The 57,671-nt window shown below is 55.3% G+C and carries 49 protein-coding genes (2 of these 49 only partly in view); 20 read left to right on the forward strand and 29 right to left on the reverse strand.

The genetic code is table 11. The features are described 5' to 3' along the window. The 3 genes from K7H09_RS02400 to K7H09_RS02410 form a co-directional block, all read left to right on the forward strand. Window positions 1-513, forward strand: the final stretch of a protein-coding gene (locus K7H09_RS02400) for an efflux RND transporter periplasmic adaptor subunit (protein ID WP_230803442.1). The gene continues 582 nt to the left of window position 1, outside the view; the window shows 513 of its 1,095 coding nt (coding positions 583-1,095); its start codon lies off the left edge, out of view; it ends in the stop codon at window positions 511-513. Window position 514: 1 nt separating this feature from the next. After that, window positions 515-3,562 (forward strand): efflux RND transporter permease subunit, encoded by a 3,048-nt coding sequence (locus K7H09_RS02405; RefSeq protein WP_230803444.1) that lies wholly within the window; start codon window positions 515-517, stop codon window positions 3,560-3,562. A gap of 296 nt (window positions 3,563-3,858) precedes the next feature. Continuing rightward, on the forward strand, window positions 3,859-5,562 hold the full coding sequence (locus tag K7H09_RS02410) for a methyl-accepting chemotaxis protein (protein WP_141440600.1): 1,704 nt from the start codon (window positions 3,859-3,861) through the stop codon (window positions 5,560-5,562). Window positions 5,563-5,633: 71 nt separating this feature from the next. Here K7H09_RS02410 and K7H09_RS02415 read toward each other — a convergent pair whose 3' ends face one another. From K7H09_RS02415 to K7H09_RS02435, 5 genes are all read right to left on the reverse strand, one after another. After that, window positions 5,634-6,497 (reverse strand): ABC transporter substrate-binding protein, encoded by an 864-nt coding sequence (locus K7H09_RS02415; protein ID WP_138799332.1) that lies wholly within the window; start codon window positions 6,495-6,497, stop codon window positions 5,634-5,636. A gap of 177 nt (window positions 6,498-6,674) precedes the next feature. Then, a complete protein-coding gene (gene preA, locus K7H09_RS02420; RefSeq protein WP_230803445.1) occupies window positions 6,675-8,009 on the reverse strand; it encodes an NAD-dependent dihydropyrimidine dehydrogenase subunit PreA in 1,335 nt (444 codons plus the stop codon). Then, a complete protein-coding gene (locus K7H09_RS02425; protein WP_230803446.1) occupies window positions 8,006-9,385 on the reverse strand; it encodes an NAD(P)-dependent oxidoreductase in 1,380 nt (459 codons plus the stop codon). The genes preA and K7H09_RS02425 overlap by 4 nt, the downstream gene beginning before the upstream one ends. A 34-nt stretch (window positions 9,386-9,419) precedes the next feature. Next, window positions 9,420-10,859 (reverse strand): dihydropyrimidinase, encoded by a 1,440-nt coding sequence (gene hydA / locus K7H09_RS02430; RefSeq protein WP_009285886.1) that lies wholly within the window; start codon window positions 10,857-10,859, stop codon window positions 9,420-9,422. A gap of 62 nt (window positions 10,860-10,921) precedes the next feature. Then, window positions 10,922-11,788 carry a nitrilase-related carbon-nitrogen hydrolase gene (locus K7H09_RS02435; RefSeq protein ID WP_138799335.1) on the reverse strand — a complete coding sequence of 289 codons (867 nt, stop codon included), beginning with the start codon at window positions 11,786-11,788 and terminating at the stop codon, window positions 10,922-10,924. Between the two features lie 617 nt (window positions 11,789-12,405). On the opposite strand from K7H09_RS02435, the gene K7H09_RS02440 reads away from it, so the two are divergent. Continuing rightward, a complete protein-coding gene (locus K7H09_RS02440; protein WP_009285884.1) occupies window positions 12,406-13,923 on the forward strand; it encodes an NCS1 family nucleobase:cation symporter-1 in 1,518 nt (505 codons plus the stop codon). A 14-nt stretch (window positions 13,924-13,937) separates the two neighbouring features. Here K7H09_RS02440 and K7H09_RS02445 read toward each other — a convergent pair whose 3' ends face one another. After that, the gene (locus K7H09_RS02445) at window positions 13,938-14,840 is read right to left on the reverse strand and encodes a LysR family transcriptional regulator (RefSeq protein WP_138799336.1); all 903 of its coding nucleotides are present in this window, start codon (window positions 14,838-14,840) and stop codon (window positions 13,938-13,940) included. Between the two features lie 204 nt (window positions 14,841-15,044). Here K7H09_RS02445 and K7H09_RS02450 point away from each other — a divergent pair, with 204 nt between their 5' ends. Further along, window positions 15,045-17,753 carry a bifunctional diguanylate cyclase/phosphodiesterase gene (locus K7H09_RS02450; RefSeq protein ID WP_027957025.1) on the forward strand — a complete coding sequence of 903 codons (2,709 nt, stop codon included), beginning with the start codon at window positions 15,045-15,047 and terminating at the stop codon, window positions 17,751-17,753. Here the strand turns inward: K7H09_RS02450 and K7H09_RS02455 are convergent. The 5 genes from K7H09_RS02455 to K7H09_RS02475 are packed head-to-tail and all read right to left on the reverse strand — an operon-like array spanning window position 17,750 to window position 22,585. Further along, window positions 17,750-18,766 carry a CobW family GTP-binding protein gene (locus tag K7H09_RS02455; protein ID WP_141440604.1) on the reverse strand — a complete coding sequence of 339 codons (1,017 nt, stop codon included), beginning with the start codon at window positions 18,764-18,766 and terminating at the stop codon, window positions 17,750-17,752. The two genes, K7H09_RS02450 and K7H09_RS02455, sit on opposite strands and share 4 nt — an antisense overlap. 3 nt (window positions 18,767-18,769) lie before the next feature. Then, window positions 18,770-19,822 carry a GTP 3',8-cyclase MoaA gene (gene moaA / locus K7H09_RS02460; protein ID WP_022521823.1) on the reverse strand — a complete coding sequence of 351 codons (1,053 nt, stop codon included), beginning with the start codon at window positions 19,820-19,822 and terminating at the stop codon, window positions 18,770-18,772. Continuing rightward, window positions 19,819-21,090 (reverse strand): molybdopterin molybdotransferase MoeA, encoded by a 1,272-nt coding sequence (gene moeA, locus K7H09_RS02465; protein WP_230803447.1) that lies wholly within the window; start codon window positions 21,088-21,090, stop codon window positions 19,819-19,821. Before moeA ends, moaA begins: the two co-directional genes overlap by 4 nt. After that, window positions 21,087-21,713: a molybdenum cofactor guanylyltransferase MobA gene (gene mobA, locus K7H09_RS02470; RefSeq protein WP_230803448.1), complete on the reverse strand. Its 627-nt coding sequence runs from the start codon at window positions 21,711-21,713 to the stop codon at window positions 21,087-21,089. The genes moeA and mobA overlap by 4 nt, the downstream gene beginning before the upstream one ends. Continuing rightward, window positions 21,710-22,585, reverse strand: a complete 876-nt coding sequence (locus K7H09_RS02475; RefSeq protein WP_022521826.1) for a formate dehydrogenase accessory sulfurtransferase FdhD — start codon at window positions 22,583-22,585, stop codon at window positions 21,710-21,712. Before K7H09_RS02475 ends, mobA begins: the two co-directional genes overlap by 4 nt. A 198-nt stretch (window positions 22,586-22,783) precedes the next feature. Between K7H09_RS02475 and K7H09_RS02480 the strand changes: the two genes are divergently transcribed. The 10 genes from K7H09_RS02480 (at window position 22,784) to moaB (ending at window position 32,297) form a co-directional block, all read left to right on the forward strand. Further along, window positions 22,784-23,224: a DUF3305 domain-containing protein gene (locus K7H09_RS02480; RefSeq protein WP_022521827.1), complete on the forward strand. Its 441-nt coding sequence runs from the start codon at window positions 22,784-22,786 to the stop codon at window positions 23,222-23,224. Then, window positions 23,221-23,853, forward strand: coding sequence for a DUF3306 domain-containing protein (locus K7H09_RS02485; protein ID WP_230803453.1), 633 nt, complete (start codon window positions 23,221-23,223; stop codon window positions 23,851-23,853). Before K7H09_RS02480 ends, K7H09_RS02485 begins: the two co-directional genes overlap by 4 nt. A gap of 199 nt (window positions 23,854-24,052) precedes the next feature. Further along, window positions 24,053-25,780: a 4Fe-4S dicluster domain-containing protein gene (locus K7H09_RS02490; RefSeq protein ID WP_230803454.1), complete on the forward strand. Its 1,728-nt coding sequence runs from the start codon at window positions 24,053-24,055 to the stop codon at window positions 25,778-25,780. Between the two features lie 4 nt (window positions 25,781-25,784). Then, window positions 25,785-26,399, forward strand: coding sequence for a TorD/DmsD family molecular chaperone (locus tag K7H09_RS02495; protein ID WP_138799342.1), 615 nt, complete (start codon window positions 25,785-25,787; stop codon window positions 26,397-26,399). A 66-nt stretch (window positions 26,400-26,465) separates the two neighbouring features. Next, window positions 26,466-26,666, forward strand: coding sequence for a twin-arginine translocation signal domain-containing protein (locus tag K7H09_RS02500; RefSeq protein ID WP_022521831.1), 201 nt, complete (start codon window positions 26,466-26,468; stop codon window positions 26,664-26,666). Window positions 26,667-26,690: 24 nt separating this feature from the next. Next, window positions 26,691-29,543 (forward strand): molybdopterin-dependent oxidoreductase, encoded by a 2,853-nt coding sequence (locus tag K7H09_RS02505; protein WP_230803457.1) that lies wholly within the window; start codon window positions 26,691-26,693, stop codon window positions 29,541-29,543. A gap of 64 nt (window positions 29,544-29,607) precedes the next feature. Beyond that, window positions 29,608-30,222, forward strand: a complete 615-nt coding sequence (fdh3B, locus tag K7H09_RS02510; protein ID WP_022521832.1) for a formate dehydrogenase FDH3 subunit beta — start codon at window positions 29,608-29,610, stop codon at window positions 30,220-30,222. 11 nt (window positions 30,223-30,233) lie between these two features. Then, window positions 30,234-31,334, forward strand: a complete 1,101-nt coding sequence (locus K7H09_RS02515; RefSeq protein WP_230803459.1) for a formate dehydrogenase subunit gamma — start codon at window positions 30,234-30,236, stop codon at window positions 31,332-31,334. A 103-nt stretch (window positions 31,335-31,437) separates the two neighbouring features. Next, on the forward strand, window positions 31,438-31,770 hold the full coding sequence (locus K7H09_RS02520) for a DUF1244 domain-containing protein (protein WP_022521834.1): 333 nt from the start codon (window positions 31,438-31,440) through the stop codon (window positions 31,768-31,770). A 5-nt stretch (window positions 31,771-31,775) separates the two neighbouring features. Further along, window positions 31,776-32,297 (forward strand): molybdenum cofactor biosynthesis protein B, encoded by a 522-nt coding sequence (moaB, locus tag K7H09_RS02525; RefSeq protein WP_022521835.1) that lies wholly within the window; start codon window positions 31,776-31,778, stop codon window positions 32,295-32,297. 131 nt (window positions 32,298-32,428) lie between these two features. Here moaB and K7H09_RS02530 read toward each other — a convergent pair whose 3' ends face one another. Next, window positions 32,429-33,811, reverse strand: a complete 1,383-nt coding sequence (locus K7H09_RS02530; protein WP_022521836.1) for an aminotransferase-like domain-containing protein — start codon at window positions 33,809-33,811, stop codon at window positions 32,429-32,431. A gap of 187 nt (window positions 33,812-33,998) precedes the next feature. On the opposite strand from K7H09_RS02530, the gene dctP reads away from it, so the two are divergent. The 5 genes from dctP to K7H09_RS02555 all read left to right on the forward strand — a co-directional run bounded on the left by dctP (window position 33,999) and on the right by K7H09_RS02555 (window position 39,668). Then, window positions 33,999-35,054, forward strand: a complete 1,056-nt coding sequence (gene dctP / locus K7H09_RS02535) for a TRAP transporter substrate-binding protein DctP (RefSeq protein ID WP_230803461.1) — start codon at window positions 33,999-34,001, stop codon at window positions 35,052-35,054. A 72-nt stretch (window positions 35,055-35,126) separates the two neighbouring features. Next, window positions 35,127-35,639 carry a TRAP transporter small permease subunit gene (locus K7H09_RS02540; protein ID WP_022521838.1) on the forward strand — a complete coding sequence of 171 codons (513 nt, stop codon included), beginning with the start codon at window positions 35,127-35,129 and terminating at the stop codon, window positions 35,637-35,639. Further along, window positions 35,636-36,958 (forward strand): TRAP transporter large permease, encoded by a 1,323-nt coding sequence (locus tag K7H09_RS02545; RefSeq protein ID WP_009285872.1) that lies wholly within the window; start codon window positions 35,636-35,638, stop codon window positions 36,956-36,958. The genes K7H09_RS02540 and K7H09_RS02545 overlap by 4 nt, the downstream gene beginning before the upstream one ends. Window positions 36,959-36,966: 8 nt before the next feature. Continuing rightward, on the forward strand, window positions 36,967-38,244 hold the full coding sequence (locus K7H09_RS02550) for a hydroxymethylglutaryl-CoA reductase, degradative (RefSeq protein ID WP_258955994.1): 1,278 nt from the start codon (window positions 36,967-36,969) through the stop codon (window positions 38,242-38,244). Window positions 38,245-38,462: 218 nt separating this feature from the next. Beyond that, on the forward strand, window positions 38,463-39,668 hold the full coding sequence (locus K7H09_RS02555) for a molybdopterin molybdotransferase MoeA (RefSeq protein WP_138799347.1): 1,206 nt from the start codon (window positions 38,463-38,465) through the stop codon (window positions 39,666-39,668). Window positions 39,669-39,686: 18 nt separating this feature from the next. Here K7H09_RS02555 and K7H09_RS02560 read toward each other — a convergent pair whose 3' ends face one another. The 17 genes from K7H09_RS02560 to K7H09_RS02640 all read right to left on the reverse strand — a co-directional run. Beyond that, window positions 39,687-40,094 (reverse strand): hypothetical protein, encoded by a 408-nt coding sequence (locus K7H09_RS02560; RefSeq protein ID WP_027957015.1) that lies wholly within the window; start codon window positions 40,092-40,094, stop codon window positions 39,687-39,689. 1 nt (window position 40,095) lies between these two features. Continuing rightward, window positions 40,096-40,656, reverse strand: coding sequence for a chemotaxis protein CheW (locus K7H09_RS02565; RefSeq protein WP_230803463.1), 561 nt, complete (start codon window positions 40,654-40,656; stop codon window positions 40,096-40,098). After that, window positions 40,646-42,325 carry a diguanylate cyclase gene (locus K7H09_RS02570; RefSeq protein WP_230803464.1) on the reverse strand — a complete coding sequence of 560 codons (1,680 nt, stop codon included), beginning with the start codon at window positions 42,323-42,325 and terminating at the stop codon, window positions 40,646-40,648. The genes K7H09_RS02565 and K7H09_RS02570 overlap by 11 nt, the downstream gene beginning before the upstream one ends. A 69-nt stretch (window positions 42,326-42,394) precedes the next feature. Further along, window positions 42,395-42,751: a response regulator gene (locus K7H09_RS02575; RefSeq protein WP_022521845.1), complete on the reverse strand. Its 357-nt coding sequence runs from the start codon at window positions 42,749-42,751 to the stop codon at window positions 42,395-42,397. Between the two features lie 69 nt (window positions 42,752-42,820). Next, window positions 42,821-44,950 (reverse strand): hybrid sensor histidine kinase/response regulator, encoded by a 2,130-nt coding sequence (locus tag K7H09_RS02580; protein ID WP_230803465.1) that lies wholly within the window; start codon window positions 44,948-44,950, stop codon window positions 42,821-42,823. Between the two features lie 2 nt (window positions 44,951-44,952). Beyond that, window positions 44,953-46,395 (reverse strand): CheR family methyltransferase, encoded by a 1,443-nt coding sequence (locus K7H09_RS02585; protein WP_230803466.1) that lies wholly within the window; start codon window positions 46,393-46,395, stop codon window positions 44,953-44,955. After that, window positions 46,392-47,459, reverse strand: coding sequence for a chemotaxis-specific protein-glutamate methyltransferase CheB (cheB, locus tag K7H09_RS02590; protein WP_041159339.1), 1,068 nt, complete (start codon window positions 47,457-47,459; stop codon window positions 46,392-46,394). The genes K7H09_RS02585 and cheB overlap by 4 nt, the downstream gene beginning before the upstream one ends. Window positions 47,460-47,471: 12 nt before the next feature. Next, window positions 47,472-49,514: a methyl-accepting chemotaxis protein gene (locus K7H09_RS02595; protein ID WP_039857278.1), complete on the reverse strand. Its 2,043-nt coding sequence runs from the start codon at window positions 49,512-49,514 to the stop codon at window positions 47,472-47,474. Window positions 49,515-49,681: 167 nt separating this feature from the next. Next, the gene (locus K7H09_RS02600) at window positions 49,682-50,848 is read right to left on the reverse strand and encodes a glutathionylspermidine synthase family protein (RefSeq protein WP_027957009.1); all 1,167 of its coding nucleotides are present in this window, start codon (window positions 50,846-50,848) and stop codon (window positions 49,682-49,684) included. A 19-nt stretch (window positions 50,849-50,867) separates the two neighbouring features. After that, a complete protein-coding gene (locus K7H09_RS02605) occupies window positions 50,868-51,491 on the reverse strand; it encodes a DUF1190 domain-containing protein (RefSeq protein ID WP_230803467.1) in 624 nt (207 codons plus the stop codon). Between the two features lie 23 nt (window positions 51,492-51,514). Then, a complete protein-coding gene (locus tag K7H09_RS02610; protein WP_022521852.1) occupies window positions 51,515-51,928 on the reverse strand; it encodes a DUF350 domain-containing protein in 414 nt (137 codons plus the stop codon). Between the two features lie 43 nt (window positions 51,929-51,971). After that, window positions 51,972-52,694, reverse strand: a complete 723-nt coding sequence (locus K7H09_RS02615) for a DUF2491 family protein (protein WP_022521853.1) — start codon at window positions 52,692-52,694, stop codon at window positions 51,972-51,974. 45 nt (window positions 52,695-52,739) lie between these two features. Continuing rightward, window positions 52,740-53,435, reverse strand: coding sequence for a PspA/IM30 family protein (locus K7H09_RS02620; RefSeq protein WP_009285863.1), 696 nt, complete (start codon window positions 53,433-53,435; stop codon window positions 52,740-52,742). 107 nt (window positions 53,436-53,542) lie between these two features. After that, window positions 53,543-54,001: a DUF2170 family protein gene (locus K7H09_RS02625; RefSeq protein WP_230803468.1), complete on the reverse strand. Its 459-nt coding sequence runs from the start codon at window positions 53,999-54,001 to the stop codon at window positions 53,543-53,545. 158 nt (window positions 54,002-54,159) lie between these two features. Further along, window positions 54,160-55,698: a malonate--CoA ligase gene (locus tag K7H09_RS02630; RefSeq protein WP_022521855.1), complete on the reverse strand. Its 1,539-nt coding sequence runs from the start codon at window positions 55,696-55,698 to the stop codon at window positions 54,160-54,162. Then, window positions 55,695-57,062: a malonyl-CoA decarboxylase gene (locus K7H09_RS02635; RefSeq protein ID WP_141440609.1), complete on the reverse strand. Its 1,368-nt coding sequence runs from the start codon at window positions 57,060-57,062 to the stop codon at window positions 55,695-55,697. Before K7H09_RS02635 ends, K7H09_RS02630 begins: the two co-directional genes overlap by 4 nt. Before the next feature lie 11 nt (window positions 57,063-57,073). After that, window positions 57,074-57,671 carry the 3' end of a TRAP transporter large permease gene (locus K7H09_RS02640; RefSeq protein ID WP_009285860.1) on the reverse strand. It continues 737 nt past the right edge of the window, so the window shows 598 of its 1,335 coding nt (coding positions 738-1,335); its start codon lies off the right edge, out of view — the gene reads right to left on this strand; it ends in the stop codon at window positions 57,074-57,076.

Raw genomic sequence — 57,671 nt, forward strand, 5'->3', positions numbered from 1 at the left:
TTTCATCTGCCCGAGCAGATCGTGCAGCGCATACCGCGAAATAATGGAACGCCCTTCGGTGATGCGTTGGCGTTTGAAGTGCGCTTTGGTAATAGCGATAAACCCTATCTTGCCCAGCTAGCCTCTTACACCACCCAAGCCAGCGCACAGAGTTTGGCTTATGAAGTCACCCTAACGCTGCCCCAGCCGGACGATATCACCCTGTTAGACGGTATGAGTGCCAATGTGCGGCTCGATTTGAGTTCGCTGCAAACCGAAAATAGCGCCCCGCTGTGGCTACTGCCCACTGATGCGGTGAGCTATGCCGGTGATGATCCCGACCAGGCTCAGGTATGGCGCTTCGTCGAGCCAGAAAACGTTGAAGCGGTGCCGGTGGAGGTCGGTCGGTTAACCTCAAACGGCCTGGAAGTTAGCGGAAAGTTGGCAGCGGGCGATCGCGTTGTGGCGGCCGGAGCCCACCGTTTAACCGAGGACACCAGGGTGACCCCGTGGGAAAAAGAGCAGGGGCTTTAACATGGTCGACTACTTTCTACGCCACCGGGCGACCAGCTATTTAATGACTGTGGTGCTGCTGGCGGGTGGCGCGCTGTCGTTTTTGGGCATGGGCCAGTTGGAGTTCCCCGAATTTACCATTCGCAATGCGCTGATCACCACGCAGTACCCTGGTGCGACGCCTGAAGAGGTAGAGCAGGAAGTCACTTCGACACTCGAAGAGTCAATTCAGGAGATGTCATCGATCAAACGGGTTAGCTCGGTGAGTTCTGATGGCCTATCGCAGATCACCGTTGAACTCGAAAGTACGGTGCAGAACGAGGAGTTGGAGCAATTATGGGATTCGCTGCGCCGTAAAGTACAGGATGCCCAGGCCGCGCTTCCGCCGGGTGTGAGTCAATCTCGCGTAAATGACGACTTTGGCGATGTATTTGGTTTCATGGTCAACCTGACGGGCGATGGCTATAGCATGCCGGATCTGGCTGACCATGCTGATTTTCTCAAGCGCGAGCTCGCTTTGGTGAAGGGCGTCGCGAAGGTGTCGCTAAGCGGTGAGCACGAAGAGCGCATCTATATCGAAGTTGATCGCGAACGCCTGCGCGCACTGAATATTCCGTTAACACGATTACAGCAACTGCTTGAGACCCAAAATGCAGTGGCAGACTCAGGGCATCTTAAACAGGATGGCCGCCGTTTTCGTATCACCCCCACGGGCAGTGCGGCAGATATTGAAGCTCTGCGCGCCCTGATCGTCAGTGAGGGCGACGGTGAACTGGTGCGGCTGAGCGATATTGCCGATGTGAGCCGCGAGCTGGCGGAGCAGCCCCAGCAGCTTTACCGCGATATGGGCAGGCCGGCGATCTCGTTGGGCGTCTCCTTTGAAAGCGGAGTGAATGTTGTCGAGGTGGGAGAACGGCTACAGCAGCGTCTGGATGAACTGCAAACCCGCACACCACTGGGTATGGAGCTGAATGTCGTTTATAACCAGCCCCAGGTGGTCGATGACGCAGTATCCGGTTTCCTGGTCAGCTTGATCCAGGCGGTGGCTATCGTGATCGTGGTGCTGATGCTGTTTATGGGTTGGCGCAGTGGTCTGTTAATGGGCTTTATCCTGCTAATCACCATTATTGGCACCTTTATGTTGATGCGCTTTCACGGTTTGCAGCTGGAAAAAATCTCGCTGGGTGCGTTAATTATCGCCCTGGGAATGCTGGTAGATAACGCCATTGTGGTCACCGAAGGCATGCTGGTGGGGTTAAAGCGCGGCAGCACGATTCGTGATTCGGCGCATCAAGTGGTTCGCCAAAACGCCTGGCCCTTGCTGGCCGCAACGCTGATCGCGATTGCAGCCTTTGCGCCCATCGGTTTATCGCCAGACACCACCGGTGAGTTTATCGGCTCGTTATTTTTCGTGCTGCTCTACTCGCTACTGCTGAGCTGGATCACGGCGCTGACGTTAACGCCGTTCTACTTCAAGCTGTTTTTCCGCAATGTTGCCCCCGGCGATGGACAGGAAGACCCCTATAAAGGCGTGGTTTATCGTTTTGTAGGCCGCGTCATTATCACCGGTATTCGTTGGCGCTGGTTAACCTTGACGCTGATGGTGGCGATATTGGCCGGCGCGGTGGTCGGCTTTGGTTCGGTTAAAAATGCCTTCTTTCCGGCCTCTAATACGCCGATCTTTTTTGTCGATTATCGCACGCCGGAAGGTACCGATATTCTCGAAACCCAACGCCGCGTTAGCGAGCTTGAAAAGAGCGTGATGGAGATGGACGGCGTTCGCCACCTGACCACCACCGTGGGCGGTGGAGCGCAGCGCTTTACCCTCACTTATTCACCGGAAGACCGCTATGCAAGCTATGCGCAGTTGATTGTCGAAACCGACGATAAAGCGACTCAACACGACCGCATGGCTGACGTAGAGCAAGTGTTGGAGCGGGATCATAGCGATATTGACTACAAAATCGCCCCGTTGGAGGTCGGTCCTGCGCCCAAAGCCAAGCTAGAGGCGCGTTTCTACGGCAGCGACCCAGCGGTACTTCGCCAGTTGGGCGATCAGGTTGAGGCCATGTTCATCGATACACCGAATATGACCAGCGTGCGCACCAGTTGGCGTAACCGCGTGCAGGCGATTGAGCCCGTTTTTCTTGAAGATACTGCACGTAGGCTGGGTGTGACCCGTGAAGACCTGGCCAGCACCCTGGCGCTAAGTACCAGTGGCAGCCAAGTGGGCATTTACCGCGACGGCAGCGACCTGATTCCGATAGTGGCGCGGGCAATCCCCGCACAGCGTCACGATGTGGATAACCTAGGCTCACTTAACGTCTGGAGCGCAGAGCAAAACCGCTATATCTCCGCCGATCAAGTAATCGGCGATACCACCACACAGGTGGCGGATCCACTGATTATGCGCCGCAATCGCGAACGCATGCTGGCGGTGTATGGTGAGCCGGATCCGCTAAGCGGGGTGACCGCAGCCAGCGTATTGGCCGACATTCGCCCAAGGGTGGAGGCCTTGGATCTACCGGCAGGTTACCGGTTGGAGTGGGGTGGTGAGTTTGAGACCGCTGGCGAAGCGCAGAGTGGGTTATTTTCCTCACTGCCGCTGGGCATAGTGATGATGTTTATTCTCACTGTGGTGCTGTTCAATAACTTCCGCCAGCCGTTGGCTATCTGGTCGCTGGTACCGCTGACGATTATTGGCGTAGTGGGCGCGTTGTTGGTTACCGGGTTACCCTTCTCGTTTATGGCGCTGCTGGGTACGCTGAGCTTGATCGGCATGGTAATCAAAAATGCCATCGTGTTGGTAGAGGAGGTCAACGTGCAACTGCCGTTGCATCAAGACCGCTACCACGCTGTGGTGCGAGCTGCGGTCAGCCGCGTGCGTCCGGTCGCCATGGCCGCGCTGACCACCATGTTGGGCATGATCCCGCTAATTAGCGATGCCTTTTTCGCCAGCATGGCGGTCGCGCTGATCGGTGGCTTGGGTGTCGCCACGCTATTAACCTTAATCGTACTGCCGGTAGTTTACTGCGTGCTCTACCGGATTCGCATACATCCTGATCAATAACTCGAGCAGACTCCTTTCATCTTAGCCGTGGCCTTGACCAATCCACGGCTAAGATAGCCTCTGCAACGATATTCAATGCGCCTACCACTTCGCTCACTGCTGTTTGCAAATCGTTTCTATTTTCATTTGTGAAAATAATTTTCAAACTAGACTAAAGTCTATGCTGCCCAGGCCGATAGCAGTACCTCGTAAAAGATATTGGTCGATTTAAGTTAATCTAAAGCCGCTGGAAGTGCTCTAGCTAGATTATATAAATTGCCAAAAGCTAATGGATCTGGCCTGGAGGCATTCCGCATATGAATCGTGTACTTAGTAATCTATCCGTCAAACTGGGTTTAACCCTTGTTTTGGCCATCTTTTCATTATTAATAATAACCATTGCTTTTCTAGGCTATCAGGCAGGCGAAGAGGGCAGTACTTCGTTAAAAGAGCTTGATCTATCAGGTGATCGCACTTTAGCGCTTAGCCGCAGTCAACGATCCATAGCCTACGCTCAGCTTTTCTACGTTAGTAGCTTCGATGCGTTTGAGAAAGGTGATGCCAGTTCATTCCGTGACTACCTGGCTCGGGCCCAAGATGCTCAGCGAGTTGCGCAAGATTACTTTACAGAGTTTGAAGCCACCAAGCCTGAGTCGGCACTTTCTGATACCGTGACTGCCACCTATGAGAGCTTGATCCAACGGGGGATTATCCCCTTAGAGGAGGCATTGAATACGGGTAACAGCAGTCAGTTTAATACCGCAAGGGAAATGGTGAGTGACTTAAATCAGCAGTTAATTGAGGCTGTTAGTGCTTACAATGATCATCGGGCTGAACGAAACAAGTCGATGATTGCCGATTATGAGAGCGGCATGCAGTTTCTTACTTATATTGATATCGCTGTACTTTTGATTGCCGCGTTAATCGTTCTGTTTGTTCGCATCGCGATGGTGGGCTCTATTGTAAAACCACTAAACGAAGCAGTGGAGCATTTTGAGCGTATTGCCCAAAATGATCTCTCTGGTAAAGTAGATGACCGTGGTAGCAATGAGATCGGCAAGCTGTTTAGTGCTATGCAGCATATGCAAAGTAATTTGGTTAAAACCGTTTCTGAGGTACGCGATAGCAGCGGCTCGATTCATATCGGGGCGCGTGAGATTGCCAGTGGTAACTCGGATCTATCCTCGCGTACCGAGCAGCAGGCGTCTTCCCTGCAGGAAACCGCCGCCAGCATGGAGCAGTTAACCGCTACCGTTAAACAGAATGCTGATAACGCCCGCCAGGCCAGCCAGTTGGCGAACGATGCCTCAAGCACTGCAAGCAATGGTGGTGAAGTGGTTGAGCAAGTAATTACCACCATGCACGGTATTTCTAGCAGCTCGCAAAAAGTGGCGGATATTATTACCGTTATCGACTCTATCGCCTTTCAAACCAATATCTTGGCACTCAATGCTTCTGTGGAAGCAGCGCGGGCAGGCGAACAGGGTCGTGGTTTTGCCGTGGTGGCTAGTGAAGTGCGTAACCTGGCCAGCCGCAGTGCCGATGCCGCCAAAGAGATCAAAGCACTGATTGAGGCGTCATCCACCCAGGTGAAAGAGGGCTCAGCATTAGTCGAAAGCGCCGGTGCGACGATGCGGGATGTGGTCTCCTCTGTGCGCCGGGTGACCGATATTATGGATGAAATCTCCGCGGCTTCTCAGGAGCAGAGTTCGGGCATTGAGCAGGTCAACCAAGCGGTTGCCCAAATGGATGAAGTAACCCAGCAGAACGCGGCCCTGGTTCAACAGGCGTCGTCAGCGGCCAGCTCGTTGGAAGAACAGGCGGCGCGGCTTGAAAGCGTTGTCTCGGCTTTTCGTTTAACTGAGGGGGAGAGCCGTACGCAACACGCCCCGCTTACCTCGCCCCAGCACACGCCACAACACTCATCTCAACAGACACCAGCGCTGATGCGGCCAGCGACGCGTAGCCAAACCAGTAGCAAAACCGCGGCTAGCGCTGAAGATGATTGGGAAGCTTTTTAAGCCAGCGTTTCTCGCCGCTTAGGCTGCGTTCCCCCCTCCGCCATTGCTGTAAGAGGGGGGGGAGTGAGCGCTTAGTTACCTGACGAGTTTAGTGCTACTGCAACTTCTTCAACCTGTAGCGCCAGACTCTGCAGGCCGCCGCCGGAGAGGTACCACAGCGCGGGCGTTAGCATAATGACCCGCGCTTTCTCAGCTCCCGCATCTAAGAGCGTTTGCGCTAAGGCATCCGCGTCGGCGGGTTCATCGCCAATCGCGGCGCTGCGATCAATCACCAGTACGACCTGCGGATCAATTTCGCTAATCGCCTCAGGAGAAAGCGGGGTAAAGGTACGGGTACCGCGGGTTTCAGAAGTGACACTTTCGGGCATCGCTAATGCTGCAATGCCCAGTACGTCGTGAACGACCGGGTGCTGATTCAGCATCAGATTGCCGCCGTTGTGGGTTACCACCAGCGTGCGAGGAGCGTTGCTTAGCGCTTCGCGCTGGGTCTCAATCTCGGCATGCAGTGTACCAAGCGCCTCTTCGGCTTTGCTTTCCACTGCTAAACGACTCGCTAGTTCGCGTACATTGGCGTCAAAAGTAGCCAGGTAGTCGTCACCCTGTAGGCTGGTGTTGAGCAGCGGGGCGATTTCGCCAAGCCCCTCTTCCCACTCACCCTGGCGGCCAGTGTAAAGAATCAGGCTAGGCTCGCTTTCGCCAAGGGCATCCATATTCGGTGAGCGCAGGCCGCCAATATCGGTGACGTCATCGGCTGCATACTGCTCAAGATAGCCAGGCAGGCTGGCTTTCGGTACACCCACTACCTGCTCGTTTAAACCTAGTGCATCCAGCGTATCCAGGCTGCCTAAGTCGAAGGTGGCGATTCGCTGGTCGGCGCTCGCGGTGGCGCTGGCAGTTGCTAAGAGTATAGCGGTGGTAGTGGTAGCGAACTTCATTGGGTTTCCTTTTGTGAGAAAGAATTTTATATGCGATGTTTTCTCATGTTCTCAAGGATGCTGACTTTTGTCGCTACTGGGTGATGGAACAGTATGTTGCAGAAAACGCGACCGCCCTCACAAACTGAGGGCGGTGGGTAGCGCTAACGGCTGTTTAAAAAAAAGAGGGTAAAGAGGTTAAGAGGCGACCCGGAAAGGATTGCGTGGGTCGTTATCCCAGGCCAGGAAGGGTTGGCCGGTCTCCTGGGGCACCATGGTGATGCAGTTATCTACTGGGCAAGTGATCTGGCAAAGGTTACAGCCCACACACTCCTCTTCGATCACTTCATAGCGTCGCGCGCCGTCCTGCTCGGTGAGCTTGGCAATCGACTGGTGGGAGGTATCCTCGCAGGCGATATAGCAGCGGCCACATTCGATGCATAGATCCTGGTCGATCTTGGCGATGGTTTTGAAGTTGATGTCGAGGTGTTTCCAGTCGGTGGTTTGCGGTATTGCTTTACGGGAGAACGCCTCAATGGAGTCGTAGCCTTTTTCCGCCATCCAGCGAGAGAGGCCGTCTTTCATCTCCTCCACAATCCTAAAGCCGTTGAGCATCGCTGCCGTACACACCTGCACGCTGCCGGCACCTAGGGAGATAAACTCCGCCGCATCCCGCCAGGTGGAAATGCCGCCAATGCCGGAGATGGGCAGAGTTGGTGTGGCCGGGTCGCGGGCGATTTCCGCCACCATGTTCATCGCGATGGGTTTGACAGCGCTACCGCAGTAGCCGCCGTGAGTGCTCTGGTGGCCGACGGTGGGCTTGGCGACCATATTGTCCAGGTCGATACTGGTAATCGAGTTGATGGTATTGATCAGCGATACCGCGTCGGCCCCGCCGCGCAGCGCCGCCTGGGCACCGACGCGAATATCGGTGATATTAGGTGTGAGTTTGACGATGACCGGTTTGGAGTAGTGCTTCTTGCACCAGTAGGTGACTTTCTCGATCAGGTCGGGGTTTTGGCCCACCGCCGCGCCCATGCCGCGCTCCGGCATTCCGTGGGGGCAACCCAGGTTGAGCTCGATGCCGTCCGCGCCAGTGGCTTCCACTAGCGGCAGAATGTAGGCCCAGGCTTCTTCATTACAGGGCACCATAATGGAAACGATCAGCGCACGGTCGGGCCAGTCCTTTTTCACCTGAGTGATTTCTTTAAGGTTGATCTCCAGCGAGCGGTCGGTAATCAGCTCGATATTGTTAAAGCCGATCACCTCGCGGTTTTTTCCGTAGTGGGCTGAGTAGCGGGAGGAGACATTCACCGCAGGTGGCTCTTCGCCAAGGGTTTTCCATACCACGCCGCCCCAGCCAGCTTCATAGGCGCGTACCACGTTGTAGGCTTTATCGGTGGGCGGTGCAGAGGCCAGCCAGAATGGATTGGGGGCTTTAATACCGGCAAAGTTAACCGATAGGTCAACGCCATTGACCACGCTGTCACCGCTGTCTTTCTTACCCGGTGGTGTAAAAGTGAGTGTGTTCATGCGGCCTCCTGCTTGGCGACAAGCGCCTGATGAATGGCGTGAGCCGCCAGTTTGCCGTGTTGCACGGCCTGAACGGTAAGGTCTTGACCGGGCTTCACACAGTCGCCACCGGCATACACATTGGGCAGTGAGGTTTGGAACATCTCATTAACGTGAATGCGCTCGCCGTCCCGGGCAAGCTCAGCGGCGGTGGTATCGCTTAGGCTCGCGCCTTCGAAGCCTTGGCCGATGGCGGTGAAGACAGCATCGGCGGCGATCTCAAAGGTTTCTCCAGTAGGGGTTAAGCGGCCCGCTTGATCATGGGTCTTGGCAAAGCGCATGCCCGTCACGCGGCCTTGATCATCCAGCAGAATCTCGACGGGCTGGGCCCAGGTCACCATCCGCACGCCGTTGGCTTTGGCAATCTCTTGTTCATGGTCGGTGGCGGACATGGCTTCAATGCCGCGACGGTAAACCAGCGTTACCTCCGTAGCGCCTAAGCGGGCCATTTGGGTGGCCATATCGATAGCGGTATTGCCCGCGCCAATCACGATACAGCGTTTGGCCACCGCAAGGCTGCCCAGATCGTCGGTCTGGCGGAGAACCTTGATGTAGTCCACCGCAGGCATCAGACCGGGTGCTTGTTCCCCGGTTAAACCCAGGGCACGGCTAGCGCCCAGGCCCAAGCTGAGAAACACGCTATCGTACTGATTATGGAGCGTAGCAAGCTCCAGGTTTGCGCCCAGCCGTTGGTCGTACTGGATCTCGATGCCACCGATCTCAAGCAAGAATTCCACTTCCTTGCGGGCGAAGTCGTCGGTCATTTTGTAGCGGGCGATGCCGTGCTCGTTCAGCCCGCCAGGCTTTTGTTCGGCTTCAAAGATGGTCACCTGATGACCGAGCATCGCCAGTCGGTGCGCGCAGGAGAGCCCGGCAGGTCCGGCGCCGACCACGGCCACATGACTGCCGGTAGAAGTGGCGCGTTTGAAGGGGTGGCCGTCGAACTGCATGTGGTCGGTGGCATGACGCTGCAGCAAGCCGATCAGCACCGGCTGGCATTCGGCGTCGTGGTTGCGCACGCAGCTGCGCTCGCAAAGAATTTCCGTGGGGCACACCCGGGCGCAGCTGCCGCCTAAAATGTTGGCTTCCAGAATGGTTTCCGCCGCGCCGTTGATATTGTTCTCGCTGATCTGGCGAATAAAGCTGGGAATATCAATATCCGACGGGCAAGCTTCGACGCAGGGCGCATCAAAGCAATAGAGACAACGCTGACTTTCGATCATCGCCTGGCGATGGGTCAGCGGCGGATGTAGATCGCTAAAGTTGCTTGCCAGCGTATCCGGGTCGTAGGTGCCGACCTCTTTTGCGCTGGGTAGGTGGTTCAGTGGGCTAGTCACAGTAAAGCCTCCGCTGTTGTTATGGGCACAGCTGTTATCTTTTTACGGCCATCGGCGCATTCAGCTCGGCGCGCTTGGCCAGCAATTCGAAGACACCGGGGTAGGCGGGGCGCTCCAAATAGCGGCCCGCACCGCGCTCGGCACGCAGCTCACCATCCCGCCACACCCATTTGCCCTTGCTAATGGTGTGACGGGCAATGCCGCGCACCGTTTTGCCCTCGAAAATGTTGAAATCGACGTTCTGGTGGTGGGTTTTGGCAGAAATCGTCCGGGTGCCGTTGGGATCCCACACCACGATATCTGCATCGGAACCTACTTGAATCGCCCCTTTGCGCGGGTAGAGGTTGAAAATCTTGGCGGTGTTGGTCGATGTCAGCGCGACAAACTCCTGGGGCGACAGCTTGCCGGTGTTGACGCCTTCATCCCACAACACGGCGAGGCGGTCTTCCACGCCAGCGGTGCCGTTGGGGATTTTAGTAAAGTCATCCTTGCCCGCGGCTTTCTGATCGGCACAGAAACAGCAGTGGTCGGTGGCGGTGGTTTGCAGATTGCCCGACTGCAAGCCGTGCCAGAGCGCTTCCTGGTGGCCCTTGGGCCGGAAGGGCGGGCTCATCACGTGGGCAGCGGCGCGGCCCCAGTCGGTATCCTGGTAGACGCTATCGTCGATGAGCAGGTGCCCGGCTAAGCATTCGCCATAAACCGGATGACCCTGCTGGCGGGCGTAGGCAATTTCATCCACGGCATCTTTGGTGGACACGTGAACCAGATAGATCGGTGCGCCCAGGGTGCTGGCAATGCGAATCGCCCGGCTGGCCGCTTCGCCTTCCACCTGGGGTGGGCGCGAAAGCGGATGGGCTTCCGGCCCGGTCATGCCCTGGGCGAGCAGTTTTTGCTGCATGTGGTAGACCAGCTCACCGTTTTCGGCGTGAACCGTAGGCACCGCGCCTAGCTCCAGACAGCGCGAGAAGCTTTCCACCAGAATGTCATCAGTGGCCATGATCGCGCCCTTGTAGGCCATAAAGTGTTTGAAGCTGTTCACCCCGTGTTCATGAACCAGGGTGCCCATTTCCTCTCGCACGCTATCGTCCCACCAGGTAATCGCCACGTGGAAGGCAAAATCGGTGGCGGCTTTTTCCGCCCAGCCTTGCCAGGTTTCGAAGGCCTCAAGGAGCGACTGACCTGGCTGTGGGATCACGAAGTCGATGATCGAAGTGGTGCCCCCGGCCAAGGCCGCGGCGGTGCCGGTATAGAAATCTTCGCTGGCCACGGTGCCCATGAACGGCAGTTGCATGTGCGTATGGGGATCGATACCGCCGGGCATCACCAGTTGATCGCTGGCATCGACAATTTCACACCCTTCAGGGACATCTAGATCGGTGCCAATCGCATGGATTTTACCGTCGACACACAGTACGTCTGCGCGGTAGGTATCGGCGTGGGTGACCACGGTGCCGCCCTTGATTAATAAGCTCATCGTTCGCTCCTGTTGTTTTTAAATAGAAAACTTAACCAGCAACCTGTTTTTTACCAGCAGAATCATTCACCGTCGGTCAGGCGGGTATAGGTTTCCGGGCGACGGTCGCGGAAGAACTGCCAGTTGTTGCGTACCTCCCGCACCATGTCCAAATCGATCTCGTGCACCAGCAGCTCGTCTTCTGTTTCGCTGGCCTGAGCTTCGATTTTGCCGCGGGGGTTAACGATATAGCTGGAGCCGTAAAAGTCGCCGATGTTCCACGGCGCCTCGGTTCCAACTCGATTGATCGCAGCGATAAAGCAGCCATTGGCGGCGGCAGAGGCAGGTTGCTCTAACTCCCACAGGTATTGGGAAAGACCGGCCACGGTGGCGGAAGGGTTGAAAATCACCTCAGCGCCATTGAGAGCAAGCGCCCGCCAGCCTTCGGGGAAGTGACGGTCGTAGCAGATATACACGCCGATTTTGCCGTAGGCAGTATCGAACACTGGCCAGTTGGATTTTCCCGGCTTGAAGAAGAATTTTTCCCAAAAACCGGCTACTTGGGGAATATGGGTTTTGTGGTACTTGCCTAAGTAACTGCCGTCAGCGTCGAATACCGCTGCGGTGTTGTAGTAAACACCGGTTTCAGTCTCTTCATACACCGGCACGATGATCACCATGCGGTGCTCGGCGGCGAGCTTCTGCATCATCTGGCAGGTAGGGCCTTCCGGTACCCGCTCGGCGGCGGCGTACCACTTGCCGTCCTGGCTGGGGCAAAAGTAGGGCTGGTTAAACACTTCCTGGAAGCAAAGCACCTGCACGCCCTGGTCAGCCGCTTGCTGAATCATTGGCAGATGTGCCTCGTTCATGGCGTCGCGAATAGCTTCTGGTTCAAGGTCGGTGCTGGTTTTCAGGCCCATCTGAATCAACCCGATTTTCATCTTCTGCATGAGACGCTCCCTCTGATTGTTGATGTGTAGCGTATGTTTGTAGTGTTCTTGAAACTAGTTTTGTAAAGCTGACGAAATAGACAGCTTTTGTTGAAAGTAGCGCTGGGTAGGTGGTTTTAGCAAGTCTTTAAAGGAGATTTGTTAAATCGTCTTTAACTCATTGAGTTTGCTTATTTTTATTGTTCCATTTGGTGATATTCACTTTTTTGGTGAGGTCTTGCACTGTTTTGGATGGTTTTTTTATTCTTTTAAAATCATTGGTTTGGTATATTTCTAGCGAGTGTTTTTGGTTTTTTTCTGTTTTAAATTGGTGCAAATATTTTTTTTGATCTAGCTTTGTTTAGTTGGTTTTTGTTTTAGGTGGGGAAAATATAAAGATAACAAGCTAACAATAATAATGTTGTCCAGGAAGGCAGCTTTTTAATCAATGAGTTAATTGACCTGCTTTTTCAAGTAGGCATGCTTATTGCTTGTTTTCTAAAAGCTATGGTTTCTAAGAACGATGGTTTTGAAAAACAATGGTTTCTAAAAGCCATGATTTCTAAGCGCCTTTTTGAAAAGCTCCACTGGCCGTGGGAGCTAGGCAGCGCAATAACGCAATGCTGAGGAGATAAAAAATGACCGAAACAACCTCTCAGATGGTGGATCGAGGTGGGCTGATAGAGCTAGATGTAGGGGACGATGTACGCAGTAGTTCGCGCTTTAATGAGGATATTGCGCCTACCCAGGCCAGCGAGCGCACCTGGAGTAAGTGGAATATTGCGGCACTCTGGGTAGGCATGTCGATCTGCGTGCCCACCTACACCCTAGGCGGGGTATTAACCGCCTACTTCGGGCTGAGCGTGGGGGAGGCGTTGTTTGCCATTTTGTTGGCCAACGTGATCGTGCTGATTCCTCTTACCTTAAACGCCTTTCCCGGTACGAAGTTTGGTATTCCTTTTCCGGTGGTTTTACGCTCTTCGTTCGGTATTTTAGGTTCCAACGTACCCTGTCTGGTGCGCGCCCTGGTCGGCTGCGGCTGGTTTGGTATTCAAACCATGTTTGGCGGTTTGGCCATTCATCTGTTGCTCTCCGAGTTGATTCCCGCTTGGGCTGCGATGGGCGGTGTTGGTGAAGTCATCGGCTTTTTTGTCTTTGGTGCGATGAATCTCTATGTGGTGATTCGTGGTGCAGAGTCGATTAAATGGTTGGAAACCTTCGCCGCACCGCTGCTGTTAGCCGTTGGTGTTGGGCTGATGATATGGGCGTGGCCAAATATGTCGATGTCCGAACTACTGGCACAGCCGCCGTCGCGGCCTGAAGGGGCATCGGTATACGGCTACTTCTTCGCGGGCTTAACCGCCATGGTGGGTTTTTGGGCCACGCTGTCGCTGAATATTCCCGATTTCAGTCGCTTTGCCAAAAGCCAAAAAGATCAGATCGTTGGTCAGGTGATTGGGCTGCCGCTAACGATGTTTTTCTTTGCCGCACTCGGTGTCGTGTTAACCGCTGCTTCCGAAACGCTGGTAGGGGAAACCGTTGCCGACCCGGTACGTTTGATTGGCTATATCGACAGCCCCTTCTGGGTGGTACTGGCGATGCTGTTGATCATTATCGCCACGATCTCTACCAATACGGCTTCTAACATCGTGTCGCCTACCAACGATTTTCAGAACATTGCGCCCAAATTGATTAACCAGACGCGCGGCGTGCTGATGACTGGCGCGGTGGGCGTGTTGTTGATGGGCTACGATCTGCTGCAAAAAGCGGGCGTTATTCCGCCAGGGGTTTCTCTGGAGCAGATGTACTCCAACTGGCTGCTGGGTTACTCCAGCCTGCTGGGGCCCATCGCGGGCATCATGGCGGTGGACTACTTCCTGATCAAAAAGCAGCGTTTGGATGTGCCCAGCCTGTATATGGATAACCATGCTTATCCTGCGGTGAACATCGCGGGTTTTATCGCCTTTGGCGTGCCGGTGGCGCTTACGTTGCTATCGCTGTTAACTGGCACCATGAATTGGTTCTACGACTACGGCTGGTTTACCGGCTCGGCGCTGGGGGCAATTGTTTACTATGTGGCAAGCCAAGTGTTGGCGTCATCGCCCCAGGCGGGGCCAGCGCCGATAATGGCCAATGAGGCAACCGAGCAGCGTTAAACATACTGCCGGGTTTAGCTGCTTTTGATTAAGCGTAGAAACGCATCGACCACTCGGTTGGGGCGGCGGTCGTGGCGGGTGATCAGCACAAAGGGGATGCGGTAGTGCTGCGTGTTGGCATGCAACGCTCGCATCTTGCCCGCTGCCACCCACTGTGCAGCTACGTGTTCAGGCAGAAAGCCGATAAATCGCCCGGTAAGAATCAAAAAAGCGGCGCCTTCTCGGTCGGATGCTGAGGCACGAAGGCTTAGCGCATCATGCGCCTGTCGGGCCTCAACCGGTAGCGGATAGCGGGGTGAAATAGCCGAGTGTTGGGCGATATCTGCACAGCTAAGCGTATCATCATCCTCAGTAAACAGCGGATGGCCAGCCGCGCAGTAAAGATACGATGGCTCGTCGTAAAGGTGCCGCGCTTCTAAGCTGGTGGGCAGGTTCACTGCAGGCACTACGCCGACGTGCAAGTGGCCATCCATGACGCCTCTAATGACCGCGTCAGAAGGCTCCATATGAATGTGCAGCGTTACCTCATGCTCCGGCGCGCTAAGCTCTGCCAGGGCGTTGGTCACGTGCATGGCGGGTAGCGTTACCAGGTTGTCGGTGATGCCGATATTCAGCTCGCCTTTGATCGTTTGATGCAGCGCGTTAACGTCGCTTTTAAACGTTTCAAGCGCGGTCAGTAGCGTTAACCCTGCCTGATAAATCTCTTTACCCTCTTCGGTTAAACTAAACCCGCCACGCCCCCGCTGGCAGAGCGAAAACCCCAGCCTCCCCTCCAAGTCGTTCATGTGTTGGCTAATCGCCGAACGACTAATGCCCAGCGTGGTTTCCGCCGCGGTAAAGCCACCGCACTCAACGACCGTCTTAAAAATACGGATTAGGCGTATCTCGTAGTCGCTCATTTGGCCCAGCGATGCCATAACAATTTCCTGGTAGATTGGCTATCCATGCATAACGTCACGCTTTTCAGGGCATTAACGGTGATAAAAACTGATATACATCCTAAAAGCACCGCGGCACTATCGGATAAAGCCACGTGTCAGCGCGTGTTATGTATCATTTTTAGTTACTTTTTACACTGTATCAGGTGTCCCCCTGGGTTACCTGAATAAGGCTTCTGCGCGATGTCCGCTACCTCCAATGATGTAAATGATGATGTATTGAAAGCCACCAAGACTTATCGCCAACAGCGCCGCCATGTGATTGCGCTATATCTGCTAGCACTGCTTGTCATGATGGTGCTTTTCGGCTGGCTGCTGAGTGAACAGTATCGGCAAGAAATTGAGGCCGCCGAGTCGCGGATTACCGCCCGCGCTAATGTGGTTGCTGAGTGGGCAAAAGGCGTATTTGCACAAAGCGGGCAAGCGCTTTTTGGGCTTGCTGAGATGCTAACCCTGCAAGGCATGCCAGATAGCGATAATGCCCAGGCCCTTCAGCGCTCGCTAGAAAACCTGACCCTGTATGTGCCCATGGTGGACGAAATCGCTGTGTTGAGCGCTGAAGGTCGAGTAATGGCGAGTGGCCGCAGCAGCCGAAGAGCAGGTGCTGATATCAGCGATACGACATTGTTTAATGCCTTTAAGCAAGCAGGACAAGAAGAACTGATTACCCCGCTTTACTGGTCTATCAGTGACCAACGCTACTATTTGTACCATGGTCGACGATTAGAAACCTCGTCCGGCGAGTTTGCTGGGGTGGTCATCTCTAGCATTGTACCTGAAGTGTTTGCCGACGCCCTGGAGCAGATGAGTGTCTATGACGGCGAGAGCATTGCCCTGGTCGACCCCGGATTAAAATTTATTGCTCGCTACCCGACCCCCGAAAAGCCATTTTCGATTGGCAGTCAAATTGAGAGTCCAGAAACGGCCGAGTGGCTTACCCGTGGTGAGTCCACATGGTCAATCAACATTGACTCACCTATTGATGGCCGAAAACGGCTGTTTCGCATGCTGAGAGTAGGCGAGTATCCGATGCTGGCTGTGGTTGGCGTTGATCTTCACGAATTGCTCTCGGCCTGGCGGCAGCGTGCTTTGATTTTAATGTTGGTGACGGCAGTGATTGCCCTGCTGGGTGCTTGGGGGGCGCGCCACTACCTGAATCGTTTAGCGTTGTCGCATCAACTGCGTCAGCGTATTGAGGAGCGTGAACAGGCTCGTGCCGAGGCCCAAATCGCTGCTGCCGCCTTCCAGACGCACTTAGGCATCCTTATTACCGATCCACAGGGCATCATTCTTAAGGTGAATGAGACCTTTAGCCGCATTACCGGCTATAGCGAAGCGGAGATAGTGGGTAACAATCCGCGCATGTTTAGCTCTGGGCTACAAAACGCCGCCTTTTACCGCCGTTTATGGAAGCGTGTTATCAAAACCGGCAACTGGGAAGGCGAGATATGGAACCAGCGTAAGAATGGTGAACTGTTTCCCGAGTGGCTAACCATTAGCGCTGTCTACAGCGTTGAGGGCACCTTAACTCACTACGTGGCCACCATGAGCGATATCAGCGAGCGTAAAGCCGCTGAGCAAGAGATTCATCAGTTAGCATTTTATGACACCTTAACCGGGTTGGCCAACCGGCGGCTGTTTATGGATCGCATAGGTAATGCCCTTAAAGAGCTTCAGCGCCATCAGCGTTGCGGCGCACTGCTATTTATCGATATCGATAACTTTAAGCAAATCAATGACACTCTGGGGCACTATGCGGGGGATCAAGTATTGCAGAGCGTTGCTCGGCGAATGGGGCAGATGTTGCGCGATACCGATACCTTGGCGCGGCTGGGAAGCGATGAATTTGCGGTATTAATCGAAGGCGTGGATAGCAATTACGCTCAAACCACCCGGCTGGCAGAGCGTATTGCGCACAAGCTGCTGGCAACTCTTAACGAATCAATCACTCTGGCCGAAGAGAGCATCACGGTGACGGGGAGCATTGGTATTGCGATCATGGCCAGCAATGAGTACGGCGTGGATGACTACCTGCAGCAGGTAGATATGGCGCTCTTTCAGGCTAAGAACAACGGCCGCCATGGCGTGTGCTTTTTTGACCCCTCGATGCAGGCTGCGCTTCTGGCCCATGTGAAATTAGAAGCGGATCTGCGCCAAGCGCAGGCCAGCCAGCAGTGGCAGCTCTATTATCAGCCCCAAGTGGATCACCATGGCGTGATCACTGGCGTTGAGGCGCTGCTGCGCTGGCATCATCCTGAACGCGGCATTGTTTCACCAGGCGATTTCATTCCGCTGCTGGAAAGCAATGAGCTGATAAATGATGTAGGCGAATGGGTATTGGAAGATGCCTGCTATCAATTAGCGCGTTGGGCGCAGCATCCACGGCTCAGCAAACTGACCATATCGGTGAATATTAGTCCGCTTCAGTTTCGCGATGAGCAGTTTCTGGCTCGTGTAGAGGGGGTGTTTGCGCGCACTCAGGCGCCGCTTCAGCGGCTAAAACTGGAGGTGACCGAGTCACTGTTTGTGGAAGCGCGAGACGACGCCAGAGATAAAATGCTTGCCCTTAAAGCGCGCGGTGTACGCTTCTCTCTGGATGATTTTGGCACCGGCTACTCGTCCCTGGCCTATTTAGCGCAACTGCCGCTGGATCAACTGAAAATTGACCAATCCTTTGTGCAGCAGGTGCTCGAAAGCCAAGCCAACGCAGCGATTGTCGAGAGTACCATTGCCCTGGCAGAGAGCCTCAATCTAGAGGTCATTGCAGAAGGCGTAGAGACCAAAGCGCAGCAGGCGTGGCTACTGGCGCACGACTGTCACGCTTATCAAGGCTATCTGTTTGGGCGGCCGGTTACTGCAGAGGCCATCGAGAGATTGATTACGGGCGCTTAACCCAGCGTCAGTAAGCGGAGTTGGCCTTCGATATCGAGAGCGGGGCTCGTATCGGGAAGAATAACTTCCAGCCGGGAGTCTTGCCGCCACGCGCTGCTTTCAACGCTCAGCGTACCTCCGGCGCGGTTAAAGCGTTTCCAGCCGCTATCGGTATGAAACACGCCTTTAATGCGTGCCTCTCTGGGGAGTTCTCCCAAACAGGTGGCCAAGCTATCCAGGTCGAAGCGCTCGCTTGGGTGCCAACGTAACCCCGTACTGGTGTAGCCCAGCGAAGTGCCGGTTTCACGCTGGGGCTTGCCGGGCGGGGGCGGAAAATCAAAAAAAGACCCGGCTAAGCTGGGTGTTGCCGCCAACTGTTGATGGTTGGCGGGTACGCTGATATCGCTCCCTTCGGCGCGTCCGCTCTGGGTCAACAGTCCTATGGGGAGTTCGCCTTGGGGAGCTTCCTGCACCCATTTACGCGGCGGCCAGCGCTGTGCCACAAACGCATGAGCGGCGCCGAGCTGCTCGGGCGTGCTCTGGTCGAGCATGGTGAGTGCCACGGCATCGGCCATATCGAGCTGGTCGCGGAAGGTGTCGTGCGTTCGGGAACGGGCGTCATCTAATCGGCGTGGGTCGAGAGTAGCAATAATATCGCGTACCTCGACCACTTCCTGGAAGGCTTCCCCTCGCAGTAGATCCAACAGACCTGCCGGGTGGCCAAGGCCTGAAGGCTCGATGATGACGCGATCAGGCTTGCTGCGTGCGAGTAAATTCACCAGCGCCGCTTGCAGTACAAAGGCGAGCTGGCAGCAAAGGCAGCCGCCGGGAAGGCCTTTCACCACCACATCGTCACGGGCATCAAACATCGCCTGGTCGATGCCGATTTGGCCAAACTCGTTGACCAAAATGGCCCAGGTTTCATCCACAGGCTTCTGTTCGATGAGGCTGTGTATAAGCGTTGTTTTACCGCTGCCTAGAAAGCCGGTAATGATATGCACCGGCACTTTTGCCAACCGCTCTGACGCTGCCAACGCCTAGCCCCCTGTCATATTCATAAAGCGTACTACCTGCACATCGCCATCGGTGGTGAAGTGATGGCGTTCCGGTTTAAGCGGCAGGGCGTTGATGATCGCCTCTTTTAGCGCCTGCATATTGCCGGGGTGGCGGCGCAGCACGGCGCGAAGATCGACCGAGTGTTCGTTGCCTAAGCACAGCAGTAAACGGCCTTCCACGGTCACGCGCACCCGGTTACAGGTATCGCAAAAGTTGTGGCTATGGGGGGAAATAAACCCAACCCGGCTGTCGCTATCGGCCATCTTGAAGTAGCGCGATGGGCCGGGTGTGGTTTCGGTCGTGGGGATCAGCGGATAGCGCGTTTCGATCAAGTCTTGAACGTCATCGCTGGAGTAGAAGGTTTCCGCCCGTGAGTGGTCAGAAACATCGCCCAGCGGCATCTCTTCGATAAAGCTAATATCGAGGTTTTCCTGGCGTGCAAAGGTGACCAGGTCTATTACTTCGTCGTCATTGCGACCTTTTAAGATCACCGCGTTGAGCTTGATGCGTTTAAAGCCCGCTTCCTGGGCGGCATGAATGCCGTCGATCACTTTGGCTAAATCGCCGGTGCGGGTGAGCTGCTTAAAGCGCTCCGCATTTAGCGAGTCCAGACTAATGTTCAGCCGCCGCAGACCGCTTGAGTAAAGCTGCTTGGCGTGCTTGCGTAGGCTGGCGCCGTTAGTGGTCATGGTGAAGTCGTTAAGGCCTGGCATGGCGCCGATCTCATCGACCAGTTGCTCAATGCCGCGGCGTACCAGCGGTTCGCCGCCGGTAAGGCGAATTTTCTCGACCCCCAACTCAGTGAAAGCGCGCGCCACCATAGCGATCTCTTCCAGCGTCAGTACCTGGGCGCGGGGCAGAAACGTCATCTCCTCGCTCATGCAGTACACGCAGCGGAAATCGCAGCGATCGGTGACCGAGATGCGCACGTAGCTAATGCGCCGACCAAAGTCGTCGATCAGTTGCTGGTCAGCGTCTGGCTGGACAGATCGCTGCTGATTAGCTTGTGGTTGTGCGGGTCGTTGCTCGGTCATAGCCATCCCGTTAGTGGTTGTATGCTGACTACCTCGCCTGGCTGGGCGCCTGCCTGGTCGTCGGCAAGCTCAATCAAGCAGTTAGCAGCCACCATCGAGGTTAAAATGCCCGAACCCTGGGCGCCGGTACTACGCACGAGTAACCGTCCTTCGCTATCAGTATGGTAAACGCCACGGATAAAGTCAGTGCGCTTCAAGCGACTTTTTATGGCGGTGTCGGCAATCGCAGTAAGGCGATGGGGTGTTGATGTCGGCTGCCCATACAGCCGATCCAGCAGCGGCGAGACAAACTGTAGAAAGGTTACCATGACCGCCACCGGATTGCCGGGCAAGCCAACAAACGGCGTGCGCTTTTCACCCAGCCAGCCGCAAGCCATGGGGCGCCCAGGTCGCAGCGCTACCCGCCAGAAGGCTAGGCGGCCTAACTGTTCCAGAGCCTCACGGGTAAAGTCAGCCTGGCCAACGGAAACACCGCCGCTGGTGATTACCAAATCGCTCTGCTCTGCAGCGTCTTCAAGGGCCGTTTTAATGGCGTTTAAATCGTCTGGGAGAATGCCCAGGTCAATGACATCGGCGCCGTGTTCGGCAAGCAAGCCCATCAGGGTGAAGCGATTGGCATCGTATATACCTGCTTTGGGCAGCGGCTCACCGGGAGCAGCGACTTCATTGCCAGTGGAAAAGATCGCCACCCTTGGGCGCTGACATACGACAACATCTGCGTAACCTAACGACGCTAAAAGCCCTAGGGCCGCCGCATCGAGCCGTGCTCCCGCAGGCAGTGCCGTGTCGCCGAGACCAATATCCTCACCGGCCTGGCGAACATGTTGGCCGTGTTTGAGGAGTTCTGGCGACGCGATGATCACATGCCCAGGCTGCTCATCTAACGGTTCGCGGAGCTGTTCACTCATCACCACGGTATCGGTGCCCGGCGGCAGTGGGGCACCGGTGGTGATGCGTACACAGTGACCGGCAGGTACTAATTCGCGGCGATACTGACCGGCCAACACCTCTCCAGCCAACGGCCAGCGGGTCTGCTTGGCTCCAACACCTTCTCTGGGCAAGGCTAGCGCTACGCCGTCCATGGCCGCATTGGTATTTTGCGGCACGTTAATGGGGGCTTTCACGGTTGTGGCCAATCGGCGACCATGAGCCTGCGCCAGCGGAATCCGTTCGCTGCCCAGCGGGCGTTCAATCAAGGTGGCGAGCGCCTGACGCGCTTCGTCCACGCTGAGCATCTGCTCGCCAAGATCAAAGCAGGAGAGGGTCATTTCACCTCCTTGCTCGAAGAACCCATGAGTACTTTTTCCAGGTGCAGCTTCTCTTCCTCAGTATTAAGGTTAGCAAAGGCATCAGGGCAGTCCGACATATCAACCTTGCACCAAGCATGGCGAGCATACCAACGATCGATCTTACGCTCGCCCTTGGCCAAGGTGGCGGCCAAATCATCGGCCAGCGAGGTACGCAGTAGTGCAACTACCGGGTGCAGCCGTTCGCCATCAAAAGCCACAGCGATATCATGCTGGCCAATACCTTGTACCATGCGCGCCACTAAATCGTCAGGTAGGGCGGGGGAGTCGCAGGGAACGACCAGTAGCCACGGCGTTTTTGCCGCCTGCAGGCCGCTATAGATCCCCATCAAAGGGCCTTTAAAGCCGCCTTCGGCACCGTCCATTACAACATCCGCTATAACGCGATCGGCGAAAAAGCGATAGGCGTCAGCATTGCGGTTGGCGTTAATCAGTAGCTCGGCCACCTGACCTTCAAGGCGCTTCACCACATGGCCGACGAGTGGCAGGCCCGCAAAAGGCTCCAGCCCTTTGTCACGACCGCCCATTCGGCGCCCTTCGCCGCCCGCGAGAACCATGCCAGTGAGGTCGTGAGTAGGGATCATGAGCTTGCCTTTTTTGATGAGCGGTATTCTTGCGATGAACGGGCATGGGATGGGCGCGGTGGAATAGCGTCCAGGGCTAAACGGTTTTGGGTGTTGATCGCTTGGAAATGGCGCCCTTTGGCGCGGGCAATTAACATCACGCCGAAGCGTTCGGCCAGTTCGACGCCTTTTTGGGTGACGCCTGAGCGAGAAACCAGCACGCTAATGCCCATTTGTGCCACTTTGAGTACCATTTCGGAAGTCAGTCTCCCGGTGGTGTAGAAAATATCCGCATTGGCGCTGTCGGCCTGTTGTAGCCATTGGCGCCCCGCCAAGGTATCCACCGCGTTATGCCGTCCTACGTCTTCAACAAAGTCGAGTACGTCGGTTTGCTGGCACAGCGCGCAGCCATGAACGGCGCCAGCGCTGCGGTAGGTCTCGTTGTAGGCGTTAAGGTTTTGCAGCAGCTGATAAAGCGTGGATTGTGCCAATTGAGTATCGGGCAGCGCCGTGAGAGCGGTTTGGTCGAGCAGTTTACCAAATACCGTGCCCTGGCCGCAGCCGGTGGTGACCGTACGGGTGCTTAAGCGTATTTCTAAATCCTCGGGCAGATGGCGAGTAATCACTACCGCGGCTTCTACTTCCCAATCGACTTGCACGGCCTCTAAATCAGCCGCGGCGTTCAGCAGCCCCTGATTGCGCAGATAGCCGACCACCAGAGCCTCCGGGTCGTCACCCAAGGTCATCAAAGTGACAATTTCACGCTTGTTGAGGTAGACCGTCAACGCTCTTTCAGCGGCAATCGCCTGCTGGCGTGCATCGCCATACTCGTCAACGATGCTGATCTCGGTAGTGGCCGGTAAGCGGGCTCGGCTTAACTGAAGGGCGTGCATCCGCAATCCTCGCTGCTGATATGAAAGCATCTGAGCCTGATAAAATACCTGAGTAAAAAGGTCAGAGTTGACGATGATGGCGCTGGAGAGGCTTACTTGTCTACCTGTTCGACTGCTATCCGTTCAAAGTCTAGGTGCTTCGCTTAAGTACTGTGCTCAAGTGCTGTGCTTAGATACTTCGCTAAGGGGTTTAACGCGATGTCTGATAATTTACGTTCACTGAGTATCACCCTGGTCGCCGAGGCTAAGCAGGTGAAAAGCTTTACGCTAACCCAGTGGCGTATTGCAGAGCTTACCCTGAGTGATCAGGGCCCCAATGTGCTTAACCTGCAGTTGTCGATGACCGAGCGTGCTGCCTACCGTTTCAACCTGACGTCTGCCACCCCACGGCTATTTGTGCGAGCGGGTTTTACTGGGCAAACACCCAAACCTGATGCGATTACCGCTAGTCAGGACGTGGCAGCCGGTTGGATGGACGGTGAGCAGCAGGTGCTCGAAGCACCAATGCCCATGGCCATTCAGGTCTGGATTGAGAGCTACCTCGCACGCCACGGCGAAGCGCCGATGGAGATGCGCAAGAAAAAACGCAAAGGAGCGGGGCGCGCCAAAGAGACCCCCACCAAGGAGCAGCCGCAATGAGCCGCCTAGAGCGCTGGTCGCGCCTAAAACGCAACGTTCCCCAAGAGCAAGATGCGCCGCCGGTTACAGAGCCCGTTGAGGAACTGGCGGCCAAATCGGATATTTCACCTGATGCCGCGCAGGAAGCGCCAGAGCAGGCATCACTAGAACAGTCTCCTGCAGAACAATCGCCTTCAGAACCAGCACCTAAGCCCGGCAGCTTAGACCACACCTTGCCCGACCCTGAAACGCTGGAAGCGGGCAGCGACTTCAGCGCCTTTATGGTGCCAGGAGTAAGCGGAGCCCTGCGGCGGCGTGCTTTGAAACGCCTGTGGGCCACCGGCAACTACAACGTTCGCGACGGCCTGGATGACTATGATGCCGACTACAATCAGCTGCTAAAGCCCATGGACTCCGAGCTCGCCAGCAAACTGCGCCGCTGGACGCATAAAGTGGAAGAGGCGGTTGATAAGTCGCTAGACGAGGCCGAGTCCCCAAAAGAGTTGGCAGAGAACGAGCAAACAAGTGAGAAACCGGTCGCGCTAGAGGACGACTCCTCAACACCTCGCGATGATGGTGTCAAAACTGTAGAAAACACCTTACTAGACGACCAGTCTGATTATTTATCTGATACTAAGACGAAAACATGAGATTAGTGATAAAATTATAAAAATCAAATTATTGGGTGTGTTAACAGTCGCCAGCGTTGGCAGCGTTGACGGTAATTAATTTGGCAAAATACGTATTTCGCCATAGGCTGAACTTAGCTTCTATGCATTGTTATGCCACAATAGTTAGATAGTATAACTCAAAATTATAATAAGAATTATTCACTGACCGTGAGAGCGCATGAATCAACGAATCCAACTGGCGTCGCTAGACGACCAGCGCAATGCCGAGGCTCGGGAGACGGTACGCCAGCGTATCTCGTGGCCCGCTAACCTAACGCCTGCCAATGTGACCTATCACAGCCGTGGTCATGCGCTGCTGCTCGGCAGTGAGCGCGATACCCGACAAGCCGCGCGTATTCTGCAAGGGCGTGGTTTGGCTTCATTGACGCTGGTTTTTACCGCGCCCAACGCCGAAGGCGTTGACGACGGAGTTAATGATAGTGACTTGCTCGCTGCCACCGAGATCCTCACCACCCAGGCGCTAACCCGCGCCCAGGCAGAAAAGCTGCGCATTAGCGGCCATTTGGGCATGTTCAAAACGCTGCTTGATGGCGATGAGCCGCTTGATCTTGCCCGTGCGCTGATCGAGCGAGAGGCGTTTGACCTAGTCCTGGATTTAAATGCCTCTCCTTGCCTACCGGTGGAATTACCACCGCCTGGCTATGTGGTAATGCAGTGGCAGAATGTCGAGCAGCGCAACGACATCCTCGACGACTTTGTGGGGCTGGTGGGCGAATTCGACAAGCCGCGTTATTTTCAGGTCAATAGCGACTTATGTGCCCACTCTACCAGCGGCAACATTGGCTGTACTCGCTGTTTGGATGTTTGCCCCGCGGATGCCATCTCCAGCATTCAGGGGCGGATTGAATCTCACATCGAGATTGATCCCTTTCTCTGCCAAGGCGTGGGCAGTTGCACCAGTGCCTGTCCCACTGGCGCTATCGAATTTCGCCTTCCGGAAACGCGCCGCCAGCAGGATACGCTCTCTGCTTGGCTGGGCGCCTACCGCGAAGCGGGTGGTCAAGCGCCGGTGCTGCGTTTTATTACCCATGATTCCCAAGACGCTGAGCGCGCAGCGGGCGTAGTGCCCGCAGGTCATGTCATCGATGCACCGCTTGAGGAGCTGGGAGCAGCGGGGCACGACCAGTGGTTAACTGCCCTGGCCTCAGGGGCCGCCGAAGTGCGTATCCAGCTGCACCCCAATATGCCCGCCCGCTTAAGCGCCTTTTTGACCGACCAGCTCGCCCAAGTGCACGCCCTGTTAGACGCCTTAGGCCATGATCATGCTCGCGTAAAGCTGATCGAGATAGCCGATGATGCAGGCCGGGATGCGCTACCGGCACTCACCCCGTTGACAGAGTCACCGCTAAGCCTGCCTGAGCCAGAAAAGCGTGCGCGTTTGAACCGCGTGCTGGCTCGACTGGCTGAATTGGGTAACCCCAGCGGCGAGCGGGTTGCCGTACCGGCAGGCGCTGCCTACGGCGCCATTCAAGTCGATAGCGACGCCTGCACGCTCTGCCACGCCTGTGTCAGCAACTGCCCGACCCCGGCATTAAAATCAGGCGGCAAAACGCCCGCGCTGAGCTTTCTTGAAGCGGACTGTGTGCAGTGCGGCTTGTGTGAGCAGGCTTGCCCGGAAAATGCGATTACTCTGATGCCAGGCTTTCTGGCATCCAATGCCCGAGAAACGCGCCACATCTGTCACGAAGAAGCGGCCTTTGAGTGCATCAACTGCGGTAAGCCGTTTGCCACTGTCAGCACGGTCGCTACTATTAAACAGAAATTGGCTAACCACCCCTACTTCGCCGGCGAGGCGATGATCCGCCTGGAAATGTGCGAAGACTGCCGGGTAAAAGATGTCTGGAAAACCATGATTCGCGACCCTGACGCGCAACTGAAGGTATAAGCCGATGACGGATGCACTGCCCACGCTCAAAGAAGCGGATGCGCTACGCGCCGATATCTACCGGCTGTTAACCACGCTACTGCGCCAAGCGCCAGATCCAGAACTACTCGACTGGTTGGCTGAGCTAACTATCGAGCAAGATGGTAGCCGCCTAGCAGAGTGCTGGCAGTCGTTGGCAGTAGCGGCCAACGGTGCGGATGCTGAGAGACTGCAGCGAGCTCACTTTCGTCACTTGGTCGGTGTGATTCAAGGTGAGGTGGTGCCCTACGCCTCCTGGTACCGCAACGGCGAATTGATGGAGGCGGCGCTGGTGGCGCTGCGCCAAGACCTAAAAGTGCTTGGCTTTGAACGCAGTGAGCATACCCGGGATCCGGAAGATCATCTGGCTGCCCTGTGTGAAGTGATGGCGATGCTGATCGACGCCGAAAGCTCTGAGCAGGGTTATTTCTTTAGCCAACATTTAGCCCCCTGGGCGGCCAGCTGTTTTGCCGACCTGGGGCAGGTAGACACCGCTTTCTATGCAGCGCTGGGGCAGTTGGGTAGCGCTTTTATGGAGAGCGAACAGGCTCGCTTGAGGGTTGATGCGGGCCATACGCCAGTGCGTATTCTTGAGCCTTAACGCAGGCTTCATAAAAGAAACAGCAAAAAAAGACCCGCATAAAAAAGCATGCAAGAGGAGAAACCCATGCAACCGTCACACAACGCTGAGCGCCGTCGGTTTATGAAAACCGTTGGGTTGGGAACCGCTGCTGCTGGCGCCGCGGCGGCAGTCGGTCATGTCACTCTGGCACAGGCTGACACTGCCCCGGTAAAAAACGAAAAACCAACGGTTAACTACCGTGAGACTGATCACGTCCGTGCTTATTACGCCTCGCTGCGTGACTGACGGCGGAATGCCAGGAGATTTGCCATGCGCTTAACTCGCAAAACAGACACCCCCAAGGCCTCAGGGCTGGGTATTTCCCGTCGCCAGTTCCTCAAACGCAGCGGTGCAGCCACTGGCGGTATGGCCGCCGTTGGCTTTATGAGTGCGCCCATGATGCAGCGCTCAGAAGCAGCCGACAAAACCCCCGTGCTGGACTCGCCGGTCGAGACCAAACGCACCATCTGCTCCCACTGTTCAGTAGGTTGTGGCGTGTATGCTGAAGTTCAAGAGGGCATTTGGACTAAGCAGGAACCCGCTTTTGATCACCCTATCAACCGTGGCGCGCACTGTGCGAAAGGTGCTTCGCTGCGCCAGCACGGCCACTCCACGCGGCGTCTCAAGTACCCGATGAAGTTAGTCGCGGGTGAGTGGGAGCGTATGAGCTGGGATGACGCCATTAACGAGATTGGTGACAAACTGCTTGAGCTGCGCGAAGAGCACGGCCCGGACAGCGTTTACTGGCTGGGCTCGGCGAAGTTTAGCAACGAGCAGGCGTATTTAATGCGCAAGCTTGCCTCGCTGTGGGGCACCAACAATACCGACCACCAGGCGCGTATCTGCCACTCCACCACCGTGGCCGGCGTGGCGAATACCTGGGGTTATGGAGCGATGACCAACTCGCTCAACGACATGCATAACAGCAAGTCGATGCTGTTCATTGGCTCTAACCCCAGTGAAGCGCACCCTGTAGCGATGCAGCATTTCTTGATCGCCAAAGAGCGCAACAACTGCGACATTATCGTCGCTGACCCTCGCTTTACCCGTACTGCCGCCAAGGCCAACAAATACGTGCGTTTACGTCCCGGTTCGGACGTCGCCTATATTTGGGGCTTGTTGTGGCACATTTTTGAAAATGGCTGGGAAGACAACGAGTACATCAATCAGCGCGTTTATGGTATGGATGAAGTGCGCGCTGAAGTCGCCAACTTCCCGCCCAGCGTTGTAGAAGAAGTCACCGGCGTCCCCGAAGCCGAGATGTACGATGTCGCCAAACGCCTCTCCGACAACCGGCCTGGCTGTGTGGTCTGGTGTATGGGCGGCACCCAGCACACCACCGGCAACAACAATACCCGCGCTTACTGCATTCTTGAGCTGGCGCTGGGGAATATCGGTGTGGCGGGCGGCGGCGCTAACATCCTGCGTGGCCATGATAACGTACAGGGGGCGACCGACCTGGGCCTTGGCTGCGATTCATTGCCTGGTTACTACGGTTTGGCGGAAGGTGCCTGGCAGCACTGGGCGCAGGTGTGGGATCTCGACTACGAGTGGCTTAAAGGCCGCTATGACGACACCGAGTATGCCGATGGTAAGCCCATGTACACTGCCGGTATTACCGTATCGCGCTGGGTCGATGGCGTGCTCGAAGAGGACGAGAATATCTCCCAGCGTACCGCGCTGAAAGCAATGTTCTACTGGGGCCACGCGGTTAACTCCCAGACTCGCGGCGTCGAGATGCAAAAAGCGATGCAGAAGCTTGAGATGATGGTCATTGTTGACCCTTATCCCACCGTTGCTTCGGTTATGCATGACCGCAGCGACGGCGTGTATCTGCTGCCAGCGGCCACCCAGTTCGAAACCACAGGCAGTGTCACCGCGACTAACCGTTCGATTCAGTGGCGTGACCGCGTGATTGAGCCGCTGTTTGAGTCCAAGCCCGACCACGAAATCATGTACCTGTTTGCTCGTAAGCTGGGCTTCGGTAATGAGCTGGTCAAGAACTACCAGATGAACGGTGACGAGCCGCTCATCGATGACATTCTGCGCGAAATCAACAGCGGTATGTGGACGGTCGGCTACACCGGGCAAAGCCCCGAGCGCCTCAAAGAGCACCAGAAAAACTGGCACACGTTCAGCTTCGAGAACCTGCGCGCAGAGGGTGGCCCGGCGGATGGTGATTACTACGGCTTGCCGTGGCCCTGCTGGGGCACGCCTGAGTTTAATCACCCGGGCTCGCCCAATCTTTACGACACCAGCGTGCCGGTGATGGAAGGTGGCATGGGCTTCCGTGCCCGTTTTGGTATCGAGCGTGACGGCGTCAACCTTCTGGCGGAAGGTTCAGCGCCGGTGGGGGGCGATATCGACGACGGCTATCCAGAGTTCAACGACCAACTGCTCAAAGACCTTGGCTGGTGGGACGACCTGACCGCCGAAGAGAAGCAGGCGGCGGAAGGTAAAAACTGGAAAACCGACCTCTCTGGCGGTATCCAGCGTGTCACCATTGAGCATGGCTGTGCGCCCTACGGCAACGCCAAAGCACGCGCCGTGGTCTGGACTTTCCCCGACCAGGTGCCGAAGCACCGTGAGCCGCTCTACACCACACGGCGCGATTTGGTTGAACGCTTCCCGACTTGGGACGATTTTGACTCCATCATGCGTCTGCCGACCATGTACAAAACCATTCAGGATCGCGACAACACCGGTGAGTATCCGATGATTCTTACCTCTGGACGACTGGTTGAGTACGAAGGGGGCGGGGAAGAGACGCGCTCCATGTCGTGGCTTGCCGAGCTTCAGCAGGAGATGTTTGTCGAGATCAACCCTGCGGACGCCAACGACCTCAGCATCAAAGATGGCGACGATGTCTGGGTTGAAGGGGCTGAAGGGGGACGTGTGAAAGTTAAAGCGCTGGTCACGCCTCGCGTCGATCGTAACGTGGCGTTTATGCCGTTCCACTTTGGCGGCATGTTCCAGGGCGAAAGCCTGCGCGACCGTTACCCCGATGGGTCTGATCCGTACATCATCGGTGAAGCGGCCAATACTGCCACCACCTATGGCTACGACCCGGTGACACTGATGCAAGAGACCAAGTGCACCATTTGCCGCATTGAGCGCGCTTAAGCCCTGACCGACCTGACAGCACGACGGTGCGGGAGCCATCCCGCACCGGCATGAGGAGAACACCATGGCTCAAATGAAATTTATGTGTGACGCCGAACGCTGCATTGAGTGCAACGGCTGCGTCACCGCCTGTAAAAATGCCAACGATGTCGAGTGGGGCATTCAGCGCCGCCGCGTGGTCACGCTCAATGACGGTGAAGCGGATGAAATGTCCATCTCTGTCGCTTGCATGCATTGTGACGATGCCCCTTGTATGGCGGTGTGCCCCACTGACTGCTTCTACAAAACCGATGACGGCATCGTGCTGCACGATAAAGACCTCTGCATCGGCTGTGGCTACTGCCTCTACGCCTGTCCGTTTGGCGCCCCGCAGTTTCCCCAGCAGGATGCCTTTGGTGAGCGCGGCAAGATGGACAAATGCACCTTCTGCGCGGGTGGCCCTGCCGAAAGCAAAGAAGAAGAGTACGAGAAGTACGGCTCCAACCGCATTGCCGAAGGTAAACTGCCGCTGTGTGCTGAGATGTGCTCCACCAAAGCGCTGCTTGCCGGTGATGCCCAAGACGTGGCCGATATCTTCCGTCAGCGTGTTGTCCATCGCGGGCACAAAGATGGCGCTTGGTCTAATAACCCTCAGGCCAGTGCCGACAACCTAGCCTATGATGCTGCCCATAAAGGGTAAGGAGGCGTGTCATGAACCTGTTGACTGCACAGGCACCCGGCGGGGTGCCGCGCTCAGGTAAAGGGCTCGCCCTGGGGCTTTGGCGCTTTATGTTGGTGGCGCTTGCTCTGGTGCTAAGCCTCGGTTTCACGCAAGTGGCCGTTGCCCAAGCGGATCCTGACCGTGAAATGAACACCGCTGCCCCCGGCATTACCGCCGACCAGTGGCGCCAGGTACGTAGTGGAGAAACCGGGCCTAACTACCGTGATTCACGCGCTGACAGTAACTACAGCCTGATCAATTCAAGCGGTGAAACCTGGCGGGAGATTCGCAACCGCTGGGTATCGCCGTTTGGGTTGATCGCGGTATTTGGCATGGCGGCCCTGATCGCGCTGTTCTACTTCATTGTCGGGCGCAAGGAGCTTGAGGCGCCGCGTACGGGTCGTCTGCTCTTGCGTTGGACGCTGATGAAGCGCGCACTGCATTGGACGGTAGCGACGCTGTTTATCATTCTGGCACTGACTGGGATGACGCTGCTGTTCGGTAAATTCGTGTTCCGCCCACTGTTTGGCGATGGGATTTGGGCCTGGATGATTGCGGCCACGAAAGTGCTGCATAACTACCTGGGGCCGATCTTCGGCATTCTGTTGGTGATCCTGCTGGTCAGCTTGATCAAAGACAATATTCCCAAAAAGCACGACTGGGTGTGGTTTAAGAAAGGCGGCGGCATGATTGGCAAAAAGCATGTGGATGCTGGTTTTGCCAACGGTGGTGAAAAAGCCTGGTACTGGCTGTTAGCAACGGTGGGAATCTTAGTGGTTGCCAGTGGCTTCGTGCTCGACTTCCCCAACTTCGACCAGGGCCGTGACACCATGCAGTGGGCCAATATTATCCACGCAGTGGGCGCATTGGGGCTTACGGCGGTTTCCCTCGGCCATATCTATATCGGCACGTTGGGTACCGAAGGCGCGCTAGAAGGTATGACCACGGGCTATGTGGATGAGACCTGGGCCAAAGAGCACCATAATCTTTGGTACGAAGAGGTCAAAGACCAAACGCTATCGGAACAAGAGGTGGCGGCCCGCAAGTCATCTAGCGGCAGCAGTGAACCGTCGGCAACGCGAACCAGTTAATAAGCATTTAATGGTCGCTAAGACACCGCCTTTCGGCGGTGTCTTTTGTTATGCTTCACCTTAAGTTATTAAATAACCCAAGCCATGTATGAGAGGAACGGTTATGTCAGCGTTTGATGAGTTAGACCCAACCACGCGCACCGAGCTTGAAGCCGCCGCGTTTCGCCGCTTGCTACAGCATCTGGACGATAACAAAGATGTCCAGAATATCGACCTGATGATCCTGGCGGACTTTTGCCGCAACTGCTTATCGAAATGGCTGGTTAGCGCCGCGGAAGCGCGGGATGAAAGCCTCAGTTACGAAGAGGCACGTGAGTACGTTTACGGTATGCCTTACAGCGAGTGGAAGGAGCTTTACCAGCCGCCCGCTACGCCTGAGCAAATGGCGGCCTGGGAAGCTCACCACGCCAAAAAGAAAGCAGCCAAACAAGGGTGACGTCAATGAGTGAGCCAATGGTGCCCCTCAACATAGCCGTACTCACGGTCTCGGATACCCGCACGGAAGAGACGGATCGGAGCGGTCAAGCCTTGGTCGAGCGGTTAACCAACGCCGGTCATACTCTCGTTGAAAAGCGCATAGTGCCTGACGATGTCTATCGTATTCGTGCGGTGGTCGCGAACTGGATCGCCGAGGCGGATGTGCAGGTAGTCATCACCACCGGAGGCACTGGCTTCACTGGGCGTGACTCTACCCCTGAAGCCATCTCGGTGCTGCTGGATAAGCGCATCGAAGGCTTTGGAGAACGCTTTCGTCAGCTAAGTGGTGAGGAAATTGGCAGTTCCACCATCCAGAGCCGCTGCCTCGGCGGCTTAGCCAACGCCACGGTAGTGTTCTGCCTGCCTGGCTCAACCGGCGCCTGCCGCACCGGCTGGGACGGCATTCTGGCAGAGCAATTGGATAGCCGCCACAAACCCTGCAACTTCGCTAATCTGGTCATCCCAGGTCGAGGCCAGCATGGTTGAATGAGTGGCATATTTTCCAGGCTGCCGCTTGCTGTAGCAACAAGTTTGCGTGGCGACTTGTATTGGGGTTGCGCTGTCGTCGCGCTCTTGAAAGTTAGTGTCAATGCAATAGCTGCATTGGTTTTAACCGGCTAGCTCAGTGCTTCTTCCTTTAGAAAGTTTAGTAATAAAGGGTGATTCGCTAGAGCAATATTGATTCGAAGAGCTGACCCTGACTCGTCATTGCCTAAAGTAAACAAATTTCCAGGTGCTAGGAAAATCCCCTGTGCAGAGGCTTTTTTTGCTAGCTCAAGGCCGTCTACGCTTTTTGGTAAAGGGCACCAAATGTAGTAACTCCCGGTGGGTGGCTGAATTTGCTTGAAACCAATATTTTTCAACGAGGAGATCGCTGCTGCGCTAGCCTTGGCCACTCTCTCGCGTAAACGAGTCATTTGGCGACGATAGCGACCATGAATGATCATTTCATGGATCATCCTTTCAATAATGCTTGAACTGGTAACCACCGTGAGCATTTTAATATCAATCAGTGACCGAACCAGCGTCTGATTAGCTGCAATGTAGCCACAACGCATACTGGCAGATAGCGTTTTGGAAAAAGTGCCAACGTATATGACTCGGTTAAGGCCATCGAGCGAAGCAAGGTGAGGCGTTGATCGGGGGAGAATATCACCAAAAGGATCGTCTTCAATGATGGTTAAATCATGCTGTTCAGCGATACGTAATAAGGCATGCATATTCTGGAGAGACATGGATGTGCCGGTAGGGTTGTGAGCCATAGGCTGAACAAACAAAAGCCTTGGCCGGTATTCCCGGATACTCTGTTCCAGCATATCGAGATCCAGTCCTTGAGGTCCTCTAGTGATGCCGATGGTTTTGGCACGCTGTAGGCGTAATTTACCAAACATTGGGTAATAACCAGGGCTTTCAACTAGCACCACTTCACCGGGCTCTACAAAATGCCTAACAATCAGGTCGAGGGCATGGTTGGCACCGAACGTCATCAAGATTTGATTTGGATGAACGCTAATTGCACGATCGTTTAGCGTTCTGGCGATATCTTCTCGCAGGCCGATCAATCCCTGAGGGTTGCCGTATTCGAACTCATCTCTGGCGTCATTATCCTGATTGCTGCGTTTGAAATAGCGGCGTATGTCCGAGCTTTCCATCCAACTTGCCGGCAGACGTCCATCTCCGGCTCTGACTTCATAATGCTGATTCAATTGTTCTCTTAATAGAGAAACCAAGTCGACCGCTTCAGTAAAATGTTCAGGCTTGATAGCTGGGTGAGCTGGTCTGGTTGCTTCCACATAAAAGCCAGAGCCGCGCCGAGGGCTGATATACCCAGTCGCGACTAAGCGGTCATAAGCATCAATTATAGTATTTTTTGAAACCCCAAAGCTCAGGGTTGCATTGCGAATGGAGGGTAATCTTGTCCCCGCCGTTAGCTGTCCCTGCTCAATGCGCTCAATAACTGTATTGGCGACTTGTTGTGCTCGAGGTGGTTTTTGCTTCATAAAAGGCTCAATTGTACCCATTAATTAAAGGGTACAGTACATGGGTCAATTTTGAATATTGTACCTTGTCCAGTTTTCTCTATCACCCTAACTTAAGATAAGAGTATGTTTTATTTCTAACAATAATCGGTGATGCAGCAGTCTCTAGTTAGCGCTAGTAGCACTGCCATTCACAATGGAGAGCATCGTGAACTTAACAACCATAAATAAAAGCTGGTTATTTTTAAAAACAGTCGCAGCTGTGTCCGCTATGACAGCCTGTGTGGCTCCTTCTGTTGCTATTGCCGAGGATCTGCCCAGCGTAAACTGGCGAATGCAGGCGCTTTGGGATGCGGGGACAACGCCCTATGAATACGAAGAAAAATTCGTAGAGCGGGTATCCGAATTAACTGATGGAAAATTTGAAATTCGATTGTTCGCCGGTGGGCAATTAGTGCCCTCGGCCCAAGCATTTGAAGCTGTACGCGCAGGTGCCTTCCAGATGATGAAGACATTTGACGGCTATGAAGCAGGCTCTATACCTGCTTTCGCGTTCACCAGCACAGTACCGTTTGGTTTTCCTGAGTCTGACCAGTACGAAGCTTGGTTCTATGAGAAAGGGGGAATTGAGCTGGCTCGTCAGGCCTATGCGTCAGCTGGTCTCTACTACATTGCACCTACGGTTTATGGGCAAGAACCCATCCATTCTAAATTTCCTATCGAATCTCTGGATGATCTGGATGGCAAAAAAGGCCGTTTCGTTGGCTTGGCCAGCACGGTGATGAGCGAATTTGGTGTGTCTACGACAGGATTGCCTACGGCAGAGGTGTATCAAGCACTTGAAAAAGGGGTCATTGATCTTGCCGATCGCGGCGACCTGACCGCTAATTTTGAAGCAGGCTTGGGAGAAGTGGCCGGACATATAGCTGTACCTGGCTTTCACCAACCCACGACAGCTACCAGTTATGTAGCGAACCAAGCGGCTTACGATAGTTTACCTGACTCTTACAAAGCGGCCTTGGAAGTGGCTGCCCGTGAGATTTCGTCTTCTTTACGGCAGCACATCCTTGCCCTGGATACTGTTGCTCTCGAAGAGTTCGAAGCGCAAGGCGTACAGATCACCCATTTGAGCCCCGACCTCATTGCAGAAGGGCGCCCGACCGCGATGAATGCATGGAGGAGAGCGGCTGGAGATGACGAATTGGCTAACGAAATTCTCAATAGCCAAATCGAATTCATGCAAGAACTTGGCTTGATTGACTGAGTTCCTACCTTACGGTTCCGCGCGCTGGCAATCCGGTAATAGGCCGGATTGCCTTCCCATCGAGGTTCAATTATGGCTGTTCTTCTTGGCTACTGCCGCCTTATAACGGCTCTTAACCGTTGGGTGGCCACGGTTGTATCGGCTTTTGTCTTCATTATGGTGGCCGTCATCAGCTACGAAGTAGTGTCCCGCTATTTTTTCAATGCACCCACTACCTGGGCTATGGAGCTTGCGACACTATTATTTGGCCCTTACTTCTTACTGGCTGGCCCTTATATTCTACATACTGCTGGACACGTCAACGTTGACATACTTTACCGTAAACTGCCGTTTAAGTTGGCAGGCTTAGTAGACTGTCTAACATATGCGCTGATTGTTGTAGTAACGGTGATTTTTATAGATCAGAGCCTACCTATAGCGCTGAATGCCTACGCAAGTGGTGAAACTTCATTTACCTCTTGGAATCCCCCCGTCTGGCCGGTGAAAGCGCTTATTCCGATCGCTTTTTTATTGCTTCTCATGCAAGCGCTGGCTGAAATTATTTGGGCAGTTAAGCGTTTTCAAGGTCAAGAGGTGAAAGCATGAGTTCTACTCTTGTCCTTTCAATGATGTTTGTCTCACTGTTGGTATTGTTGCTCAGCGGGATGCCTTTAGCATTTGTACTGGCATTTTTGGCAATTTTATTCACAGTCATACTGTGGGGAGCTGATGCACTAGTGCTGACCGTTCTCCAAACCTTTGATGCAATGACATCAGACATCTTGCTGGCTATCCCACTCTATGTGCTGATGGCAAGCGTGCTTCAGCGCTCAGGTATTATTGAAGCGTTATATCGTGCAATGGAGCTCTGGTTCCGACGTTTGCCGGGAGGATTGGCCGTCGGTACCGTGGCGATCTGTACGGTGATGGCGGCGATGACCGGCATTGTTGGGGCGGCTGTTGCGGCAATGGGCATCCTCGCATTGCCATCTATGCTACAGCGCGGTTATGACCAGCGATTAGCACTGGGCACAATCTGTGCAGGAGGTACATTAGGCATTCTGATTCCTCCCTCAATTATTACGATAGTATATGCTTCTACTGCCCAGATATCAGTTGGCAAAATGTTTGCTGCCGGTATTGTTCCAGGAATAATACTGGCAGGACTGTATATTTTTTATATTATTCTGAGAGCAATTATCCAGCCAAACCTAGCTCCTCGGCAGTCTGGAGAGCAGACAAACCTAGGGGAGATGTTGAGTTCTCTTAAAGCTCTGATACTACCAGTACTGATTGTTTTATCCGTGCTGGGTAGTATCTATGCAGGTATTGCCACGCCCACCGAGGCAGCAGCAGTGGGTGTTGTTGGGGCGTTGATTTCAGCGGCCTTTCAGAAGCAGCTGACATTTAAAAACTTATCTGCTGCATCTATGGATACCTTGCGTGTGACCACTATGATTATGTGGATCACGATTGGGGCGAAGATATTTGTATCCATCTTCACCGGCACTGGCGGGGCGGACTCGCTTCTACAATTCATTCAAGACCTTGAAATGAATCGCTGGTTAGTACTGCTTTCCATGATGCTGGTTTTAGTCTTCCTTGGGTTATTCCTGGATGAAATTGGCATCATCCTTTTATGTGTGCCTGTCTTCTTACCTATCATAAACGCCTTTCAATTTGATCCGGTCTGGTTCGGAGTGCTTTTCCTTATTACTGCTCAGATGGGTTATATCACCCCTCCTTTTGGCTACACGCTTTTTTACATAAAGGGAGTACTGCCACCTGATATTGGTATGGGAACTGTATACCGGGCCATCGTACCCTTCTTGGTTTTGCAGCTCATTGCATTAATTTTATTTATGCTTTTTCCCGAAATCGTTACTTGGCTGCCTGAACAACTTTCACAGAAAGTACGCTCTTAAAAAAGGAGATAAAAACAATGACTACAACGACTTCTCGTATTCCAGGGTTGCACAAAATGTCACCTGAAGAGCGGCTACAAAAGGTAGTGGAAGTCACTGGGTTGAGCGAGGATGTTGTCAGGCACCTGGGTAACACGGGCAACCTGGATTCAGCCACAGCCGACTCCATGATCGAGAATGTCATTGGCACCATGAACATTCCTTTGGGGGTGGCGACCAATATGCTGGTAGATGGGCATGATGTCCTAGTGCCCATGGCGACAGAGGAGTCTTCGGTGGTAGCTGCTGTCTGTAACGCAGCCCGTCAGTGCCGTTCAACCGGCGGTTTTAAGACAGACATGTCGAATTCTCACATGATTGCCCAGGTTCAGTTGCTGGGTGTTCCGAATCCTGAATTCGCTCGTTTGCAGATACTAGAGCATAAGTCGCACGTTCAGTTGATATGTGATGAAACAGATCCGGTCTTGCTTAAACACGGCGGCGGGTTCCGTGATATGGAGGTGCGTGTTCTGAAAGGACGCACTGGGCCAATGGTGGTCACCCATCTGATTGTCGATACTCGTGATGCAATGGGCGCTAACGCAGTGAATTCCATGGCGGAAGCCGTAGCCCCCCATATTGCAAAATGGACGGGAGGGAAGACCTATCTGCGTATTTTGTCCAACTTGGCGGATCGTCGGTTAGCGAGAGCACGGGCTACTTGGGCTTTGGACGAAATTGGTGGTGCAGAGGTTCGTGATGGCATATTGGCCGCCTATGACTTCGCCGATATTGACCCTTATCGCGCAGCCACGCATAACAAAGGCATCATGAATGGGGTAAGTGCTGTGGTACTGGCAACTGGAAATGATTGTCGGGCCGTAGAGGCGGGAGCCCATGCTTATGCTGCCCGTACAGGGCAGTACAGCTCATTAACACGATGGGAAGCCGATGCTGACGGAAACCTGACCGGCACTATTGAAATGCCTTTGGCGGTAGGCTTAATTGGTGGAGCCACGCGCTCTCACCCTACAGCGCGTATTGCGCTGGATATAATGAACATAACGACTGCCGAACGGCTTGCCTGCACTATTGCTGCAGTCGGTTTGGCTCAGAACTTCGCTGCACTCAAAGCACTAGCGACGACGGGCATCCAAAAGGGTCATATGGCACTCCATGCGAAAAATATTGCGGTCATGGCAGGTGCGGTTGGTGACGAGATTGAGAAAGTAGCCGACGCGTTGGTAAAGCTTGGTAAGGTAAGGGTCGATGTAGCAGAAGAAATTCTCAACGAGGTGCGACAGTAACGCCTTAACCAGCTTATATAAAACTGACTAGTCGTCTAGCTAGATGTAACCACCACTACGGGCTGTTTCTGACCGTTGATCGTGGCATTCTATCTACATCGGTAATCTACTCGTTGGGGTTAACGACTCCGGTTTTTCTATTTTAGAGACGACTATGCCATCACTTCATAATACCCGGTTCATGCTCGCCAACCTGGTCATCCCTGGCCGAGGTCAGCATGAGTGACTTGCAGCCGATATCAGCCGCGCTTGAAGCGCTACTGGCAGACGTCAACGTAATAGACGTAGAGAGTGTTCCGCTGGAAGCCGCTGCCGGGCGTGTGTTGGCCGAAGCCGTCACCGCACAGCTGGATGTGCCGCCGTTCGATAACAGCGCAATGGACGGATACGTTTTGCGCGCTGCCGATGCGGGGCAGTGGCTGCCGGTGAGCCAACGCATTGCTGCCGGCACGCAGGCGAAAGCGCTTGCACCTGGAAGCTGCGCACGTATTTTTACCGGCGGTGAGATTCCTCCCGGTGCCGACTGCGTGGTGATGCAGGAGCGCGTACAAGTTGACGGTGATCGTGCGCTGATGCCTGCGGACATTCCCGCAGGTGATAATGTCCGCCGCCAAGGGCGTGACGTGCGCCAGGGCAGCATACTATTAGATGCTGGTGAGCGGCTCGAAGCAGCGGCCCTTGGCCACTTGGCAGGTCAGGGAATTACTCAGGTCAGCGTGCGCCGGCGCCCCCGTGTGGCGCTGCTTTCGACGGGCGATGAGATTATTGATCCGGGAACGCCGCTAAAGCCAGGTCAACTCTACAACTCCAACCGGCCGATGCTTAGGCGCCTGTTAGAGAACTTTGGCGCCGAGGTGGTGAGTACCGTTAGTGTGCCGGATGACTATGCCCGCACCGTGGCACTGTTAACGGCCGCCGCTGCTGAGGCAGACCTGGTGGTCACCACTGGCGGCGTCAGCGTCGGCGAAGAGGATCATGTCAAAGCTGCGCTGGAAGCGATTGGCCAGCTCGATATGTGGAAGCTGGCGATCCGCCCCGGTAAGCCGCTAGCACTGGGTCGTTTGCCTCGCGATGACGGCAGCCAGGCGCGGTTTGTCGGTTTGCCAGGCAATCCGGTCTCGGGGTTTGTGGGTGCTTGGCTGTTTTTACGTCCCTTACTGGGCGCAATGCTTGGTTGTCCAGCGCTAACATCGCTGCCAGCGGTGACCGCGAAAGCGGGGTTTGCTACCTCCACCGGCCCACGTGAACACTATATGCGTGTAACGCTTGAGTTCACGCCAAGCGGGGTGACGGCGACGGCCTTTGAGGATCAGAATTCCGGGGTGCTTTCATCCTGTATTAACGCCGATGCTTTTGCAGTGATTCCGGCCAATAGCGACATAGCCGAGGGCGATGCCATTAGCTGTTTGTGGTTGGCTGGCTAAGAGCAGGGGCTGAGAAAGCTAAGGATTAAGCTTGCGGGCATCCAGTAGCAGTACTAGCTGTTGCTGGACGAAGGTTAACCCGCATAGCGCCGTGGAAAATCGGCGGGAAAGCAGCAGTTTAGGCAGCGGGTAGAGGGTGTTGGCCGGCAGTTGCTGAAGCGTTATGTCACCGCTCACGCCCAGTTGCCAAGTGCTGTTGTTGTCGCTGGCTGCTTGAGCGTCGCGTAGGGTGAGCCAGCGGTTAGGTGGGGAGCCATGGTCACCACCTTCATAAAGCAACGTTTGAGCATTGGCAGTGCGCGGTGCCGTGGGGTGATCGGTCATGGCCAGCACATGGCGCGCTTCCAAGGCGGTACGGTAAGGCCCTACGCAAAACAGCACCAAGGCAACCTGGGCCTGTTCATGATGGCCGCGATGCAAGGGCACTTTAACCGAGCCCCTGCTGGTAGGCGTCGAAGAGCGCCTCTGGGTCAAGCAGGGCAAGCGCTTCTTGCTCATCTATCTGCCATAGCGCGCTGACATAAGGGCGCAACGTGCCGGAAAGCGTCTCTGGCGGCGCTTGCAGCATACTTTGAGTGACCTCGCACACATCATCAAGCTGTTCAATACGCACACCGCTAGTAATCCCTGCCGCGCTCACTAACAGAATCATCCCCTTACTGTTACCTTCCGGTGCAGGTAAACCGAGTAGTCGATGCAGGCTAATGACGGACTCGATTGTGCCCCGCAGGTGCAGCACACCTTCGGTAGAGAAAGGCAGTCCCGGCACGTAATAGACGGGTTGGTCGCTGGATAGAATTTCACTCACCGCGCTGCCGGGTAGTGCAAAAGGCTGGCCGTTGAGCCGGAAGAGCACTAGCTGTTGGGTAGGCTCATCAATATCTACCACCGCCTCAGCATCGCCGTGTGCTGCTAATGCCTCGTCAAGGGTTTGGGTAGCGGGCGGCTGGTCATTTGCCTCGCCGTTGCGGGGAAATTCAGCGGTCATCGGCCAGCTCCGGCGATATCACTACCTGATTGCGACCTTGGTGTTTGGCGCGGTAGAGCGCTTGGTCGGCGCTTAAACGCAGCGGCTCGGTAGAAGGTTGTGCGGGGAAGCTGCTAATGCCTGCACTGAAGGTGCAGCGAAAGCGAACCTCACCGGTGTGAAAATCAATCAGTGCAAAATCCTCGCGCAGGCTATCGATCAATGTGGCGGCTTTCTCGGCATTAATGCCCTTTAGCAGCACAACAAACTCTTCTCCGCCGTAGCGGCCGATAATATCGGAGAGACGCAAGCGACTCTTTAATAGTCTTGCCAGGGTGATAATGACCTGGTCACCCGCCAAATGACCGTGGGTATCGTTGACGTGCTTGAAGTGATCAATATCGATCATCGCCATGGCGTGCTGGCTATTATCACGGTGCGCCTGAGCGAGGTTTTTATTGATCAGTTCAGTGGTGGTGCTGTGGTTATACAGCCCGGTCATGCTGTCGCGGGTCATTAATGAGCGCAGCAGACGCAGGCGTTCGGCGCGCAGTTGCACGGCAGAGACCAGCTCTTCGGGCTGAACGGGTTTGGTGAGAAAGGCTTCAACCCCCGCAGACATAGCGGATATCTGCTTTTGGCTGTCGGTTTCACTGGAGAGATAGATAATCGGTAGACCCAGGTGTTCCGGCTGCTGGCGAATAATCGATGCCAGCTCTTCCCCAGAACACACCGGCATATACACATCGACCAACAGTAAATCGGGGCTAAAGCGCTCCATTACCGTGAGCGCATCGGCGGGATGGTGAACCTGATGAGTCAGCATTCCGCTCTCTTCAAGCAACAGAGCGTGGTAAGCGGCTGCTTCGGGCTCATCATCCACCACTAGCACCTTGAGTGGCTCTTCTGCCGCCGGAGCGGTCAGTTCATCCACTGCCAGCATCAGATCCAGCGGTTTTACCGGTTTGGTAAAGTAGCCGCCGCAGCCTGCACGAACGGCACTCAGGCGCGAATGAAAGTCGCTGTGGGCCGACAAAACGATGGCGGGAAGCGGTTGGCCTGTCAGTTTGTTCAAGCTGGTCAGGGTTTCAGTGCCTGCCGTCTGGCCTTGGGGGAACTGCACATCCATGATGACCGCGTCAGGGCGACGAGTGAGCACGGCGTTAAAGAATGTGTCTGTATCGATAAACTGAACGACTTCGTGACCAAAGCAGCGTAGGTGATGGATTAATTGATCGACCTGCTCGGGTTCATCGTCGCACAGATAAATTAACCGCTGGCGCTTATTGCGCAGTGGCTCAACCTGGCTGGAAAGCTCGAAGCTGTTTACGGCCGCCAGCGCTTGCTGTTGACCGTGGTGGGAGCGCAGGTGCTGCTGCTCGTGACCCATCTGGAGAAGCAATTGACTGATAAACGTATCGATATCGGCGCGGGCGGGGGAGGTAGTGAGCGCCTCCTGCGCCTGATCCGCCAGCAGGGCAAGCCGCTCAAACCCCAGCGACCTCCCGGTTCCTTTCAAACTATGAAAGAAACGGTGCAGCTCTGGCGCGAGCCGCGCCTGTTCTTCGCTCGTCGTGCGACTCTGCTGCCACAGCTCGGCGGTTTGCGCTAAGCGGGACGGAAGCTGCTCAATAAAACGCTCACGCAGCTGGTTCAGCTTATCGTGCAGCGAAGGGGCGGGCTTAGACATCAAACTACCTACGTAAGTGAACGAAAGCGGCGATCCATTCCATCAGTGATCCATTCCCTCTAGCGATGGTTACTCATCAAGCGCCTGTTTTACTGCGGCCTCTAGGTTGGATGCCAGCTCGGCATCTTTACGCAAACAGGCATGCAGGCCTGGTGTTTGCTGAAGCGTTGTGTCCGGCGTGTCTCCGGTGAGTAAAATAAACGGTAGGTGATTAGCCTGCTCGCGCAGCATCGCCAGCAGTGCTACCCCACTGATGAGGGGCATATGCATATCGCTGACAATCAGCTTGATATCGCTGCGATTATCTAGCTGCTCGACGGCTTCCATCGCGTCAATGGCCAGCAGCGTCTCATGGCCCTGATGCTCAAGCAGTGCCGCCGTCATTTCCCCGGCAAGCGGATCGTCGTCTACGACCAGGATAGGCATTCCATGACCTCATGGTAGTTGTGTCTTTGATGGCTATGTCATTAACAGTCGTGTCAGTATCACTCGTGATTAACCCAGTAGGGCCTGGAGTGTCTCAACTAAATTGTTTTGGTCAAAGCTACCTTTGACGATATAAGCGTCAGCACCGACTTCAATACCGCGTCGCCGATCAGCCTCCTTTTCCCGCGAGGTGATAATAATAATTGGCCGATAACGATAAACCTCATTTTCGCGCAGTCGGGCAGTCAGCGCAAAGCCATCCATTACCGGCATCTCAACGTCGGTAAGTACGGCATCAAACGGCTCTGCCAGTGCTTTGGCTAATCCGTCGCGACCATTTTCGGCCAGGGTAACGTGGTAGCCCCACGCTTCGAGTACATCTTTCTCTATTTCGCGGGTATTCAGTGAGTCGTCGACCACCAAAATGCGTTTCGCGAGAGCGGAGGATGCACGCTCTTCGTTAGCACGTTGGGCACTGTGTCGGGTGACTTCCAGTAAAGCGGGTACGTGGAGTAGGCTTACCAGCGCATTGCGTCCCATGGAAACCATGCCCGAGACCAGCGGTAAATAACGCAGATGTACGGGCAGTGGCTTGATGATCATATCGCGTTCATCAATCAGGGAGTCAATAATCAGAGCAAGCTTCTGGTGCCGCTGGTGGACGACCAGCAGTAGGGTAGTATCAGTACCGGACGCCGTCTCTGGTAGCTCAAGCAGTTGGGCTAGCGATACCACCGGCACAAATTCATTGCGTAAAATCAGCGTGCGCTGACCCGCAGCATCAATAAATGATTGTGATGAGCACTCTACCAACTCTGATACGTAAGGCGCCGTTACCCCTAGGTTGACGCCACCGACGCTGACCAGCAGTACCCGCATCATCGCCAACGAGAGTGGCAGGCGCAGAGTAAAGCGGGTGCCGCTACCGCGTTCGCTGGCAAGCTGCAGGTCGCCGTTAAGCTCATCCACCACGGTGCGCTTGACCACATCCATGCCCACACCGCGGCCAGAAAAGTCGGTAATCATGCTCTTGGTAGAGAAGCCCGGCAGGAATATAAGCTCTAGCGTTTCCTGTTCGCTCAGTGCATGAAGCTGCTCTTCGCTCACCAACTGCTTGGCGAGCGCTTTTTGACGTACCGCTTCAAGCGAAATACCCGCGCCGTCGTCACGCATCTCTACCACCACCCAGCCAGCATCCTGCCAGGCTTCGATAATCAACTGCCCACGGGGAGGTTTACCCGCTGCCTGGCGCTCGGCCGGCAGCTCTAAGCCGTGATCCAAGGCATTTCGCAGCAGGTGAATAAGCGGATCCGACAGGCGATCAATCATCTGGCGATCAAGTTCGATTTCGCTGCCTCGCACCCGGCAGTCGACCTGTTTGCCGAGTGACTGGGCCAATTCTCGGGACATATGCGCGAGTGGATCAAACACCACGCTTAGCGGCAGCATGCGCATTTGCAGTGCGCGGTCGTGTAGGTCGCTCATCAACGAATCGTGGCTTAACACGCTATCTTTCAGCTCACGGTGAAAGGCGTGAAAAGGCCCCTGCTGTTCGGCAGGAGGTGTGATGCTTAGCTCACGGGCTTGGTCAACCAGGGTATGTAAATGATGATGGCCGGAAAGCACTTCGCCCATCAAACGAATAACATCGTCCAGTCGATCCAAGCGAACCCGCACAGTATCGCTGAGCCGCAGTTCGCTCTCCGCCACCAGCGCAGCGGAGGAAGGCGGTGTTGAGGAGGACGGTAGCGCAGGCACAGAGGATGGCGCCGCCTCAGCGGGAGTAATGGGCGGGGGTGGGGCCTGACCGAGGGCAGCCGCTTCCAGGGCGCTACATAGCGCCTCATCAGCCGCGGGTAGGTCGTCACCTGTCGCTCCTTCGGCGAGTCGACTGACTAAATCAGCAAGACCGTCAACCGCCTGGCTGAGCAGGCTGGTCACCGTTGGCGTTGCGGTTAGGGTGCCGTCGCGCAGAGCGCTGAGCAGCTCTTCAGTGCTATGTGCCAGCGCCGTAATTGGCACCAGTTTAAGCATTCGCGACGAGCCTTTCAGCGTATGCGCTGCGCGGAACAGGTCGTTGATCTGTTCGCGATCAGCATGGCCCTGCTCCAGTGCGCTAATTCCTTCTCGCAAGCGGGGCAGGTGGTCGGCTGCCTCTTCCACAAAGCGTTGTATAAAGCGGCGAATATCCAGCGCCATAATTAACCCACTCCCTGGGTGGTACTGGTTGATGCCAGTGTTAGGTTCACCGCGTCTAAATAACGTTCGGCTAGAAAGCGCGCATCGCCTGGCGGTAGTGGTGGGGTGATGGTGTCTAGCCCTCCATCAGAGGTGGGCGCGGTGGTCAGCAAACGAACCACCGCAGCATAGCGCTGCTTGCGCTGTAATGGCTTGTCGGCCAGTTCACCTTGGCGATAAAGTTCAGCTAAATAGAAATGGGCCAGCCAACACTCCGGGGCAGCGTAAATGGCCCGCTTAAAATGCTCGTAGGCGAGCTGGGGCCGCTGCTGCCAGCGGGCGACCAACCCGGCCAGCACCAGCGCATCGATCGACCACGGCTGTTGCTCAAGTAGCGCCTCAAGCAGCGTAGCGGCGTCGTCAAACGCATTTTGGTTGAGCAACCGATGGGCGGTGTGCAGTTGGTGGCTAATGCTGTCCGTTGGCTCTTTTTCCGTTGCATGCTGACGTGGCGCCTGGGGTGCCACGTCAGTGCAGTTGTCTAACGCTAGCTGTTTATTTGCGCTCTCAGCAACGCTAAGACTGTCTTCAGTAATACTGTCTTCAGCCATGTTGTCCATCGCAAGTAATGAGGGCTGAAGGGGCGTCTCTGGCACTATCGCGGGTTGCTCTACATGGCGAAAGTAAAATACGCCCTGAGCTTCGGTCAATTCAAACACGCCGAGATCGTTACCCAGGGTTTCGGTGACGCCGCAGAGTAAAATGCCATTGGGGGCCAGCAACTGGCTAAGTTGCTGATGGATATGGCGCCGCGTCTGCTGGTCAAAGTAGATCGAGACATTGCGAAACAGAATTACATCAAAGGGGCCGACGGGGCTGTCTTCGTTGGCGTTTAACAGGTTAAACGGCCGAAAGGTTACCCATTGGCGCAGCGGTTCGTGAAGCTTGTAACGCCCCTTGTGGGGGCTGAAGTAACGCTTTTTGAAGGCGGGGGAGAGGGCGCGAAACGCCATGCCGCCATAAACTGCCTGGCGTGCCTTGGCGAGGACTTGGTGATCCAGGTCGCCGCCGGTAATAGTAAACAGTGCTTTGGCCCGCTCGCCAAAGCACTCAAATAGCATCATCGCTACGCTATAGGGCTCTTCACCGGAAGAGCAGCCCGCGCTGAAGATAGAGAGCGGCGGCTGCTCTGTTGTTAGGCGTTGCGGTAAATAGGTGTTGACCAGCCAGTCCAGGGCGTCAGGTTCGCGAAAAAAATAGGTTTCGTTGACCGTTAACTGGCTGACAAATTGATCGAATAGCGCCGTGTCACAGCTTAATTGCTTGAGGAGCTGAGTGATGTCGGTTAGCCCCGTGGAGGCCTGTAAGCTGGCTACTGCTCGGAATAGCCGGGCTTCGGCCAAGCCATCTAGGTGTAAACCGCAGCGTTGATGCACCAGAGCTTTGAAGGGAGCAAACGCACTCATGCCAGAGGCTCCGGTCGGCTATCCATGCAGCCATGGACATCGCGTAGCAGTCGATCCGGAAGGCTATCGAGCGGTAATTCATACTGTATGACGCCTGCTTTGACGGCTTCCTGATTCATGCCATAAATCACCGAGCTAGCTTCATCTTGCGCGAAAGTGGTTCCGCCTGCGCGATGTATCGCCCGCATGCCATTCACTCCATCGCGGCCCATGCCGGTCAAAATAATACCAATCGCATCGCTGCCGTAGACCGCCGCGACACTTTGCAGCAGCACATCGCAACTGGGGTGGTACAGGGAGCATTCAGGACTGGGTTGAAGCTGGAAGCGGTGGCGGGAGGATACGCATAAATCACGCTCGGAAGGTGATAGGTAAATATGCCCAGGGCGTAGCCGTTCGCCCTCTTGGCCCACGCTAACCGGCATAGTGCAAAGGGATGCCAGCCATTGCGCCATGCCATCAATAAATCCATGACTGATGTGCTGGGCGATCACAATGGGGGCTGGAAACCCGCTGGGTAGCCTCCGCAGCACCCGCACTAAGGCTTGCGGGCCACCGGTTGAGCAGGCGATCGCGACCACGTGCTGGAAGTTACGCGGCACCCCCCGTGGCGTTACAGTAAACGTCGCTATTGGAGGAGTGGGGGGAGGTGCTAAGCCGCGTCGACGTAGACGAGTGATGACTGCCACGCCGGAAAGCAGGCGTACACGCTCCAGCAAGCGTTCGGCATCGGCTCCTTCCAGAGTGGGTTTAGGCATGACCTCCAACGCGCCTACCTCAAGGGCTTGATAAGCCGTTTGCGCATCGGAGCGGTCGCTGACTACCAGAATGGGCACTCCTTTGCTGTACATGATCTCTTCGATCGCGGACAAGCCGTCCATCACCGGCATGTTGAGATCCATGGTGATCAGCTGCGGCGCAAGGCGCTTGGCCAGTTCCACCGCTTCGCGACCATTAGTGGCTTCCCCCACGATCTCAATATCATCGTCCCGGCTGAGGATATCGCGTAGCACGTCGCGGGCTACTTGGCTGTCGTCGGCAATGACTACCCGAATTACACTCATCCGGTATCCTTATCAGCGATTTTTATTTGTTAGGGTGAACTCCTGCACCAGCGCGTTAAGCTCAGCCGACATATGGATCATGTCCTGGCTAATATCGGTAATACTGCGCACTGAGTGTGCGTTGCGAGAACTGGCCGTATCGATATCGCGTAGAGCCATCACCACCTGGCTGCTGGCGGTTTTTTGCTGCTGTGTGGAGAGCGATATCTGCTGGGCCGCGCTGCTGGTTTGACTCGCCGCCTTGAGCAGCGCCTCCAGATCCTGGGCGGTACTCATGCTTGCCTCAACGCCCTGCTCGATTGAGGAGGCACCTTTTTCAGAGGCCACCACTAAGCGATTAATCGCCGTCTGAATATCATCGGTATGCGCTTCAATCTCTTGGGTTGAGTCGGTCACGCTGTCAGCCAAGCGGCGTATCTCACTGGCGACAACCGAAAAGCGGCGGCCCGATTCCCCTGCGCTTGAAGCTTCCAAGGCGGCATTAAAAGCGATCAGCTTGGTCTGAGCGGCCAGGGTGTTGATCAGCTCCATAACCTTGTTGATCTGTTTGGATTTCGCCCCCAGCGTCATGATCTCTGTCAGGCTCTGTTCGCTGTCGCTACGGATATCCTGCATTTTTGACTGTAGCAGCTGCATGGCCGAACTGCCTTTCCGGCTGCGCTCCAGCGTCTGATTGGCAACGTCGACCACCGACTGAGAGTGATCGGCAATTTGGGTTGATGAGGTAGAGAGTTCTTCCATGGTGGAAGTTATTTCCGCTACCGAAGAGGCCATCTCCTCGACCGCTGCGGCCATGGTTTGGCTTGCTTCATGATCGATATCGCTACCGTGCACACCGGAAAGCCCGGCGGTTTTCGCCAGCCGGTCAGCGACTTGCGTTAGTGCCTGAGCGTTTTTGGCCACTGCCGCAATAGCGCGGGAGAGGCGCTCAAGGAGCTCGTTGGTTTGGTTGGCTAAGTCGCCAAGTTCGGCTTTGTCATCGGTGCTGACCCGCCGCGAAAGATCCAGGCTGTAGGTGATGTCTTTCAACTGGCGCTGGAAATCAATCAGCGGGCGGATGAGGCTGCCAGTCAGCGGGTAGAGTACCAGCAGCCCAACGAGCAGAATGAGCAGCCCTATACCGCTGGACTCCAGGAAGCGCTCGTGGGTGGACGCCAGGTACGCCTTTTTATCGACTTCCACCATTAGGTAGCGCTGCAGCTCGGGGAGCCAGATCGTGCTGACCAACACTTCTTGACCGTCACGGGTCGCTTCATGCACCTGTAGCTGCTCGTTTTGCAGCAAACGCTGCGACGCTTGCTCTGGTAAGGCCTCGGTGGCTGTTGCGACAGTAGGAGCTGATTCATCACTACGATTGGCTTCGCCGCTGCGAACAAGCAGCTCACCCTCGGCGCTGAGCAGCGAGGCGTGTCCGCTACCGCCTAAGCGAAAGTCATCAATCAAACTGGCCATTTGGGAGAGATCAAGCCCCGCACCGGCCACGACCAGCGGTCGACCGTTGGCGGCATTTACCGTGCTGCGATAATTGACGTACACAAAGGCATCGTCGGGTGAGAAGGTGTCGCTATCTAAATTTAGCTCGTAAGCGTTGTCGCTGTCAGTAAAGTGGTAGTACCAGTCATCTTCGCTGCCGGGGGGCTGGATAATGCGCTGCAGAAATTCACCGTTGCGCAGTTGGAAATAGTAGCCCCGACCCTGGTGTTGAGCGGCGATAAACAGCAGCTCGGTGTCTAACTGCTCCATAAGACGCGCTAGATACGCCGCAATGTCGTTTTGTCGCTCTTCCGGTAGGCCTTCGCGAACCCACTGCTCAATAAAGTAGCTATTGGCCAAGCTTTCGGAAATGGCAAGATCCTGGCTAAGGCTGAGGTTTATATGCGCTGCCAGCCCTTTGACCTGTGCCGGTAGCTCTTGATTAAGCAGGTTATCCAGCCGCGCTTGGCTGTGTGAACGTGCTTGAAGATAGAGCGCCAAAAGCATCGCGAATGCTAAGACTGTCCCAAAAGAGAGAAATAGACGAAGCCGTAAAGGTAGGGATTTCCAGCGCGCCATCATGTTCGCCGTTGCTCCAAAGTAAACGGTGGCCCTAACGGCGCTGCTCAATAGCGCTCAGGGTTAGAAGTAGAGTGATACTTACCATTCTACTTAGGGTAGTGGCAACGATTTCAGCTTTTTTTGTGAGGACTGGCTAGCCTGTAATAAGTGTATTTTGGTACTTGCGCTTACACGATCGCGTGGGGCACAAAGCAGGAGGAGTCTTTGGTGATGCGACCAACGTCTTCACGAATGCCCATGCCGCAGGCACGGTCGCCCACTACCCAACTGCCAATTAAGGCGTGGTTATTACCAAAGCGCGGCATCGGGTGGTAAGCCTGCCGAATCCATGGGCTGTCGGTATAGGGGCCGTCCACGGCCTCCCGCTGGCCAGTTGGAGTGATTAGCTCCACATTGCTGCCTTCCCGGGAGAAGAACGGTTTACGCACCCAGCCCGCAGGCAGTGGTGGGCTATTGGCATCCTCAAAAAACGCCGGTAACAGATTGGGGTGGCCTTTAAAGTGCTCCCATAAAAGGGGCAGAATCCCCTTGTTGGAGAGAATGGCTTTCCAGGGCGGCTCAAACCAGTGGGTGTTTAGCTGCGGGATATATTCGCCAAACGCATCGTCGGCCATCTCTTCCCAGGGGTAGAGTTTGAACAGGGCGTGGATAGGCTGGTCATCAAGGTCAACAAAGTGCTCTGCCCCGGTTTGTAGGCCAATATCCTCGGTGTAGATAAAAGGCGCCTTGAGCCCCGCCTGCACCGCCACATCCTGCAGGTAGTGCACGGTGGCGCGCTCTTCAGCATTATCTTTGATGCAGGAGAAATAGAGTGTACGCGCTTCAATGCGATCGCCAAGGTGCGCCATGGCATTGATCAGGCGCTCTTGAATCGAGTTGTACTGATCCGCGTGGCGCGGCAGGATGCCTTGTTGGATAGCTTGCTCAAGCCACACCCACTGAAAAAAGCCCGCTTCGTAGAGCGAGGTAGGGGTGTCGTAGTTGAGCTCCAGCAGTTTCGCCGGGCCATCGCCTGAATAGGCAAAATCCATTCGTCCGTAGAGGTGCGGTTGGCCCGACTTCCAGGAATTATGGATGCTGTCCCACATGTGTTCAGGCAACGCCAGACGCTGCATAAGCGCATTGGAGTGGCAAACCTTGTCCACCAGCTCCATGCACATCTCATGCACTTCCTCGGTAGGCGCTTCGATATCTCGCTCTACCTGCTCTAGGCTGAACTGGTAGTAGGCGTCCTCTTTCCAGTAAGGCTCCCCGTCGATGGTATGAAAATGAAAGCCCAGCTCGTGAGCCAGGGCTTTCCAGTTGCTTCGTTCAGGGATATCGATTCGCAGCATAGTAATATTTGCCTGGGGGTTATGAGCCCCAGCCGCCGCGGGCAGAAGAGCGAGAGCCAAAGCCTCGGCGCTGAGACGCGGCTTGGCGGTTCTGAACCACTGAGCTACGCATGGCATCGTTACGCTGAGTGACGCGCTGAGTCGCCTGGCTAGAGGCCGTGTTCCAGTTGCCCTGGTTCTGGCGATTGCGGTACACCGGTTCCTGATACACCCGCTCGAAAGAGCGTCCACGGTTGGTGTTGGACATCATGCTGCCGACCATATAACCCATCATGGCAGGCATAAACCAGCTGCCGCCGGTGTTACCCGTAGCCGCTTGAGACTGCTCTTCGGTCGGCGCGGTACAAGCGCCTTCACCATTCTCCGCTTCGCACTCCTCCAGGGTGCTATAGCGCGGCACCTCTTTTAATGAGGCTTCGTAAGCATCTTCACAGGCGCTACGGGTATAGACATTCTCCGCAACGCAATCTTCAACGCTTTGAAAGCTGCGCGGCTGGTCGAACTCTATATCGGTGATTTGCTCTTCCTGGGGCGGTTGGCCACAGGCGGTAAGACCAAAGGCGCTGGCGCCCATCATCGCCAGTGACAAGCGCCCGCTGCGCTTGCGGCGCGGCAAATGAGGGGTACTATCGTGTTTTGACATGCAGGCTCTCCTTTACCACGTCGTTACCAAGTCATCGAAGCGGCGTTGAGTAAGCCGACTGCCACGGCCACGCTGGCCATTAAAATGCCGTAGGCCTGGTGGCCTTCGGTAATGTGCTGAGACAGGCTTTCGCCCTGCTTGCGCAGAAACAACTTAACGCCAAAGAAGGTGGCCAGCTGAACGATAAAGGCGACAATGCCCCAGAGCACAAAATCGATGAAGCTAATGGAGTTTGCCATCGCGCTGTACAGCGGAATGGTGAAGCCTAAAATGGAGCCGCCATAGGCAGAAGCAGCGGCCGCATTACCTTCGCGAATCAGCGTCCACTCGTGGTGCGGGGTAATCCGGCTGTAGCAGTACATAAAGGCGGCGAGCAGGATAATCGCCGTGACTAGATAGGCGATAAATGATGGCAGGCCGTAGAGGTAATTCACCATGGTGGTTGCTTCCTTTTCAGTAGCTTAAAAATAGACTTGCGGGTCAAACAGCGTCGATATCGACGGAGGCCACATCTACCCCCACGTTGTGCACCACCATAAAGCTGCCTTCGCCATCGCTTTCTGCGCTCAGCAGTAAGTACTCCATACGCTCAGCGCCTTCGATGGTACGCTCATAGAGCATGGCATGGTGGGTCACATGGCGCGCCGACACGCTCTCGGTGGTCATTACCTGCTCTTCGAAAACCACCGGCGGCGACCACAGGCTGTCACCATTCCCCCACACTCGCTGATAGGTGCAACTGCGCGCCTCCTCAGTGGTTGAGGTGAGCGCGATGGTTTGGGCGCCGATGCTGTCGGGCTGTTTATCTTCACCGTTTATCAAATTATCAAATTCGGCATCCGAGAGATGGGCAACACGGTAAAAGTCGAACAGCTTATATTCAAGCACCTGACCGTTCTCAATATTGGCCTGCAGCCAGGTGTCGTTATCCAGATAGAAGCGCACCAAGTGCGCTCCTTGACCAAGATCGACGTGCCCCACGGCAGCTATATGATGGTAGGCATCGTCGTTCCAGCGAAACAGCGCATCGGGGTGGGCGCGCAGGCCGATCAGCTTAATATTGACGCGCCCATCCAGGCGTAGGCCCTCAAGGTCTTCCTGGCTGATACTCATAGGCAGGCCAGCGGCCACCGGGCGGCCTTCGTTAGGCTCGGGTGGCTTCTCCGTAGTAGCGCGAAAAAGTGCCTTGAGGGTGTTAAACATGGCCTGGCTCCCTAATAAATTTAAACGCTGATTTGCTCTTAACGCTTATTCCTGTGCGGCGTTTTTCTTCGCTTTCAGGCGCGCTAACACGTCGTCTGCTTTGCGATTCTGGCCACCCACCCCGGCTGCTTTCAGGCGTGCTTCAAGCGAGCTGCCGCTCTCTTCTGCGGCCATGTCGTCAGCGGCTTGCATTTGCGCTGAATTAAGCTGCTGGCGCTCTTTGATGCGCTCCAGTGACTCCATGGCGCTGCTCATGGCGCTGTTCTGGCCTGAGTGGCGAGCCGCGACGGCAGATTGGGCTTTTTGTGCTGACTCAGTCGCCTTAACGACGCTCACCTGCTGCTTGAGTTGGCGAAGCTGATTGTCGGTGCCGCGAATCGCGCCGCGTAGTTTTTCGATGCTGGCGTCGTACTCGCTGACAATAGCGCGCTCCGCTTCCAGGTCATCCTGCAGCGCCACCATGCGTTCAGCCACTTCCACGGCTAGCGCTTCTTCACCTTTATCCAGCGCGGCCTCAGCGCTTTTTTCCAGTTCGGCGATTTTGCTTTCCAGGGCGTCAGCTTTATTGCTGTTTAGCTGGCGCTGGCCCATCAGGCGGGTGAGTTCGGTTTTAGATTGGCTCAGGTGGTTTTCCGAGTCGCGGATTTCCTGGTCTAAAATGCGCAGTGCTTGGGAATCCACCACGGCTTGACCGGTTTCATTCGCTTTGCCACGCAGGGCAGTCATAATTTTGCTTAACATATAAGTGTCTCTTCTTTAAGAATATCTTTAAATAAAGCGCCACTGTTTCAGTGTGCATGTCAGTGGCGATGACCGATTAACTCTGTTTTCGATAACCCCTGTTAGGCTTAGGCAAAGTGCGTTTGAATCAGTTCGGCGACGTCCATGGCCGCGCTGGCCGTGGCGTGTAGCTCGGCACAAATCGATTCAAGCTTTGAGTCGCCAAACAGCTGTCCGTAAGCCACATAAAAGTCGTGACCGTCGATTTCGACAATGCCCACGGAAGCCAGCGGTAACGAAATGCCCTGGCGCAACAGCACTTCGTTGAGCTCAGCGGTATTGTTGACGCTATCTACGGCCACAATGGGCGCCATGGCGACCCACTCATTTTCGCTGCGCGAGAGGGTAATCGGCAAGTTGCCGTAGTCGTTTAGCTCCCAGATCAGGGTCTGATTCGTCTCATCCAGGCTGATCGTGCCCTCGGGCCACTCAAGGGGGGCCTCTGTAGCGTTGTTGGATGCCGGCTGGCGAACTAATTTATATAGCTCGCTGGCGGTGATGCCGTTGGTAACGGTAGGCGTAGTCAAGGCGATCTGCTCCATCGTTCGTTAAGTGACCTTACCTTAACATTTAGTAGAGCAAATGGTTCCTTTTCGCAAAAAAACGCCCCGCCTCTTTCCCTTATCGTGTCAGGTGAAAGAGTTGGGGCAAACATTTAGGGGTGGGTAACGCTTAGGAATGGCGACTAAGGCGTTTGGTAGGTGTCGTTGAACCGTTTGCGCAGTTCATTTTTCTGTACTTTGCCCATGGTATTGCGCGGCAATTCATCGACAAAGAAGACCCGCTTGGGCTGCTTATACTTAGCTAGCCGACCATCTAAATGGGTGATTACTTTCTCCTCTTCAAGCTGGTTTTCTCCAAGATCAGCGCCTTGCTGGCGAACCACCACTGCGGTAACGCCTTCGCCAAAGTCAGGGTGCGGTAGACCGATCACTGCGGATTCGGCGACTTGATCAAGCTCGTCGATCACCTGCTCCACCTCTTTGGGGTAAACGTTGTAGCCGCCGGAAATCACCAGATCCTTGTCACGGCCAACAATATGCACATAGCCCTGCTCGTCGACCATGGCGAGATCGCCGGTAATGAAAAAGCCGTCGTCTAACAGCTCTTCGCGGGTCTTTTCGGGCATTCGCCAGTAGCCGATAAAGACATTCGGGCCGCGAATCTGCAGCATGCCAATCTCACCAAACGGCACCTCCGCGCCAGTTTCTCGGTTGGTAATGCGCATCTCCACACCGGGTAGCGGCATGCCCACAGTGCCTGCTCGGCGGGCACCGTCATAGGGGTTGGAGAGGTTCATATTGGTTTCAGTCATGCCGTAGCGCTCAAGAATCGCATGCCCCGTTTTGGCTTCAAATGCCTCGTGGGTCTCGGCGGTGAGCGGAGCGGAGCCGGAAACGAACAGCCGCATGTTGGCGGTAGCTTCTGGGGTCAGTCGTTCGTCCTGAACCAAGCGCGTATAGAAGGTAGGAACGCCCATCATCACAGTGCCACGGGGCAACTCTTCAAAAATGACATCGGCATCGAACTTAGGCAGGAAGAGCATGCTGGCGCCCGCCATCAAAGTGACGTTGCAGGCGACGAATAAGCCGTGGGTGTGGAAGATCGGCAGCGCATGAATCAGCCGGTCATCAGCGCTGAAGTGCCACGCTTTGGCCAGGGTCTTGGCGTTAGAGGCGAGGTTTTTGTGCGTTAGCATGGCGCCTTTGGAGCGCCCAGTGGTGCCTGAGGTATAGAGAATCGCGGCCAGGTCGCGTTCGCCAAGTGCCACGATGTCTTCTCTTGGTACTGCCGCTTGGGCGGTTTCCATCAGGCTACCATCGGCGGCGCTGCCCAGGGTGACCACCGCCGGACAGCCGGTTTCAGCAGCAAGCGACAGTGCTTGCTCTTCTATCTTGGGGCGACAAACGAACAGCGCGGGCTCGGCGTCATTTAAAAAGTAGCGAATCTCATCGCCGGTATAGCCCGTATTGAGGGGCAAATAGACGCCGCCGATGCGCAGGCAGGCCAGGTAAAGCAGTATCGCCTCAGGACTTTTATCCACCTGCACGGCAACGCGGTCGCCTTGCTTAACGCCTAGCTCGGTTAGTGCGCCGGCAAGCTGCGCACTGATGGTCAGCGCATCGGCGTAGCGATAGCGGCGGCCATCGCGGGTAGTAATAAAATCGGCCTCTGCGCGCTCGCGCATTTTGGCAGCAAAGGTTTCAAATAGGTTGTGGCTCATTTGGTGGTCTCTCCTTTGGCCAGCTTGCGAGCGCGTTTGGCGAGGTCGCGCACCTCATTCGAGCAAGCAACGGTCGCCTTGGCGGTATAGTTTTCGTGATTGCGCTCGATATCGTCCAACACATACAGGTAGTTAACCATCAGTCCAGCGGCTTGTTTAAAGCCTTTCTCGGAGATATCGCCCAACCAATTAATACGGTGGAGTTCAGCGCCGTTGCCGAGGTGAAAGCGGGCCACCGGGTTGAGCGGCAGGCCGTGGCGGTTCTTCTCTTCGACCAAGTAACGGGCGGCCAGTGGGCGAATCGCGGCTTTAAGCTGCTCTTCAAGCGCTTTGTCCTGATGCCATTCTGGGGTTTCAAGCCCTTTGAGTGATTTACGCAGCGACGAGGGAAGCTGCTCATCCTCACGCTGCTCCTGCAGCCACTGGGCGAAGCCAGGTACCGGCGAGAGGGTGACGAAGTATTTAAGCTGCGGCAGCTCCTGGGAGAGCTCTTGCACCACCTGCTTGATCAAAAAATTACCGAAGGAGATGCCGCGCAGGCCGGTCTGGCAGTTGCTAATGCCGAAGAACGCCGCTGTATCGGCATCTTCGGGGTCGTCGATACCTTTTTTGCTATAGCTGCTTTCGCCAGAGAGGATGGGCTGAATACGGCTTGGCAGCCCCTTATGCAGGGCCACTTCCACAAAGATCAGCGGCTCGTCGCCAATCGCCGGGTGGAAAAAGGCAAAGCAGCGGCGATCGCGGGCATCCAGGCGTCGGCGCAGATCATCCCAATCCTGAATTTCGTGTACCGCTTCGTAGCGGATGATCTTCTCTAGAATCGACGCGGGGGTGTTCCAATCAATGCGCTTGAGCATCAAAAAGCCGCGATTAAACCAGGAGCCGAACAGATGGGCGAAATCGTCGTCGATAGGCGCTAATTCCGGCTGTTCGCGTAGTAGCCCCAGCAGGTCTTCACGCATTTTAACCAGCTCATAGGTGCCGTCGCTGGCCAGGTTTAAACGCCGGAAAAGCTCTTGTCGCCGGGGCTCGCAGGCTTCAAACAGGCGCTGTAGCGATTGGTTGTCGCGCACCTCTTGATAGGCCAGATAGGCCGCGTCGATGGGGCCGGGCTCGGCCGCAAAGTCAGCCGTTAGGCGGGCAAAAAAGCTGCTTTTTTCAGCTGCCGAAAGGCGCTGATAAATCGCCAAAGCACGGCTTGCCAGAGCGATGCTGGAGGCTTCGCCATCGCTTTCCAACAGCTTGTGGCAGGCGTTAACCAACTGCCCATGGTCGGGCGTTAAAGTCTCGGGATGGCGGCGCCGCAACAGTGCATCGCGCTGAGTGATGTTGTTGAACAGCTCCTGCAAAAACAGCATGTTCATGGTCGAACTCCTTAACCCATGATCAAGTTAGGTAGCCAAAGCGCGATGCCTGGGAAGAGACACAGCAGCAAGATACCCAGCACCATACATAGCGCGTAGGGCAAGCTTCCCATCAGAATGTCGCGCAGCGAAATATCCGGTGCGATACCTTTAATAATGAACAAATTGAGACCCACTGGCGGTGTGATCAGACCGATCTCCAGGTTGATGGTCAAAATCACCGCAAACCAGTAGGGGTCGAAATTCGCCGCCAGGATGATGGGTAACAGAATGGGCGCGGTCATCACGATCACGGCCACGGGGGGCAGGAAGAAACCCGCCACCAGCAGAAAGAGGTTAATCACCCCCATCAGCGCCCAGCGGTTGATCTCCAGATCAGCAATCGCAGCGGCGACGGTTTGGGTGATAAACATCGAGGAGAGTGCGTAGGCGAACACTTCGGCGGTGGCGATCACTAGCATGATCATCACGCTTTCGCGTAGCGAGTCGCGCATAATCAGCTTGATCGGGCCCAACTGCCACATGCGGTAGATCAGAATAGCCAGCGCCAAACACAGAAATGCACCCACCCCCGCCGCCTCTGAAGGTGTTGCCACCCCGCCATACAGG

Origin of the sequence: Halomonas sp. IOP_14, from assembly GCF_021021315.1 — a bacterium.
Classification (GTDB): Bacteria; Pseudomonadota; Gammaproteobacteria; order Pseudomonadales; family Halomonadaceae; genus Vreelandella; species Vreelandella titanicae.

Excerpts from the sequence above, each read along its gene's own strand:
- K7H09_RS02405 (WP_230803444.1), top strand. The coding sequence starts at position 515 with ATGGTCGACTACTTTCTACGCCACCGGGCGACCAGCTATTTAATGACT.
- K7H09_RS02410 (WP_141440600.1), top strand. The coding sequence starts at position 3,859 with ATGAATCGTGTACTTAGTAATCTATCCGTCAAACTGGGTTTAACCCTT.
- K7H09_RS02415 (WP_138799332.1), bottom strand. The coding sequence starts at position 6,497 with ATGAAGTTCGCTACCACTACCACCGCTATACTCTTAGCAACTGCCAGC.
- preA (WP_230803445.1), bottom strand. The coding sequence starts at position 8,009 with ATGAACACACTCACTTTTACACCACCGGGTAAGAAAGACAGCGGTGAC.
- hydA (WP_009285886.1), bottom strand. The coding sequence starts at position 10,859 with ATGAGCTTATTAATCAAGGGCGGCACCGTGGTCACCCACGCCGATACC.
- K7H09_RS02435 (WP_138799335.1), bottom strand. The coding sequence starts at position 11,788 with ATGCAGAAGATGAAAATCGGGTTGATTCAGATGGGCCTGAAAACCAGC.
- K7H09_RS02440 (WP_009285884.1), top strand. The coding sequence starts at position 12,406 with ATGACCGAAACAACCTCTCAGATGGTGGATCGAGGTGGGCTGATAGAG.
- K7H09_RS02445 (WP_138799336.1), bottom strand. The coding sequence starts at position 14,840 with ATGGCATCGCTGGGCCAAATGAGCGACTACGAGATACGCCTAATCCGT.
- K7H09_RS02450 (WP_027957025.1), top strand. The coding sequence starts at position 15,045 with ATGTCCGCTACCTCCAATGATGTAAATGATGATGTATTGAAAGCCACC.
- moaA (WP_022521823.1), bottom strand. The coding sequence starts at position 19,822 with ATGACCGAGCAACGACCCGCACAACCACAAGCTAATCAGCAGCGATCT.
- moeA (WP_230803447.1), bottom strand. The coding sequence starts at position 21,090 with ATGACCCTCTCCTGCTTTGATCTTGGCGAGCAGATGCTCAGCGTGGAC.
- mobA (WP_230803448.1), bottom strand. The coding sequence starts at position 21,713 with ATGATCCCTACTCACGACCTCACTGGCATGGTTCTCGCGGGCGGCGAA.
- K7H09_RS02475 (WP_022521826.1), bottom strand. The coding sequence starts at position 22,585 with ATGCACGCCCTTCAGTTAAGCCGAGCCCGCTTACCGGCCACTACCGAG.
- K7H09_RS02480 (WP_022521827.1), top strand. The coding sequence starts at position 22,784 with ATGTCTGATAATTTACGTTCACTGAGTATCACCCTGGTCGCCGAGGCT.
- K7H09_RS02485 (WP_230803453.1), top strand. The coding sequence starts at position 23,221 with ATGAGCCGCCTAGAGCGCTGGTCGCGCCTAAAACGCAACGTTCCCCAA.
- K7H09_RS02490 (WP_230803454.1), top strand. The coding sequence starts at position 24,053 with ATGAATCAACGAATCCAACTGGCGTCGCTAGACGACCAGCGCAATGCC.
- K7H09_RS02495 (WP_138799342.1), top strand. The coding sequence starts at position 25,785 with ATGACGGATGCACTGCCCACGCTCAAAGAAGCGGATGCGCTACGCGCC.
- K7H09_RS02500 (WP_022521831.1), top strand. The coding sequence starts at position 26,466 with ATGCAACCGTCACACAACGCTGAGCGCCGTCGGTTTATGAAAACCGTT.
- K7H09_RS02505 (WP_230803457.1), top strand. The coding sequence starts at position 26,691 with ATGCGCTTAACTCGCAAAACAGACACCCCCAAGGCCTCAGGGCTGGGT.
- fdh3B (WP_022521832.1), top strand. The coding sequence starts at position 29,608 with ATGGCTCAAATGAAATTTATGTGTGACGCCGAACGCTGCATTGAGTGC.
- K7H09_RS02515 (WP_230803459.1), top strand. The coding sequence starts at position 30,234 with ATGAACCTGTTGACTGCACAGGCACCCGGCGGGGTGCCGCGCTCAGGT.
- K7H09_RS02520 (WP_022521834.1), top strand. The coding sequence starts at position 31,438 with ATGTCAGCGTTTGATGAGTTAGACCCAACCACGCGCACCGAGCTTGAA.
- moaB (WP_022521835.1), top strand. The coding sequence starts at position 31,776 with ATGAGTGAGCCAATGGTGCCCCTCAACATAGCCGTACTCACGGTCTCG.
- K7H09_RS02530 (WP_022521836.1), bottom strand. The coding sequence starts at position 33,811 with ATGAAGCAAAAACCACCTCGAGCACAACAAGTCGCCAATACAGTTATT.
- K7H09_RS02540 (WP_022521838.1), top strand. The coding sequence starts at position 35,127 with ATGGCTGTTCTTCTTGGCTACTGCCGCCTTATAACGGCTCTTAACCGT.
- K7H09_RS02545 (WP_009285872.1), top strand. The coding sequence starts at position 35,636 with ATGAGTTCTACTCTTGTCCTTTCAATGATGTTTGTCTCACTGTTGGTA.
- K7H09_RS02555 (WP_138799347.1), top strand. The coding sequence starts at position 38,463 with ATGAGTGACTTGCAGCCGATATCAGCCGCGCTTGAAGCGCTACTGGCA.
- K7H09_RS02565 (WP_230803463.1), bottom strand. The coding sequence starts at position 40,656 with ATGACCGCTGAATTTCCCCGCAACGGCGAGGCAAATGACCAGCCGCCC.
- K7H09_RS02570 (WP_230803464.1), bottom strand. The coding sequence starts at position 42,325 with ATGTCTAAGCCCGCCCCTTCGCTGCACGATAAGCTGAACCAGCTGCGT.
- K7H09_RS02575 (WP_022521845.1), bottom strand. The coding sequence starts at position 42,751 with ATGCCTATCCTGGTCGTAGACGACGATCCGCTTGCCGGGGAAATGACG.
- K7H09_RS02580 (WP_230803465.1), bottom strand. The coding sequence starts at position 44,950 with ATGGCGCTGGATATTCGCCGCTTTATACAACGCTTTGTGGAAGAGGCA.
- K7H09_RS02585 (WP_230803466.1), bottom strand. The coding sequence starts at position 46,395 with ATGAGTGCGTTTGCTCCCTTCAAAGCTCTGGTGCATCAACGCTGCGGT.
- cheB (WP_041159339.1), bottom strand. The coding sequence starts at position 47,459 with ATGAGTGTAATTCGGGTAGTCATTGCCGACGACAGCCAAGTAGCCCGC.
- K7H09_RS02595 (WP_039857278.1), bottom strand. The coding sequence starts at position 49,514 with ATGATGGCGCGCTGGAAATCCCTACCTTTACGGCTTCGTCTATTTCTC.
- K7H09_RS02600 (WP_027957009.1), bottom strand. The coding sequence starts at position 50,848 with ATGCTGCGAATCGATATCCCTGAACGAAGCAACTGGAAAGCCCTGGCT.
- K7H09_RS02605 (WP_230803467.1), bottom strand. The coding sequence starts at position 51,491 with ATGTCAAAACACGATAGTACCCCTCATTTGCCGCGCCGCAAGCGCAGC.
- K7H09_RS02610 (WP_022521852.1), bottom strand. The coding sequence starts at position 51,928 with ATGGTGAATTACCTCTACGGCCTGCCATCATTTATCGCCTATCTAGTC.
- K7H09_RS02615 (WP_022521853.1), bottom strand. The coding sequence starts at position 52,694 with ATGTTTAACACCCTCAAGGCACTTTTTCGCGCTACTACGGAGAAGCCA.
- K7H09_RS02620 (WP_009285863.1), bottom strand. The coding sequence starts at position 53,435 with ATGTTAAGCAAAATTATGACTGCCCTGCGTGGCAAAGCGAATGAAACC.
- K7H09_RS02630 (WP_022521855.1), bottom strand. The coding sequence starts at position 55,698 with ATGAGCCACAACCTATTTGAAACCTTTGCTGCCAAAATGCGCGAGCGC.
- K7H09_RS02635 (WP_141440609.1), bottom strand. The coding sequence starts at position 57,062 with ATGAACATGCTGTTTTTGCAGGAGCTGTTCAACAACATCACTCAGCGC.